The following is a 56,211-nucleotide window of genomic DNA, read 5'->3' as shown; positions in this document are numbered from 1 at the left end:
GCGCCAGGTCCTGAAAACTCTTCAGCATCACGCTCGGGCGCGCAGGGATGTGGCGTCCCAATACTCGGGACACGAAGAGAAACGCGCGCTTGGGGTTGCGCCGCTCGGCGAAGCCGAACAGTGAATCCGGAGCGATGGTCGACGAATCGATGCTGACATGGAGGCGACCACGAAGCAGATCAGCACGAAGCTTTGTAGGGTTGGAAAAAGCTGCGCTGCTGTCCATCGATAAATTCCTGATTAACGGGGCCGCAGCCCCTGACGCCTGCGGATCAGGCAGGCAACACCGGCTTCATTGGCGAGAGGCTTCAACGAGCCATAACGACGACTGAGCGGTGCGCGAGATTTCTGTGGTGGTGTACGACCTTTCCGGGCGGGCATGCGCAGCGTCGATGCGGCACGCCTGCAGGAAGGCCAGCAACAGTGCGGACTTCACGGCGAAGTTCATGTTTTGCCCGTCCGGTACGGTTGAGGTCACCATGCCAATCACCGCGCCCCCGTTGTCGAATAACGGGCTGCCACTGGACCCCGGCTGTATCGGTGCCGTGAACTGAAACAGGCTGGCATCGTTGTGCAGGCCGAACAGACCGGAGATACCGCCCTGAGTCACCTGCAACCCGCCACCTGAAATGGACGCCAGTGGATAGCCCAAAACCGCTACGGTATCACCCGGCTCACAGCCCTGCCCGTCCCGGAATGTAACCGGAGACAACGGCGGCGCACCCTGCACGCGCAGCAGCGCGATGTCGTTGCGACGGTCGATGACCACTGGCTCGGCCTTGTAACGGCCCTCCAGTGAAGTGATGTAGAACACGCCCATGTCTTCGATGACATGCGCACAGGTCATGACGTGCGCCGGGCCGACCACGAACGCCGTGCCGGTCGCCGACTCATGCCGAGGACCACCCGAGGATCCGCCAGACGGACTACGAGGATGGCGATCATCCACGTCCAGTCCGATGTTGCGCCCGAATGCCGACAGTCCATACGCCGAGCCTTCGCTCAGCGCGCGGAATTTCCATTGCTCATTGCGCTGGTAAAACTCGCCGATGATGATCGCCGCTTCGCCGTTATCGCGCAGGTCCAGGCGGTGCTCGATGTCGCTATCCACTTTGAGGTGCAGGCTGCCGATATCACGGATCGGCCCCATGGCCGCATAGACATAGACCATCAGCAGCACGCGATCACTGCCCGTCGGCAACCTGTCCAGCCGGAGCGTGCAGCCAACATCCTGAGGGCCGCCGCTCCACTCCATCCAGCCTTGTTCCTGATGCAGCAACGCTGGATCGCCCATCGGCTGGCGCTTGTCGTTGACCGCCAACAAGGCGACCGCTGCGTACTCACCAAAAACCGAAGACTTACCGCTCTCCAGGTTCCAGGTGCAGAGGGCGTTAGCTAAAGCAGTGTTTGCACCTGGCGCAAGAAGCTTCATGCCCGATCCTCCCTGATAAGAGCGATTAGTGATAGCAAAAATCTATTATCATGATCAAACCGAGGCCCGTACAGCGACCGTGATGGCCTTGACGCGGATATCTTCCAGCCAATGTGTTTCCGGTTCTTTCAAGCCGAGACGCCGGGCCGCGAAAATACCCGGCAGGTTGATGCCGGTTTCACGGGTGTAGCCAATGCCACCTGAATAACGCGGGTTGATCTCCAGCAAGCGCGGCTTGCCATCCGCGTCGTCGCGGGTCTGCACATTGATCAGCCCGTCGCAGGCAAAATGCTCCGCCGCACGTACCGCGAGCTGTACAGCTTCGCTGTCACGCTCGAAAGTCTGATTGAGCCCCACCTTGCGCCGCCCGACGAATGCGACCGCCTCGCCGTGCTCGCAGACCATGTCCACCGAACACTCACTGCCCGGCATATACGGCATGAGCAGCATCGCAGGTACGTCATCAGCCTGACGATAAGCATTAAGGTACGCCTGAAAGGTCGTTTCACGCGCATCGGGGTTGGCGAAACAACGAAAATCGTCAACGTCGGTCTTGAAGCGCCAAAAACCGCGCCCGTAAATCCCGACCACCGGCTTGATGCACACCTCGCCAGACACCGCCAACGCATCGTAAGCCGCCTGCAACTCCTCGGCGTTGCTGACGGCAATCCCCGGAATACACGCCAGCCCCGCCGCCTCGGCCGCCGCCGTGAAACGACTCTTGTCATCGACGTCCATGAAGGTCTGCCGGGACGTTCCGCCGGTAACGAGGTCCAACCCTTCAGCGACAAAACGCGCACGCTGCGCTTCGTAAAAGCTGCCTATCCGCCCGGCGACAATAATCTTGACGCCCAGCGAGCGAGCGGTGTGCAGCACCCAGTCTATACGCTCGTCGTTATCGACCGGCTCTTGCAGCGCCACATCGGCCTGCCCGGTGATTTCGGAACGCTGCTGGCGATGCGAAGCGATGATCTGCACCGACGCAGGCAGCGCATCGCGCGCGCCTATGATCACTTCACGCTGGCTGGATTGCCCTTCAAGGAACCAAATCATGTCAATCTCCGGGAGACAACGCCGTCAGCAACGGCCTTGTCGAATTTTGTAATAACTGTTTTGCTTCGAAATGTTCGGATTAGGGCAAAGTCACGCAATTTTTAACAGAGGACGCTGGTATGAAGTGGCTGAGAAGGTCGATTTGGCTTGTGGTATTCGTTGCACTGGGGATCGGCGCATTAAGCCTCTACTACGTCCTGCCGCGCCATGATGTCGTGATGATCACCGGCGTGGAAGTCAAAAGAATGGACGCCGACGGCGTCATCAACGCCGAAAACCCGGCAGACGGCCCGACCCGCGACGTGTACTTCATCAACACCGAAGACCCGGACAGCAAGAAAGTCGTGGTCTACCGCAACGAAGACACCGGCTGGAGCTTCCCGTGGTACTTCAAATTCGACTCCGCCGACATCCAGGCCAAAGCCCAGGGCTACTCGCGTGACTCCCAGCAACTGGCTTTGATCCGTTACTACGGCTGGAGGATAACCATCCTGTCGATGTTTCCCAACGTGACAGAGGTTGAGGCAGTGACGAGTCGTGATCAGCCATTTCCGATTTTTAACACGATCTTTTTTGTGGTGGTGGGGTTGCTGGTAGTGATGGTTGTGGTTGGGGTGAGGAGGAGGTTTAAAGGGCGGGCGCGGGTTGATGGGGTGGTTAGGTAACTTTCAGCAGTGATCACCTGAACATGCTCAGGCAGAGTCAATCTGTCGGGGCGTTTTCGTTTCAACAGATTGAATCTGGACTTTGGCCTAAGTGACTCAGGCCTTGTTGAACAGTTCGGGCAAACCTTCCGCTTTCAGTACAGCTTTGACGGATGGACGTGCTTCGACTCGGGCCATGAACGCTTGCAAAGCAGGTTGCGCTTCCAGCGAAATGCCAAAATTGACAGACCAGCGTGTTACCGCGAACAGGTAGGTGTCAGCAACGCTGAAATCGTTACCCAGCAGGTAATCACGGCCATCCGCGAGCAGGCCATTCAAGTAGGTTTGTCTGGCGATGACCGGACGCTGAGCGTCAGTGGCATCAGCCCCCTTCGCCAGATAGAAAAGCGGTGTCCAGGCCTTGTGATATTCAGCAGCCAGATAATTGAGTATCTCCTGCAGCCGTGCACGCTCCAGCGTGCCGTTGGCTGGCACCAGCGCCGGTACGAAGTGGTCACCTAGATATTGCAGCACGGCAGCGCCTTTGGTTAGAACACCGCCGTAATCTAACCCGAACGCAAAGATCGCATCTTTGGGGGTGGTGTAGGCAACGCCAGATTCAAGCGCGTGCTGACGCAAATGACATTGACCAACTCATGAGCGACGCCAGCTTCATGCAACACGATGTGGGCAGCAAGCGAACATGAGGGGAAAGGTGTGATTGTTCGAACTGTGCTGGCGACTGTTCAGTCCTCAGCTGAGTATAAGCTTTCGCCATTAGGTTTGGCTTTGCTGCCCCGAGACTGAGGAGATTGGGTATCACCTAGGCTGGAGCGGAAGAAAGAATTGGTGAATGATGTGAGACTTCAGGACTATCTCTCGCTAGTCACGAGCAAAGGACTTAGCCCTTAATTTTAACACCCCACTCTAAAGATAGCAAAAGGAAAAGTTCGCCCACTATCGGTCGAACTTTCTCTTGCTCAATGCGATAAGCCGGGGCGCTCGTGCAATATTAGAGCAAATATCATACAGCGCTAACCATCTAACCTATATCGGCCTCCTCAGGCGCTAGAGCACTAAGGAGGCACGATAAACTGAGTACTAAAATCAGTTTTTCACATAGCCCTGAGTCAAACAAGCACCGCTGTACTGCCAAGTCAGAACATCGGTATTACCGGTCAGGCGGGTAGGAGTCAATACGCAGGTATCAGTAGTCGCAATGCCCTTGTAAGCATTAGGAGTACCTGTGATAACCGCTGTTGTAGCTGTAACGCCAACGCTAGCCAAAGCACCTGGGGTAGCGGTCGGAAGAGTAATGCCCAATTTAGCTGCAGTATCGCATGCAGTCAGGTCAGTCGTCTGCGCATAGCAAACAGATACGGCAGACTTAACTGCATCCATAGCCAACACTACCTCTGTGTAAGCTGCTTTTCTTGTGTAATTCTGATACGCCGGCAGTGCAACCGCAGCCAAAATCCCAATGATCGCGACTACGATCATTAACTCAATCAACGTAAAACCTTTTTGTGTCTTCATAGTTACTTCTCCGAGGCGTCATTTTTTAGTGCCTTGATCCACCTTAAGCACAGGGCATGCCAATGTGCACTACGTTGCCTATCATTTGGAAAACCGTCGCCCGTGGCGTACGGGCGTCCCGTAATCCGCAGAAACTGACAATTTTCGTCACATCACACACTGCTATTTGGCAGCACCGCCCGACTGCGCTATAACCCACCCATTGTCTGTTTCTGGTGGTTTTATGACTGATGCTGTCCTCACTGGCTTGGCCAAGCAACTGGTCCTCGCCGAGCTGCTTACCGAAACTGTTGCGCAGCAGGCTTATCAGCATGCGCGTCGCGACAAGGTTTCGTTGGTGAGCTATCTGGTTCAGAGCAAGCTGGTCAAAAGTCTAACGCTGGCGGAGATGGCTTCCGAGCAGTTTGGCGTGCCGTTTATGGATCTGGCCAGTCTGGACAGGGAAAGCCAGCCTAAAGGGCTGGTCAGTGAAAAGCTGGTTCGACAGCATCATGCGCTGCCGCTGTGGCGACGCGGCAATAAACTGTTTATAGGGATTTCGGACCCTACGAATCATCAGGCGGTGACTGATATTCAGTTCAGCACAGGTCTGAACACCGAAGCGATTCTGGTCGAAGATGACAAGCTGACTACCGCGATAGATCGGTTCTTTGACAGTGATAGCGGTCTGGGCAACCTGGAAGACGTGGATCTGGGTCTGGATATCGAACCGGCTGATGGCAAGGAAACGTCCCTCTCTACGCAGAATGACGCAGACGATGCGCCGGTGGTGCGCTTCGTCAACAAAATGTTGATGGACGCTATCCGACTAGGATCGTCCGACCTGCATTTTGAACCTTACGAAAAGATCTTCCGAGTGCGGTTGCGTACCGATGGCATCTTGCATGAAGTTGCCAGACCACCAATTCATTTGGCAAACCGTATTGCAGCGCGCTTGAAAGTAATGGCAAGCCTCGATATCTCGGAAAGGCGCAAACCGCAGGACGGACGCGTCAAGTTACGTGTGTCCAAAACAAAAGCCATCGATTTTCGTATGAACACTTTGCCTACGCTGTGGGGCGAGAAGATCGTGATGCGGATCCTCGACCCGACCAGCGCTCAGATGGGCATTGATGCTCTGGGCTACGAGCCAGAACAAAAGGCACTTTATCTGGAGGCGCTGAGGCAGCCGCAAGGTATGATTCTTGTGACCGGCCCGACAGGCTCCGGCAAGACAGTGTCCCTGTATACTGGCCTGAATATCCTCAATACGGTTGACATCAATATTTCCACAGCTGAGGACCCGGTCGAAATCAACTTGGAAGGTATCAATCAAGTCAACGTCAACCCGCGTCAAGGATTGGATTTTTCTCAGGCATTGCGCGCATTTCTGCGTCAAGATCCCGACGTAATAATGGTTGGCGAGATCCGGGACCTGGAAACTGCCGAAATTGCCATCAAGGCTTCGCAAACCGGCCACATGGTGCTGTCGACATTGCACACCAATAGCGCTGCAGAAACCCTGACCCGCCTGCATCACATGGGCGTTGCAGCATTCAATATTGCAACAGCGATCAACCTCATTATTGCGCAACGACTTGCAAGAAAGTTATGTAGCCATTGCAAGAAAGAGCTCGATATTCCTCGTGAGACACTGATTAAGGAAGGCTTCCCAGAGGCGGAAATTGGCAAGTTCAAGGTATATGGCCCTGTAGGTTGCGAGCACTGCAATGGTGGCTACAGGGGAAGGGTAGGTATTTACGAAGTAGTCAAAAAAACATCGGAGCTTGAGCGTATCATCATGGAAGAGGGAAACTCACTGGAGATTTCCAGGCAAATGCGCAAGGATGGCTTCAATGACCTGCGCACTTCAGGTTTGTCAAAAGCAATGCAGGGCATCACCAGCTTGGAAGAAGTCAACCGCGTGACCAAGGATTAAACATGGCCAGCAAGGCAATCAAAGTCATCGTTTACACGTGGGAAGGTGTCGACAAGAAAGGCGCTAAAACCAGTGGGGAATTGAGTGGCCACAACCTAGCACTTGTAAAAGCGCAACTGCGCAAACAAGGCATCAACCCAACCAAGGTACGTAAAAAAACAGTTTCGATCTTTGGCAAGGGTAAGAAGATCAAGCCGCTGGATATCGCTTTTTTCGCTCGACAGATGGCAACGATGATGAAAGCAGGAGTTCCCTTATTACAATCGTTCGACATCATCGGTGAGGGTGCAGAAAATCCAAATATGCGGGCGCTGGTGAGTTCACTCAAACAGGAGGTATCAGCAGGCAACAGCTTTGCAATGGCTTTACGGCAGAAGCCTGAGTATTTCGATGATCTTTTTTGCAATCTCGTGGATGCCGGCGAGCAAGCAGGAGCTCTGGAGAGTTTGCTGGATCGAGTAGCGAGCTACAAAGAAAAAACAGAGAAGCTCAAAGCAAAAATAAAGAAAGCAATGACCTACCCTGCCGCTGTGTTAATCGTGGCGGTCATCGTATCTGGCATTCTATTAATCAAAGTAGTCCCGCAGTTTCAGTCAGTATTCGCAGGATTCGGCGCCGAGCTACCTACATTCACTTTGATGGTCATAGGACTTTCAGAAGTAGTTCAGAAGTGGTGGCTGGCGATTGTAGGCCTGTTTTTCGCTAGCGTCTTCATATTCAAGCGCGCGTATAAGCGATCACAAAAATTTCGCGATAGCCTAGATCGTTTTTTACTTAAAATACCCGTCATTGGACCGCTGATTTTCAAATCCTCAGTGGCGCGATATGCTCGTACTCTTGCAACTACTTTTGCGGCTGGGGTTCCTCTAGTAGAGGCTCTCGACTCTGTTGCAGGAGCAACCGGCAATGTAGTTTTCAGAAATGCAGTTAACAAAGTCAAGCAAGATGTATCCACAGGCATGCAACTCAACTTCTCAATGCGATCAACCGGAGTTTTCCCGAGCTTGGCAATTCAGATGACTGCGATCGGAGAGGAGTCCGGTGCTCTGGACAACATGTTGGACAAGGTCGCGACTTACTATGAGGATGAAGTCGACAATATGGTTGATAGCCTGACCAGCCTAATGGAGCCCATGATCATGGCCGTCCTTGGGGTAGTAGTTGGCGGTCTAGTAATTGCGATGTACTTGCCAATATTCAAACTCGGGGATGTCGTCTAATATGTCCCTCCTCGACCTCCTGGCCAGCTCCCCCCTGGCCTTCGTCACCACCTGCTGCATCCTCGGCCTGATCATCGGAAGCTTCCTCAACGTGGTCGTCTACCGCCTGCCAATAATGATGGAGCACGACTGGAAAGCCCAATCCCGTGAACTGCTCGGCCTGCCCGCCGAACCCGATCAGCCCGTCTTCAACCTGAACCGCCCCCGCTCCAGCTGCCCGCATTGCGCACACAAAATCCGCCCTTGGGAGAACCTGCCGGTGATCAGCTATCTGCTGCTGCGTGGTAAATGCTCGCAGTGCAAAGCGCCGATCAGCAAACGCTACCCGCTGGTCGAGCTGACCTGCGCAGTGTTGTCGGCCTATGTGGCTTGGCATTTCGGTTTTGGCTGGCAGGCGGCGGCGATGCTGGTATTGGGCTGGGGGCTGCTGGCGATGAGTCTGATCGATGCTGATCACCAGCTGTTACCTGATTCTCTGGTGCTGCCACTGCTGTGGCTGGGCCTGATCGTCAACGCCTTCGGGCTGTTTACCTCGCTGAACGATGCGCTGTGGGGAGCGGTGGCCGGCTATCTGGCGCTGTGGTCGGTGTTCTGGCTGTTCAAGCTGGTGACCGGCAAGGAAGGCATGGGTTATGGCGACTTCAAGTTGCTGGCCATGCTGGGCGCGTGGGGCGGCTGGCAGGTTTTGCCGTTGACCATCCTGTTATCGTCGCTGGTGGGCGCGGTGCTCGGGGTGATCATGATGCGTGTGCGCAGGGTCGAAAGCGGTACGCCGATCCCCTTTGGTCCTTATCTGGCCATTGCGGGGTGGATCGCTTTGCTCTGGGGTGGTCAAATAACCGACTCTTACATGCAGTTTGCCGGTTTCAGATGACTCACCCTGATGAAAAACCCTGGATTCTTGGCCTGACTGGCGGCATCGGTAGCGGTAAAAGCGCTGCGGCGAAGTGCTTTAGCGACCTTGGCGTCGACACTGTGGATGCCGATCATGCCGCCCGCTGGGTAGTCGAGCCCGGGCGCCCGGCGCTGGAGCAGATAGCGGCGCACTTCGGTAAAGGCGTGTTGCAGACCAGCGGGGAGCTGGACCGTGGCGCGCTGCGCAAGCTGATCTTCGAAAACCCCGAGCAGCGACGCTGGCTGGAAGCGCTACTGCATCCGCTGATCAATCAGGAAATCGTCAGCCATCTGGCCAAGGCCAAATCGCCGTATGCCATTCTGGTCTCGCCATTGCTGGTCGAGTCCGGGCAATACCGCATGGTTCAGCGGCTGCTGGTGATCGATGCTCCGGCGCACCTGCAGATAGAACGCACCATGCTGCGCGACAGCTCCAGCCAGGAGCAGGTCGAAGCCATTCTCAAGGTGCAGATCCAGCGTGAAGACCGCCTGCGTCATGCCAATGATGTGCTGGTCAACGACCGCGATCACGCCTGGCTCAGCAGCGAAGTCGAGCGGCTGCACCACTTTTACCTTACTTTGCGTGGAGGCCAATCATGAGCCAACCAATGACCGTTCAATGCCCAACCTGCGACGCCCCGGTGGAATGGAGCGCAGCCAGTCCGAGCCGCCCGTTCTGCTCCGAGCGCTGCAAACTGATCGACCTGGGGGCCTGGGCTTCTGAAGAGCATGCGATTCCGGTGAGTCCGGATGCTGAGGATGAGTTGTTCTCGGGTGATCTGGAGGCTCCGCACAGGGGGCATTGATAACAAGTCGATGCGAAGCAACTCGCTTACACGCAACTACTAGGGCTATCTTTCAGCCGCATCTCAGGACGTCTGTGATGGCCCTTTCGCGAGCAAGCTCGCTCCCACGACGCTGATGTCCCGCGATCATTTACGGTCCAACGCAGCCCTCAACGCATCAGCACTGCCAAACTGCTGCTGACTGACCAACTGCCCGTCGCGCAACTGTAACCACAGCACCTTATCGTCATCGCCTGCGTACTGCGGCACGATGCGCGCGTCTCGATCAAGCATCACGCGATAGCTGTAGTCACGCATTTTGGGGATGGCGAACATGTTGGCGATGATGGTTGGCATTTTCTGGATGTCAGCGACAAACACCGTGTGGCGTGATTCCAGAAAGCCTTTTGGCTTGTCCTGAAGGGCGGCATTCACCAACTTGGCGGCGTCCATGCTGCGTGCGACCAGCAGGGTTTGCGTCTGGTTGTTCAGGGTGTAGGGTTGATCGTATTGATCGAGCAGTGTCCAGGAGGACAGGCGCTCGCCGACTTGCAGCGCATTGGCGGTGAGGGGCAGCAAGGCCAGCAGCAGGATGGGCAGGAGCTTCACAGGTCGATCCTCGATAAAAGCAGCGCCTGCGGACATTTATCGCACGCGATCAAAAAATGAATTGCCAGTCTACACCCCTGCATTCACTCTTCCAGTCATGGCAACTTGAACGCTAAGCTTGGCCCTATGGATGACTCAGACTACCTGCGCCTGTTGACGATCCAGGCCGAACAAGCCAACGCCTTTCTTTCCAATGCGCGGAAGTGGGAGCGTGAGCGCTGGGTTTGTCAGCGCCTGTTGCAGGGGCTGAACATTGCCCATCGCAATGAGGACTTCACGCCTGCCACTCAGGAGCCGCCGGATGTGCTGTTTCGTGACGGGCGCTTCGAGGTGTTTTTCGTGCTGGATGAGGGGCGGCGTCTTAATGACGAGTGGCGCGAGGAGTTGGCGCGACGACGAAGCGCGTTCTCGTTGAGCCAACTGGTACGTCGGGAGGCCAAGCCCAAGCGGATTCCGGCCTCTGACCTGCTGCACCGACTCGCCCCTACCCTGCGCAAGAAATCCACCAACTATCGCGAACGCGGCATTGATCTGGGCGGGCTGGATATCATCGCCTTCGCCAGCCTCAAGCGCGAGGTGCTGGACCTCAACAGTCACTTTCCACCACCGACCGAGTACTTGCGTCAGGGCTGGCGCTCGTTGTCGCTGGTGGGGCCGACCTTCGCTCGGGTATTGTTCGCGCATCCGGGCGCTCCGGATTTTCTGCGTACCAATCTGGGGCGCAGTGTCGTTTTCGATGTTGGAATCAGTTTATGAGCCCCTTGCAGGAACTGCTGGCCGATGTGCCTCAACAAGGTCGTGTGCGCTGGATCGGCGTGCGTCCGCAATCGCGGGTCGAGATGATCGAGCTGGATGCCGTGGAAGCACGTCGTGAAGCAGGTCTGACCGGCGATCACTCGCGGCCCGGCCCGCGCAATGCACGGCAGGTGACGTTGATTCAGTGGGAGCATCTGGCGGTGGTTGGCTCGTTGCTGAACCGCGCGGCGGATAACCCTATCGTGCCGCAGGATTTGCGGCGCAATCTGGTGATCAGCGGCATCAACCTGTTCAGCCTGAAGAATCGACGTTTCCGGATCGGTCAGGCGATTTTCGAAACCACCGGCTGGTGTCAGCCGTGTGCGCGACTTGAGCAGCGTCTTGGTCACGGGACGTTCCAGGCGGTGCGCGGGCATGGTGGAATCACTGCGCGAGTGTTACAAAGCGGAATCATCCGCCTGGACGATACGCTGCAGGTCGAGCCGCTGGAAATCACCGATCCCTGGCCCCCTGCCCGACAGCACGCCTGAGACAAGGGATAAATTGAGCAGACACCTGAACCCGGAACCGCAAAGGTGTGTCGAAGAGTACCTTCAGGCACACCGGCATCCAGTCGAGCGCAGGCCGCTCCTGACCCGGGCAGTGTGGTGATGAACCCTTTATTGAGCCTTCTGACGCTATGAGCTGCCTTGCGCTCGCGAAGATCGAGCTCCCCCCGAATTCCTTAAACCTTCCGAGTAATCCTTATGACGCATCGTATTGTTATCGTTGGCGGAGGCGCTGGCGGTCTGGAGCTGGCTACCAGTCTGGGCAAGACCCTTGGCAAGAAAGGCACGGCCAGTGTCACGCTGGTTGATGCCAACTTGACGCATATCTGGAAACCGCTGTTGCACGAAGTGGCTGCCGGTTCGCTCAACTCGTATGAGGACGAGCTGAACTACGTGGCTCAGGCCAAGTGGAACAACTTTCAGTTTCAGCTCGGGCGCATGACCGGTCTGGACCGCGCCAGCCGCCAGATTCATCTGGCCGAGACGCTGGATGAAAACGGCGCAGAACTGGTTCCGGCACGCAGCCTGGGTTACGACTCGCTGGTCATCGCCGTGGGCAGCACCACCAACGACTTCGGCACCAAGGGCGCGGCAGAGCACTGCCTGTTTCTTGACAGCCGCAAACAGGCCGAGCGCTTTCACCAGCAACTGCTCAACCACTACCTGCGCGCCCACGCCGGCCAGGCCGACAGCGCGCAGGAAATTACCGTGGCCATCGTGGGTGCCGGTGCAACCGGTGTCGAGCTGGCGGCAGAGCTGCACAACGCGGCACATGAGCTGGCGGCTTACGGGCTGGGTCAGATCAAGCCGGAAAACCTGCGCATCACGGTGATCGAAGCCGGGCCACGGGTGTTGCCCGCGCTGCCCGAGCGCATCGGCGCGCCGGTGCACAAGACGCTGGAAAAGCTCGGCGTGACGGTACTGACCAATGCAGCAGTCAGTGAAGTGACGGCTGATGGCTTGATCACCGCTACCGGGCAGGTCATCCCGGCCAGCCTGAAGGTCTGGGCGGCAGGTATTCGTGCCCCGGCCTTCCTGCATGAGCTGGATGGCCTGGAAAGCAACCGGATCAATCAGTTGCAAGTGTTGCCGACGCTGCAAACCACCCGTGACGAAAATATCTTCGCCTTCGGTGACTGCGCGGCCTGCCCGCAAAAAGGCACCGACCGCAACGTCCCGCCGCGCGCTCAGGCCGCCCACCAGCAGGCATCCTTGCTGGTCAAATCGCTACGCTTGCGGATTGAAGGCAAGACATTGCCGGAGTACACCTACAAGGACTACGGCTCGCTGATCTCGCTGTCGAGCTTCTCGGCCGTCGGCAATCTGATGGGTAACCTGATGGGCAGCGTGATGCTTGAAGGCTGGCTGGCGCGGATGTTCTACGTGTCGCTGTACCGCATGCACCAGATGGCGCTGTACGGCACCTTCCGTACCCTGATGCTGATGCTGGGCAGCAAGATCGGTAAAGGCACCGAGCCGCGGATGAAGCTGCACTAAGCCACACCAGACGAGAGGCGTACGGGAAAACACTATCGTGCCCATGCTCCGTAGCGTGAGGAACGATCATCTCGACTATCGTGCGGCGCTCTGCGTCGCATGCCATTCCGGACGCTCCGCCTCCTCTTGACGACGCAGAGCGTCGTGAACTGCATTCCCACGCTGGAGCGTGAGGAACGATCACCCCACTATCGTGCGGCGCTCTGCGTCGTATGCCATTCCGGACGCTCCGCGTCCTCTTGCGACGCGGAGCGTCGTGAACTGCATATTCCCACGCTGGAGCGTGCGGAACGATCACCCCACTATCGTGCGGCGCTCTGCGTCGCATGCCGTTCTGGACGCTCCGCGTCCTCTTGCGACGCGGAGCGTCGTGAACCGCATTCCCACGCTGGAGCGTGAGGAACGATCCCCCCTCTATCGTGCGGCGCTCTGCGTCGCATGCCTTTCCGGACGCTCTGCGTCCTCTCCCTAGTGAATCCGGCTGTTCTGCCAACGCGTTCGCTGCGCCGACTTGCGATGCCCCGAATACCCGCTATTTTTAACAGGATCGGGTTGTGCGCCAAGCGACCGGACGGAAGGCTCCCGTACGGGGATCAAGTTTGTCTGCGGCGCGCAGATAACCATTGAGTCGTGTACAACGCTGCACTGTTCAGGGATCGAACCCATGATGTCGAATCAATACAGTAGTGCTCCTGCAGAAAATCATCCGCGTTTCATCTGGTTCTCACTCATTCCCGTCATACCCGCCATTGCCTGGATTCTCACGCAGTTCGGCACGGGTACGGCCAATCTGGTGGCGTGTGCTGCACTGCTGGCGATTGGTCTCGGCGCCTGTGCCTTGGCCGCCCGCTCCCAACAGACCCAAGTGCGCCGCGCCGTGGCTCAGGCGATGGATCACCACCAGGCGCATAGCGCTCAAAGCAGCGCCATGGCGTCCAACGCCCAGTTCAATGAAATCCTCCTCGGTGCCATGCCGATCTGGGCCAAGCAGGTCGAAAGCTCGCGCCAGCAGACCGAAACCGCGATTGTCGAATTGAGCACGCGTTTCATGGGCATCTCCGAGCGCCTGCAGGAAACCGTGCAGGCGTCGCAGCACGCTGCCGGTGAGCTGGACGGTCAGAATGCCGATGGTGCGCTGAAAGTGTTGTCGCAAAGCGACAGCGAACTAAGCCGGGTAATCGACTCGCTCAAATCCACTCAGGCCAGCCGCGACCAGACGCTCTCCCAGGTGCGCAGCCTCACCGCCTATACCGGCGAATTGCGCACCATGGCCGCCGACGTTGCGGCGATTGCCGCACAGACCAACCTGCTGGCCCTCAACGCGGCCATCGAGGCAGCGCGTGCCGGTGAGGCGGGCCGTGGCTTTGCCGTGGTGGCCGATGCGGTGCGCAGCCTGTCGAGCAAATCCAGCGAAACCGGTCAGCAGATGTCCGCCAAGGTCGACATCATCAACAACGCCATCACCCAGTTGGTGCAGGCCGCATCGAGCGGTGCCGATCAGGACAGCCATTCGGTGGCCGCTTCCGAACAAAGCATTCAGAACGTACTGGAGCGCTTCCAGAGCATCACCGGTCGCCTGGCCGAGTCCGCCGACCTGCTCAAGCAGGAGAGCTACGGGATTCGCGACGAAATGACCGAGGTCCTGGTGAACCTGCAGTTTCAGGACCGGGTCAGCCAGATTCTCGCCCACGTACGCGACAACATCGACTCGCTGCACGCGCACCTTCTGCAGGCTAGCCAGTCCCCCGACGAGGCCGTCGCCATCGACGCCCGGCAATGGCTGGCGCGCATGGAGTCTACCTACGCGACCGACGAGCAACGTCGCACTCACCGAGGTGAATCGGCAGCACAGCAGGATTCGCAGGAAATCACGTTTTTCTAGGAGTAAATCATGGCTAAGAGTGTATTGGTGGTCGACGATTCAAGCAGCGTCCGGCAAGTCGTCGGTATCGCGCTGAAGAGTGCCGGATACGACGTTATCGAAGCCTGTGACGGGAAGGATGCACTGGGCAAGCTCACCGGGCAGAAGGTGCACCTGATCATCAGCGACGTGAACATGCCGAACATGGACGGCATCACTTTCGTCAAGGAAGTGAAGAAGCTGGCCAGCTACAAGTTCACGCCCATCATCATGCTGACCACCGAATCCCAGGAATCGAAAAAGGCCGAAGGTCAGGCCGCAGGCGCCAAGGCGTGGGTCGTCAAACCGTTTCAGCCGGCACAAATGCTCGCAGCGGTTTCCAAGCTCATCCTGCCCTGAGACCCAGGCCCCTGGAGGCCAGCATGCCCACGCCAGACGAGAGCACCAACGACACTGCACGCGTGCAGATCGACGGCGAGTTGACGATCTACACCGTGACCGAACTGGCCGCCAGGCTATTGCCACAGATCGGCGCTGCGGCACGCCTGGAAGTTGACCTTTCACAGGTCACCGAGATGGACGGCGCCGGCCTGCAACTGCTGGCAGTGATCCAGCGTGAAGCCGGCAAGACCGGGACTTCGCTGCACCTGACCGGGCAAAGCAAGGCAGTCAGCGAAACCTTCGAGTTATGTAATCCGGGTGTCGTGCTGTAGCGCGTCCATTTGCAGTACTGCCCAGTGATCGATCAAGGAAGTCATCGTGAGTATTAATCTCGATCAGGCACAGCAGACGTTCATCGTTGAAGCGCGAGAGCTTTTGCAGGCCATGGAGGAATCCCTCCTGCAACTCGAAAGCGAGCCCGGCGACCTGGACGCGATCGGCGCGGTCTTCCGCGCAGCGCACACCATCAAAGGCTCGGCCGGACTGTTCGGGCTGACGCCTATCGTCAGTTTTACTCACATCGTCGAAGACGTGCTGGATCGTCTGCGTGAAGGCAGTGTTTCGGTAAACGCCGAGCTGATCGCCGTGCTGCTCAAATCCGGCGATCACATGCTTGAGTTGATCGACGTGGTCGCCAGCCGTGGCGAGCAACTGCAGCAACCTGCACTGGAGCGCGAGGCAGCGCTGCGTCAGGCGTTGCAGGTCTTCCAGGCACCGGCCAGCGCCAGCGCCGCTGACATCGCAAGTGCGCAGGTCGTCAGCGATGATGAACAGTCAGCCGACGTGCTCTGGCATATCTCGCTACGTTTTGGCGTGGATGTGTTTCGCAACGGCATGGACCCGCTGTCGTTCCTGCGCTACCTCAATACCCTGGGGCAGATGGTCCAGGTCACGACGCTGACCGACAGCATTCCAACAGTTGAAGCGTGGGACCCGGAATCCTGCCACCTGGGCTTCGAGATCGATTTCCGCTCTGCTGCCGGGCACGCCGCGATCAACGAAGTCTTCGATTTCGTGCGTGAAGACTGCGCGGTGGAAATCACGCCGCTGGACGAAACGCCAGACCACGTCGAGCCCACCGGCACCGAACTGGTCTCGCAGCCTGAACACAGCCCTGTGGTGGCCAGCGGCGAACTGCTGGGCGATCAGCGCGCAGTGCCACGTACGCCCGCAACGGCAACGGCAACGGCAACGGCAACCGCTGTAGAGCGCCCTTCTTCGGGCAGCGAGCAGAAAAACAAGGATGGCCGCTATGTGCGCGTCAACGCCGACAAGCTCGACGAGCTGATCAATCTGGTCGGCGAGCTGGTCATTGCCAGCGCCGGCGCCAGCCTGCTGGCCAAGTCGTGCGACAACGACCCGCTTCAGGAAGCCAGCTCGACGGTGTCGGGGCTGGTCGAGCAGATTCTGGATGGCGCGCTGCACCTGCGCATGATCCCCATCGGCGACACCTTCAATCGCTTCCGCCGTGTGGTGCGCGATGTCAGTCAGGAACTGGGCAAGGACATCGACCTGATTATCAATGGTGCGGAGACCGAACTGGACAAGACCGTCGTCGAAAAGATCGGCGACCCGCTCATGCACCTGCTGCGTAACTCCATGGACCACGGCATCGAGAGCGCCGAAGCACGTCGCGCGGCAGGCAAGCCGGCCAAAGGTCATTTGAGCCTCAACGCGTACCACGACTCGGGCAGCATCGTCATTGAAATCGCCGACGACGGGGCCGGACTCAACCGCGAGCGCATCCTCGACAAGGCCCAGCAACGCGGACTGGTGGCGGCCGGCGCAAGCCTCACCGATCAGGAAATCTACAACCTGATTTTCGAGCCCGGCTTTTCCACTGCCGAGGCCGTCACCAATCTTTCGGGCCGTGGTGTCGGCATGGACGTGGTCAAGCGCAACATTACCTTGCTGCGCGGCACGGTGGATCTGGACAGTCAGCCCGGTCAGGGCACCATCGTGCGCATCCGTCTGCCGCTGACGCTGGCGATCATCAACGGTTTTCTGGTTGGTATCGATCAGTCGACTTACGTGATCCCGCTGGACATGGTGCAGGAATGCATCGAGCTGGACGAACACAACCGGCAGTTGACCCGCGACAGCGGCTACCTGGACCTGCGTGGCGAAGTGCTGCCGCTGGTCTACCTGCGCGACCACTTCAATCATGAAGGCCCGGCCGCCAGGCGCCAGAACGTGGTGGTGGTGCGTTACGCCGAGCACAAGGCCGGGCTGGTGGTCGATGACCTGCTGGGCGAGTTCCAAACCGTTATCAAACCTCTGGGCAAGCTGTTCGGCGCGCTGCGCGGCATCAGCGGCTCGACGATCCTGGGCAGTGGCGCGGTGGCGTTGATTCTCGACATCCCCGCCCTGCTCAACCAGATCGTACACATGGAGGCCCGCTCGACCCAGGCGCCTCAATTCCTGCTGCCCACTTCTCGCTGACGGATTCGCAATTCCCAAGGAGTTACTTCAATGAAATGGTTCTACGATCTGAAGATTTCCACCAAGCTGATTACCTCGTTCCTGGTGGTTCTGGCGTTGACCGCGGCCATGGGAGTCTTTGCCATCATCCAGCTCGGGCAGGTCAACCAGGCCGCTCAGGACATCAAGGAAAACTGGATGCCGTCCATGCGGGCGGCCGCGGGCATGCGCTTCTTCGCCGCCAATTACCGCCTGAAGGAAAACCGCCATATTGCAGCCGACACCGCCCAGGAAAAGGCGCAGATGGAGCTGGAAGCAGCGGACTCTCGCAAACAGTTCGAAACCCGCCTGGCCATTTACGACAAGTTGATTTCCAGTGATGACGATCGTCAGTTGTTCAATAGCGTGAGCGCGTCATGGGCCGCCTACCTGAAGGTCAGCAACGACCTGTTCGATCAGTCACGCCAAAACCTGGAGGCTCAGGCGCGGGCATTGCTCAAGGGCGAATCCAAGACGCATTTCGATGAAGTGACCACTCAGCTGCAAAAAATGGTCGAGCTGAATGAAGCTGGCGCGACTATCGCTGGCAACAAAGGCACCAGCCTGTACGAAACCTCCCGTATCTCGATCATCGTGGTACTGATTGCAGCCTTGATGATCGGCCTGGGTCTGGCGCTGTTCATCGCCCGGATCATTTCCCGCCCGCTGAAGGAGGCCGCAACGGCCGCCGAGCAACTGGCAGAGGGCAATCTCAACGCCCACATCGGCCACGGTTCCAGGGACGAGACTGGCATGGTGCTCAACGCCATGCGCAACATGGTCGGCAAGCTGTCGCACATCATCGGCGATGTGCGTAATGCCGCCGACAACCTGGCCAGCGCTTCGGAAGAAGTCAGCGCCACTGCACAGTCGATGAGCCAGGCCACCAGCGAGCAGGCCGCCAGCGTCGAAGAGACCAGCGCATCGGTCGAGCAGATGAGCGCCAGCATCAACCAGAACACCGAGAACGCCAAAGTCACCGATGGCATGGCCAGCAAGGCCGCCAAGGAAGCCACCGATGGCGGCGAATCGGTGCAGCAGACCGTCGTGGCGATGAAGAAAATCGCCCAGCGCATCAGCATCATCGACGACATCGCTTACCAGACCAACCTGCTCGCCCTCAACGCCGCCATCGAAGCCGCGCGCGCCGGCGAACATGGCAAGGGTTTCGCGGTAGTGGCCGCCGAGGTGCGCAAGCTGGCCGAGCGCAGCCAGGTGGCCGCGCAGGAAATCGGCGAGCTGTCGTCGAGCAGCGTGGAAATGGCCGAGAAGGCCGGCAAGCTGCTGGACGAAATGGTGCCCTCGATCAACAAAACCTCCGACCTTGTGCAGGAAATCAGTGCAGCGTCGGAAGAGCAGGCAGCCGGTGTAGCGCAGATCAACACCGCCATGACCCAGCTCAACCAGGTCACCCAGCAAAACGCATCGAGCAGCGAAGAACTGGCAGCTACGGCTGAAGAAATGAGCAGCCAGGCCGAACAACTGCAACAGGCCATGAGTTTCTTCACCCTCGACGCATCGCCAAGGGCCGTCGCACAGAGCGCTACTTTCGACAGCCGCAACAGCCCGAACCGTCAGCCTCCGCGGCCACCGCAACAGGCTCCGCGCAAGGCATTTGCGCAAAGCATGGCGGGCGCCCCGGACGAATCGGAATTTACCCGTTTCTGATTGCCGGCTTCGATAGAGACTCCAGGGGAGAACGACATGGGCTCATTGGTCACGACTCGGCAGACCGCAGCGACGGTCGAAGAAGAGGCGCAGTACCTGACTTTCATGCTCGGTGGCGAGATGTTCGCCATCGGCATTCTGGGCATCAAGGAAATCATCGAGTACGGCAGCCTGACGGTGGTGCCGATGATGCCCGCCTTCGTGCGCGGGGTGATCAATCTGCGCGGCGCTGTGGTGCCTGTGGTTGATCTGTCGGCGCGCTTCGGGCGACAGAACTCGGCCATCACCCGGCGCTCGTGCGTGATCATCATCGAGGCCAACAGTGAGGACGGCCAGCCGCAGGACATCGGCCTGCTGGTCGACAATGTCTCGGCGGTGCTGGAGATTCCGGCGTCGCAGATCGAGCCGCCGCCGAACTTCGGTGCGCGAATTCGCGCCGACTTCATCAGCGGCATGGCCAAGGTCGACGGCAAGTTCGTGATCGTTCTCGAGGTCGACCGCGTGTTGTCCATCGATGAAATGTCCAGCCTTGCCGAAGCAGGCCAGTCGCTGCCGCCCGACGTCGACGCGACGTGAGGTCTGCACATGCCTGATACAGCGTCGCTCACCGATCGCGAATTCGGCCAGTTCCAGAACTGGCTGTACAACGCTGCGGGCATCAAACTGACGCTGGCCAAGAAAGCGCTGGTGGCCGGCCGCCTGTTCAAGCGTCTCAAACATTACGAGCTGGACAGCTATGGCGAGTATTTCAAGCTGATCATGAACGATCAGCGCAACGGCGAGCTGCAAGTGGCGCTGGACCTGCTGACCACCAACGAAACGTATTTCTTCCGCGAACCCAAGCACTTCGACTTTCTGCGTCAGCAGGTGCTGCCCAAGGTCACACACGGCAAAATGTTCCGCATCTGGAGCGCCGCCAGTTCGTCTGGCGAAGAGCCCTACAGCCTGGCCATGACTCTGGCCGAGCAACTGGGCACCACGCCTTGGGAAGTGGTCGGCTCGGACATCAGCACCCGCGTGCTGAGCAAGGCGCGCAGCGGTCACTACCCTATGGAACGCACCGAGACGTTGCCGCAACCTTTGCTGTTCAAATATTGTCTGAAAGGCACAGGTCGCCAGGAAGGGACCTTCCTGATCGACAAGTCGTTGCGCAGCCGGGTCAGTTTCGTACAGGTCAATCTCAATGACACCCTGCCGGATCTGGGCGAGTTCGACGTCATTTTCCTGCGCAACGTGATGATTTATTTCGATCAGGAAACCAAAAGCAAAGTGGTGGCGCGGTTGATCCCCCGTCTCAAGCCAGGAGGCTATTTCATCATCAGCCACTCGGAAAGCCTGAACGGTGTGAATGACATGTTGAAAATGGTCTCCCCTTCGATTTACCGCAAACCATGAACACGCCTGTCGGTGTAGCCGAAATAGTGCTGGGGCCTGGCGAAGTGGTCTTTCAGACCCGGCCGACTCGCCTGCGCACGTTGCTGGGTTCATGCGTGGCGATTACCTTCTGGCACCCGTGGCGGCGTATTGGCGGCATGTGCCACTTCATGCTACCCGGGCGCATACGCCGGCATCAGCCACTGGACGGCAGGTACGCTGACGAAGCGATGGAAATACTCATTCGTCATGCACTGGCCAATGGCACGCTGCCGGAGGAATATCAGGTCAAGCTGTTTGGCGGCGGCGAAATGTTTCCTGCTCATCGCCATGACCCGCACATGCGTAACGTCGCTGACAGCAACGTTCACGCGGCGCTTGCACTGGCCGAACAGAACCGCCTGAAACTGATGGCTCAGGACCTGGGCAGCACCGGCCATCGCAGCATCATCTTCGACCTGTGGGACGGAAACGTATGGGTCAGGCACCAACCAATGGAAGCAATGGAAAAAGATGCCAAACAAAAAAATCAGCGTACTGCTGGTCGATGATTCGGCTGTAGTTCGTCAGGTACTGGTGGCCATTCTCAACGACACCCCCGATATTCATGTGATGGGCGCGGCGTCAGACCCGATATTTGCCATGAGCAAGCTCGCTCAGGAATGGCCGGACGTCATTGTGCTGGACGTGGAGATGCCGCGCATGGACGGCATCACCTTTCTCAAGAAGATCATGAGCGAGCGGCCGACGCCGGTGGTGATCTGCTCGTCGCTGACCCAGAAAGGCGCCGAAACCTCATTGCAGGCGCTGTCTGCCGGGGCGGTGGAAATCATCACCAAGCCCACCACCGGGCTGAAGAACTTCCTCATCGATTCGGCCGCCGAGCTGGTTGCAGCAGTACGCGCAGCAGCCAACTCCAACGTCAGAAACCTCGGCAAGCGCACCGCCGCCCCAGTGCTGAACCCAGCCAGCAAACTGACCGCCGATGCCATTTTGCCAGCTGCCAGCGGCCATGCCATGGCGCAGACCACTGAACGCATCGTCGCCATCGGCACCTCGACAGGCGGTACACAGGCACTCGAAGCGGTGCTGACTGCCCTGCCCCGCGTCTGTCCCGGCATGGTCATCGTCCAGCACATGCCGGAGAAATTCACCGCATCGTTCGCCGAACGCCTGAACAGCCTGAGTCAGATTGAGGTGCGCGAGGCCAGAAACAACGACCGCATCCTGCCCGGCCTCGCGCTGATCGCCCCCGGCGGTAAACACATGATGGTCACGCGCAGCGGCGCCTATTATCACGTCCAGGTCATCGACGGCCCGCTGGTCAACCGCCATCGTCCTTCGGTGGACGTGCTGTTCCGTTCGGTGGCCAAATTCGCCGGCAAGAACGCCACCGGCATCATCATGACCGGCATGGGCGACGACGGCGCACGCGGGCTCAAGGAAATGCTCGACGCCGGCAGCGCGACAGTGGCTCAGGACGAGGCCAGTTGCGTGGTGTTCGGCATGCCCAAGGAAGCGATCAAACTGAACGCGGCGCAGCGGATCATTCCGCTGCAGGAGATTCATCAGGCGATCCTGCACCGGTGAACCCGAAGCTGTCGCCGTGCAGCCAGCGTTTCTTTCGACACCCACGTTTCAAGACACAAACCCCGGTCGCACGGCAATGCTCAGAAAAACAGCCTTACCGGGCCCACGGCGGCGGCAGCAAGGCCTGATGGTCAGCGCTGGACCTCGATGACCCTGAAGCCCCATCAGAGAATGAGACCAACTGGAAAAAAGGCTCGGCCTCCAGGTTCCTGTGCTGATTGGAAGTCCCTGATCTGTTGCTTTTATGCTCATTGCGATAAGACGCATAGCTCCAGTGCCCCGGGGAGACATCGGAGTCCGGGCGATGGCTGCTCTGCCTTACACCGGCGGCGCTCAACTCCTGTTCGATACTGCTGATCATCCCCCTCATTTTGCCCATGTACTCTGGGCTGTAGGTGTTGTCTGCACGGTCGGGCTTGGCGTAGATCGTGAACTGAGCGCCCAGCGCCACGCGCTGCTTTGCCGCCGGCATCTCTGCTTGCAGGCATTTCATGTCAGTCACTTTCCACGAGTCAACCGGACTGTCGCTCGCCTGCAGTATTGAATGCATGCGGTACATCCTCAGGTGCAACGCTGAGGTGGATCTTGTCTCCGGCAAACTCCCCCTTGCAGTTCGGCTCCAGGCGATCCATATGGATGAAGACCTCAGACCCCGTCATCTTGAAATGATTGGCGGCAGTCCAGCCACCGTGATTTTCACCCAACGCGCTTTGTGCGACGTCATAAGTGGGGGCACGATGGTGAACGGCGAAACGTGTCGGTGTATTGGCACGCACTTCGCTCTGATTCAAACGGCGCAATTGCGCACCTGCATCCTTCTTCAAGTCCGCTGGGCAATTGCCGTATTGAGTTTTAAATTGAAGGCGGGTCTGTTGATAGGCATAGCTTTTATACCTGCTACTTATCGGTCATGAAAAAGGGGGTTGCGCAGATAGCGCAGCATCTGCGCAACCTCTTCAACTCGCCGCTCTGCACTGCTCGTTGACGACCTCGCAGATAGCTGCCCGCTGAGCGGTCGACAGGTAAAACAGGTTCCATGAAGCAGGATCAGGAAAACTGATCGCCTTTCGAGAACCCGACATCGTGTTTGATCTTGCCGTTCTCGAACTGGTCCATCCATGGCAGCACATCGGCCCCGGCCGCTTTCAGGGCGCCCATGTTGTCTTTCACGGCCTGGTTGGCGCCGTCGCGCTGTTCGAAGTTACCGCCCCCGGTCCAGTTGGCGTTACCGACTTCACCGATTTGCGGCTTGAAGCCCGCGCTCGTAAGCGCCTTGATCTCCGATGACAAACGCGAAGAGGCATCAGCACCGCTGGCGTACTCATGGATGCTGCCGATCAGGCCAGGGTTGTTGCTGCCGTTGGCGGCTTTCAGCTGATCAGCGTATTTGACCAGCCCGCTTTCCCCGCCGGCCGTCAGACCACCACCCCAATTGCTGTCCTCCACCACGATGTCGCCTTTGTAACCAGCGTCGCGGGCTGACTTGATCAACGTGCTCTGCATATCGGCCCAACCCTGAGTGGCACTCTTGCCGCCCTCATTGAACGTATCGAGTACAAAACTCGGATGGTTTCCAAGGGCAGAAACCACGTTTTTGACATCGTCGGCGGCTTGTTGGAGCTTGTCGCCGGACAAGACATTGCCACCGCCGCCATTGGCGTTGTCACGAAACGTAAACTGAATCTTGACCCCTTGTTTGTCGCCGGCATCGACCATCGCCTTGAGTTTGGCCATTTGCGCCGGGTCATTGATCTGGTCATGGGTCATCTGGATGCGAAGTGTTCCCCCTCCGGCATTTTTCACGTCTTCGACCATTTTTTGCGCTGCCTCAGGAGACGCAATCCGGTCAGGAACCGTATTCGCGCCGCCATGAGAACCCAAGCCAGTGTTATTGAACGGTTGGGCTTGATTTGACTGCTCAGACAGTCCTGAGTCTGGCGTCGAACTGGCAGCACCGCCGGGAGAAGCAGAAGCCCGACCTGGCCCGGACGAAGCAGGGGACGGGTTCTCGGAAGGGTTATTTGCAGAAGAGTTACTTGCGGAAGAATCACCGAGCAAGCGTTTCAGCAGCGCCTGAATCAGCGTCGTCAACGCCTCGATCAAGTCACTTTGATCGCCCCCTCGTGCTTGTCCATTCCCGGCGGTGGCGGTTGTCGGCGCGCCATTCCCCCAACTCACCGTGTTCGGCGAGCGCTGGGTACTTTCCGGAGGAAGAAAGTGCACGGCATTGCTCGACGACTTACCTGAATAGTCCGGACTCGGAGCCAGGTTGCCCGACGAGACAGGCGACCACCCCGGGCTGTTGTTGTTTACAGAGGTATTCATACTCATTTCATTACTCCTTTTTTGTGGAGGTAACGCGTTTGGGTGAACGGTTTTTTGTACAGGGTTTCAGAAATCCTCTTTATCGTCTTTACGCGTTCAAGCAGATGAAATTCATTTGAAAGGGCCCTTTAGATAAGCCCGTTCTGCGTCTCGCAAGATGGCAATATCCACGGCGTTGGGTAGCAGTCTTTTGGCCTCGGTAATGTTTGCCAGCTTGACGCTTTGAGATTCAAAACCCATATCGGACGGTATGCCATCTATGCGTTTGGCAAGGTAATAACGAGTACGGGATGTTGTTCGGTCGTAGTCACCGATAAAGCCGTGGAATTCCACCAGAAGCCCCGTCTCTTCGTAGACTTCCTTGAGTGCATTGGTCCTCAAGTTCAGACCGGCTTCCTGCTTTCCCTTGGGAAAAGCGTGCGTTGCGCCGAACGGGTGATTGGTCGGCTCGGTGATCCATACCCTGCCGTCGGGCTCAAAAATGATCGCTCCACTGGCGGGAGCAAGGTGCTGAGAACGCTTGAATTCCGGCTCTGTGAAGTTGACCGCCCGGGTTGTAAATCGGCGCCAGCCATCCATCGTGTCTGGGGGTGTAAATGATCTGAACGGCAGGTTGTTCATGCTGCCACGGACAGCGCTGTGAGGTACAAAAACGGCGGTTGCGTATCGATCACGCCACGTATCCGCCGCACTGGGTGACGTGGGGTTTTTAACAGTGACAACATCGCCGCGCTCGTTCTTTCGGCGATGAATATAAGGAAGCGTCTGCTTCATATCGACAAGCCACTTCTTCCGACTGATCAGTCTCTTGCCGAGCTCAATGCGTTCGCTGTGATTGCCAGGGCCGTGTTCTGCGCAAAGTGCGGCAATACGCGCATCCGGTATTTTTTCTATCGCTGCAATACCCTCGCGGATGTCATTACGCTCGATTTTCCGGAAGGCACGACTGGACGAATTGTCTTCACGAGACAGCATCGTGACCAGCTCCATGGGCGTGGTACCGAACTGATTACCCTTGTGCTCCCCTTGGGCGCGGAAGACCAGCGCACCGCCAAGGTCGATGCGCACAGGTTTGTTACGGTGATTGAAGATGACATTGTCCCCCGTCAGACCGATGACATCCCAGTTCGCCAGCCAGGCATCCACAGCAAAGCCGCACTTCAACTGACTATTTTTTGCCAGCGTATCGAGGTCTTTGGGGTTCCCTACTATCAGTTTTGAAATCAGTGCGGGCTTGCCTTTGCGGGACGCCAGTTCTATGTCAGGAACATCGATTCCTGCGGCACGGTACAGTCTGGAGGCAAGCACCTCGTTTCGAAGTCTATTGGCAGACGGGTTGGTTTTCACATACCACTTAACGCCATTGGGCGCTTGAAACAATCCACCTGGATTAGAGCCCTTGGCGCCAGAGAGTTGTTTCCATTTGTCAGTCTCGACGAGGGCGAATTCACCTCCCCTCTTGGACCGCCCTAAAACCGTCATGTCGACGACAATAAACTCACCGCTCCGGCGAGCCTGCGTAATTTCGTACCGGTTGGTGATATCCAGAATGACTTCATGTTCACTCTTGCTGGCCACCGATAACGGCAACCGGCTCTCACTGAGTGTCACACCCTTTGCACCACTGTGGTTGAGCGCAGGAACGGCAGGCATCGCTTTCAGTACAAAAAGAACCGGTGTTTCTTTTTTCCTCTTCGCGTTCACCAGCGCAAAGCCTTGCGAAACGTCTGACACTGTCGAGGCACTGGCCACCCCGGTCGCGGTGTAAACGCCTTTAACCACGCGCAGGCCGTGAATAAGACCATGGGCTATTTCGCGACTGCGGTAACCCTTGGAGGTATTCAGTAACAGCGACGCCGCCTCATCATCCAGAGATATCCCCCGATAAAGCACTTTAGGCTGATCCGACTTGGCCAACTCAATGGAGTAGCGCGGTATGGAGGCTCTCAGGTCCGCAAATTCTTCTTCGGTTGTTTCAGAGGCCGTGTACTTCTGCAGCAGTCGCATGAACTCTTTGCCGTCTATCGAATCCAGTACGCTGTCCTGCCGACCCGCCAAACGACACTCTTCGGCAGTATTGAATTGCTCCACTGGAACTCCCTTGCCTCGCCCTCGCGAAACAAAGTTGGGCACTTTATTACTGGCAGGCCCCAGTGCCGAGGTACTTTGAGCGTTTGAAAACCCAAGGTGACTAAAATTGTGTTTTACGGGATTTATCATTAAGCACTCCTGAACGTTCGTCTTGGGGCTCGCGATGAACATTCGTCCTTGAAATTACAGGCATCAGGACCTTTATCAGACTCGAACGCGATCAGCCGATACTCGCAAGGCAAATAGCCACTTTTCGGATTGATCCAATCATGGATAACGCCTGTTGATAATGAAGAGCCCCAAGAAAGCAGCCAATTGCTATCACCGAGAGAGTATTGAAAATAAGCCGAGCTTATAATTGGCTGAATGGCATTCATCGCAAACACCCATCGCCTGCATTTACTGGAAAATGGAGTAAATGAGTGTCGCAGTGTGCTGTGCGGTTCCATTAAGCAAACAAGAGAGGCTTCTTTAATGGACAATTATCACTGTAAGTGATCGACATTCGTGGCGAATGTCTTAGAGCCAATGCAAGGAATATCTGGACTACTTGCATGATCGTGGTGTGTGATGAAGTGATCAGACATAAGTCATACGACAACATATAAATAATGCGCCATATTTAGTTACGTACCAATAGCTCAAGACGGCACACATTCGCTCAAGCAGAGCGTGTCGCAAACGTGCAGAAGGTCAACGATAGCTGGCCGGCCAATACCCGGCCTGGATTTTTTCGACGTCACCCGCAGAGAAAATCGTCGGGCTGTTCGGGCACGCATGAGAAGATACCGGCACCTCACTTCAATACTTCGTTTTTCAGGCCACAAAGCCGACCGCCATGACCAGACCCGTAACGCTCAAGGATGTTGCCAACCATGCAGGTCTTTCCAAGGCTGCGGTGTCGCGCTATCTGAACCGAAGCATCAGCCTGCCGCCGGAAACCGCGCAACGTATCGACCTGGCGATCAAGGCGCTGGACTACCGGGGCAACAGTCTGGCCCGGCGCCTGAGCAAAGGCGGCAGTGAGACCATCGGCCTGGTGCTGCCGGACATCGCCAACCCGTTTTTCGCCGAGCTGGCAGACGCGGCCGAGGAAGAGGCGTCCGCACACGGTTATAACCTGGTGCTGTGTGTCACCCGCAACCTGCTTGAGCGCGAAAGCACGTTTGTGCGTTGGCTGGATTCACGTAACGTCGATGGCTTGCTACTGGTCAGCAACCGCCCGGATGACGGCACGCTGGCCAGCCAGCTGATGAGCTACCGCAATATCATTCTGCTCGACGAAGACGTTCCCGGCACGTCGCAGCCCAAAGTCTTCGCCGACAACCATCAGGGCGGTCGCCTGGCGACTGACTATCTGATCCGCCATGGCCATCGACGCATCGCTCATGTGTCCGGGCCGTCGGCCTTGATGAGTGCTCGCGAGCGCTATGCCGGCTACCGGGAAGCGCTCGCGCTGGCGAGCATCGCAGAGGTGCCGGAATACCTGTGCTTTGGGGATTACAGCCGTGAGTTCGGGCGTATCGCGACCGCACAGCTACTCACCCTGCCCGACCCTCCGGAGGCGATTTTCGCCGCCAGTGACTTCATCGCCCTGGGCGTGCTCGATGTCCTGCGTGAGCGCACTATCAGCGTGCCCGGTGCCATGTCGCTGGTGGGTTTCGACGACGCCGTCTACGCCAGCCTGCTGACCCCGCCGCTGTGTACCATCCGCCAATCCTCCAGAGAGCTTGGCCGTCTCGGCGTGGCGCAACTGCTGCAGAGGATGACGGGCGGCGACTGTGCGCAGGACATCGTGCGCGTACCCGTAGAGCTGGTCTGTCGGGGCACGGTAGCAACGCGCAGTGACTGATTGCGGGGCAACAAGTAACACCCGGCCTTAAATCAGTGCACTGCCGTTTGCCTCCTGAAAAGCCGATGATTGCGGAAAACTGTGGCGCATCAAGGCTGTACGGTCACTGGCAGGCATTGCGAAAAAAATGGCACACAATCTGCTTTCTCTAGTTTTCAAACCTGAAGACAAAACTCATTTGTCTTTTTTTTGAGACAAATGGTAAACCGGTTTACCGATCTGATTTGCCACACCGGCGATCAGGCTAGGAGGATGGCAATGCTGCGTTTGAGCAAGCGTTTCACCCTGACCCTCGGCGTTGTTTTGGCCTTGGCGTTGTCACCCATCATTCAGGCCCAGACCGGCAAACGTCTGGCTCTGGTACAGGTCAACCAACAGGCGCTGTATTTCACCCAGATTACCCAAGGCGCACAGGCGGCGGCGAAAGCTGCCGGAGCAGAGCTGGTGGTGTTCAACGCCAACGACAATCCGTCAGCCCAGAACGACGCCATCGAGGCCTATATTCAGGACAAAGTCGACGCCATTCTGCTCTGCGCCATCGACGTCAACGGTATCAAGCCGGCAGTCACCGCAGCCGCGCAGGCGGGAATCCCGGTGGTGGCAATCGATGCTGTGATCAATGGCGACAATGCCGTGCAGGTCGGCGTGGATAACCGCGAGGCAGCCCGACAGATCGGCCAGTACACCGGCGAATACATCAACCGCGAACTGGCGGGCAAAGCCAGCATCGGCGTTGTCGGAGCCCTCGGCTCTTATGTGCAGAATCTGCGTCTGGACGGCTTCCGCGAGGGTCTGGCGAAGACCGCCAGCCAGGCGAAGATCGTCAATACCGTCGACGGTAACAATGTGCAGGACACCGCCCAGGCTGCGGCGGAAAACCTGCTGACCGCCAACCCTGATCTGCAGATCATTTATGCCACTGGCGAACCCGCCCTGATTGGCTCGGTTGCCGCGAGCGTGTCGCAAGGTGCGGGCGAGCGGGTCAGGATTTTCGGGTGGGACCTGTCCTCTCAGGCAGTGCAGGGTCTGGATGACGGCTCTGTCGCGGTGGTGGTGCAACAGAATACCCAAGCCATGGGCAAGACGGCGGTGGAGTCGGCGCTGGCGCTGTTGTCCGGAAAGACCGTGGCTCGCGAACAGAGCATTCCCGTCAAGCTGGTGACCAAAGCCAACCTGGCAGCCTATCGCGCCGAATTCAAATAAGGGGCTCAGCATGCAGACGCCTGGCGAAGTGCCTCGGGTACAGATGAGTGCCATCACTAAACACTACGGCTCGATAGCCTCGTTACGCGGTGTCGATCTGCTGTTGCAGCCCGGTGAAGTGCTGGGGCTGGTGGGCGACAACGGCGCGGGCAAATCCACGCTGACCAAGATTCTGTCAGGTGCCGTGATACCGACCAGCGGACGAATCGCCATCGATGGCGAGGAAGTCAGTTTCAGCGGCCCGGCAGATGCGCAGCGCTGCCATATCCAGATGGTGTACCAGGACCTGTCGCTGTGTGACACCGTCGATGTGGCCGGAAACCTCTTCATGGGCCGCGAACCGATGCGCCGCGTGCTCGGCGTGCCGTTGCTCGATGAGACGCGCATGCACCGCGAAGCACGGCAGATTCTTGAAGCATTGGGCATCACCATTCCGGATACCCGCGCGCAGGTACGACACCTTTCCGGCGGCCAGCGCCAGGCCGTTGCGATTGCCCGCGCGGCCGCCTTCGGCCCTAAGGTTCTGATCATGGACGAGCCCACCGCGGCCCTCGCGGTAGCCGAAGTCGAAGCGGTGCTGGAGTTGATTCGCACCATCAGCCGCCAGGGCGTCAGCGTGATTCTGATCACCCACAGGTTGCAGGACCTGTTTCTGGTCTGCGACCGCCTCATGGTGATGTATGACGGCGCCAATCTGGCCGAGCGAAGGATTGCCGACACCGACCTCAACGAGGTCGTCGAACTCATTGTCGGGCATAAATTCACTGCCCGCTCCGCTAGCGCCTGAAAGGATGTGACGCCATGAAAACGCTCGATCTCACGCGCCAACGCATTCTGCCGCAGTCGCTGTTCAAGCGCCTGCTGCATGATTTTCCCGGCGTGGTCAGCATCGGCCTGTTTTTCGCCCTGTGCTTTGTGCTGTTCGCACTGGTGACCGATAACTTTTTAAGCGGTGCCAACCTGCTCAACGTTATCCGGCAAAACGCGCCGTTATTGATTGTCGCGGTGGCGATGACGCTGGTGGTCACCACCGGCGGCATCGACCTGTCGGTCGGCTCGACCCTGGCGCTGGTCGGTGCGCTGGCGGCCATGGCGCTCAATGCCTGGCACCTGCCCTGGCCGCTGGTTCTGCTCGGCGGGCTTGCGGTCGGCGCGATGATCGGGGCGCTGAACGGCTACTTCATCGCCTACGCGGGCATCCCGGCCTTTATCGTCACCCTCGCCACCCTGACCATTATTCGTGGCCTGGCGATGCTGCTGACGCAAGGCTATTCGATCCCCGTCCCACGCGAAGAAGCGGCGTTTCTGGCCCTCGGTCGCGGCTGGTTTCTCGGCGTGCCGCTGACCGCCTGGCTGGCCTTGCTGGTCACGCTGGGCGGGGTGCTGGTGCTCGGCAAAATGCGTTTTGGCCGCTACCTCACGGGCATCGGTGCCAACGCTGAAAGCGTGCGCCGCGCCGGGGTGAATCATCGCGGTGTGCTGCTGCGGGTCTACATGCTCAGTGGCATGGCGGCCGCGCTGGCCGGCATGATCGTCACCGCCAGGCTGGGCAGTGGTTCCTCGAATCAGGGCGAAGGTTTCGAACTGGAAGTGATTGCTGCCGTGGTCCTCGGCAGTACCAGCCTGTTCGGTGGCTTCGGCACGATTGTCGGCACACTGTTAGGGGTACTGACCATGGCCGCGATCAAGAACGGGCTGATTCTGGCCCACGTCTCACCGTTTTACACGCAAATCGCCACGGGCCTGATCGTACTGCTGGCGATCTGGCTGAACACACGCATTCTACGTACCGGCCGTCCACTCGGGAGGGCTGGAGCATGAGCCTGTTTCGTCATCCTTCACCCCTGCCCCTCGGGGTCGACAGCGGCCATGCCATGACGGTGCTGGGGCCGGTGCCGGTCGAGCGCCTTGGCGTCACCCTGATGCACGAACACATTCTGCTCGACGCTTCGGGCAAGTGGGTGGCACCCAGTTGCTGCGGCGAGCGACACCTGGCCGAGCGCCCGGTGAGCATTGAGCTGCTTGGCGAACTGCACATGAACCCGTTGGTCAGCCGCGACAACTGTCAGCTGTTCGATGTCGACCTGGCCTGTGAGGAGCTGCTGAAGTACCGGGCGCTGGGCGGGGAAACGGTGGTCGATCCGACCAATCTGGGCATCGGCCGCGACCCGCAGGCCTTGCAGCGAATTTCCCGTCTGACCGGCCTGAATATCATCATGGGTGCCGGTTTCTATCTGGAACCCTCGCACCCGCATTACGTGCATGAACGCTCGGTGGAACAGCTGGCGGAGCAGATCATTCATGACGTGGGTGGTGGTGAAGAGAAGCCCGAGGTGATTGCCGGCCTGATCGGCGAGATTGGTGTTTCCGCCGCGTTCACGGCTGACGAAGAGAAATCACTGCGCGCCGCAGCCCGTGCAAGTGCCGCGACCGGCGTGCCGCTTTCAGTGCACTTGCCAGGCTGGGAGCGCCTCGGCCACCGGGTACTGGACATCGTTGAGGCAGAAGGCGCCGACCTGCGCCACACGGTGCTGTGCCACATGAACCCGAGCCACAGCGATCCGGTGTATCAGCATGCGCTGGCGGCACGCGGCGCGTTTCTGGAATACGACATGATCGGCATGGGTTACTACTTCGCCGACGAGCACGCGCAGTCGCCCAGCGATGAGGAAAACGCACGGGCCATCGTCGCCCTGATCGAGCACGGCTTCGGCTCGCAGGTGCTGTTGTCTCAGGACGTCTTTCTGAAAACCATGCTGACTCGCTATGGCGGTCATGGTTATGGCTACCTGCTGAAACACTTTGTCCCGCGCCTGCGCCGTCATGGCGTTACCGGTGAACAACTCGAAAACCTTTTGATCGACAACCCGCGCCGGGTCTTCCAGCGCGGCTTCCAGGCTCCTTTTTCATCGCAGAGGAATGCAACGTCATGAAACAGTCCGTATTGCTGGCTGGCGAATCATGGGTCAGCACGTCAACCCACATCAAAGGCTTCGATCAGTTCGACAGCGTCACTGCGCACAATGGCGCGCGGCGCTTGCTCGCGGCGATGGCAGACAGCGACTATCAGATCACGCAGATGTGCGCCGATCAGGCCCAGACCGACTTTCCGGCCACGGTTGAAGCACTCAGTCAGTATCAGGCGGTGATCCTCTCCGACATCGGTGCAAATACCCTGCTGCTGCACCCCGACACCTGGCTGCGTGGCAAGCGCACGCCCAACCGCCTCAAAGCCCTTCGCGAATACGTCTTGCAGGGCGGCGCATTGATGATGGTCGGTGGCTATTTCAGTTTCCAAGGCATCAACGGCGGCGCGCGCTATCGCGGAACGCCTGTCGAGGAAGTCTTGCCCGTGCGCTGCCTGCCTTACGACGACCGTGTCGAAGTGCCGGAAGGCTTTCTGCCGCAGATCCACAGCGATCACCCGATACTGCAAGGCCTGGGCGGCGAATGGCCGTACCTGCTTGGCTACAACGAAGTTGAATTACATCCCGAAGCTCAATTGCTGGCCACCGTCGAAGGCTCTCGGCACCCGCTGCTCGCCGCGCGCGAGGTCGGTGCCGGACGCACTCTGGCGTGGACCAGCGACCTTTCCGAACACTGGCTGCCGGAAGCTTTTCTCGACTGGGAAGGCTATCGCCGCTTCTGGATCAACAGCCTCGACTGGCTGACCCGCCGTACCTGACCGGAGGCTCCGATGCTCGATGACCCTATAGCCCTGACCCGAGCCCTGCTGGCGTTCCAGACCCTCAACCCGCCGGGCGATGAAGAAGCGTGTGCGGCTTTTCTTGCCGAGCAGCTGACCCGCCACGGATTTGTCTGCGAGCTGCAGCGTTTCGGTGAGCGCCGTTTCAATCTGGTCGCCTGGCTTGAGGGCGACGGCCCCGGCAAACCGCTGGGGTTCACCGGCCACCTGGATACCGTGCCGCTCGGCAGTGCCACCTGGAGTCACTCGCCGTTTGCCGGTGAGATCGTCGATGGCCGGCTGTACGGGCGAGGGTCCAGCGACATGAAAGCGGGCATTGCCGCCTTCATCGTGGCCTGCCAGCGCAGCCGTGATTCCATTCGGCGCGGGCCCGGCGTTCGGCTGATACTCACCGGCGGAGAGGAAACCGGCTGTGACGGCGCCAAGGCCCTGTGCAGTGACGCGCCCCATTTGCTGGGCGAACTGGGCGCACTGCTGATCGGAGAGCCGACGGCCAACTACCCGATACTCGGACACAAAGGCGCGCTATGGCTGCGCTGCGCCAGCCATGGCCTGACGGCCCACGGCGCCATGCCGGAAGAAGGCGTGAACGCTATCTATCTGGCCGCCGAACACATTGGCCGCGCGCAGACCTTTGAAGTAGGCCCTGCCCATCTGCTCATGCGCAAGCCGACGCTGAACGTCGGCACTATCAGCGGCGGCCTTAACATCAACTCGGTACCGGACTACGCAGCGTTCACCCTGGACCTGCGCACTGCACCGAATCTGGACCACGACGAGATTCGCGGACGACTGGCGGCCCATCTGGGCAGCAGCGCGGAACTGAGCACCCTGATTGATCTGCCTGGTATCTGTGCCAGCCCCGACGAGCCGTGGGTGCAACAGGTTTTTGCACGCTGTCAGGCCTTGCATGACGCCCCTCTGGAGGAAAAGGCGGTGCCCTACTTTACCGATGCCGCGGTGCTGCTCCCCGCCATCGGCTATCCGCCCACCCTTATTCTCGGCCCGGGGGAGCCCGCTATGGCGCACAAGGTCGATGAGTATTGTGAAGTCGACAAACTTCAGCAATGCGTCGAACTGTATGCCGGATTGATCGAAGACTGGACAGTCATGCACGCGCCGATGAACGACTGACGCAAGATACTCTCACCAGCCCTTCATAGCCCTCCTCGTCGGCATTCGTTCTGCTCACATTCAAACCGGCTGCGCAAGGCAGCCACTCACCTGGAACGTGCATAGCCATGACAAGGATGTAAACCGTTCTGGACAGCGGACGGGTTGAACGCGTAATAAGGTGCCTACAAAATTTCCCTAATGGACAGCACGTTAATGGCACTACGCGGTGATGAAGCGGACGACCATGAGTTCCGCAGCCGGTCATATCCCGTCCAGGAAGATATGGCGCAGCAGCGTCGAGTCTGGCGCTTTGAGCGCATCGGCTGGGCAGGCCTGATTGTACTGATAGTGCTGACCCTTGCCGGTTTGTTTTCCAAAGGGCCGTTGAGCCAGGTCGAGCCTCGAACGGCAGATGGCAAACTGCAGGTGAGCTACGAGCGTTTCAGCCGCAACGGCAGTCAGGACGATATGATTGTCACGTCCAGAGGCGCCCCCTCCGAAATGCGTTATCTGGTCGTCGGCAGTGGACTGCTCGAAGGCGTATCGATCGAGAACCTCAACCCCCAGCCCGCGCCCCTTCACAGCGAAGGCCGTGATCTGGTCATTCCGATGCAGGCTGACAAGGACGGTTTAGCCACTTTGTACCTGACTGTTCGCAGTAACGGGGTGGGACTGTACCGAGGGCAAATGCATATGCTGGGTGGCGAAACGCTGCCGATGCCCAGGTTTATCTACCCGTAGAGAGAAAGCGATTTATGGATGCAGTGCTCAGAGCAGCAGCGATTTATTTTGTCTTGATGGTCTTGTTTCGTGTTGCCGGACGCCGCTCCCTTACCGACCTCACTACCTTCGATTTCGTCTTGTTGCTGATCATTGGCGAGGCCACTCAGCAAGCGCTGCTGGGCGATGATTTTTCAGTCACTAACGCGATACTGATCATCTCCACCCTTATCGCCATAGACGTCGGCTTTTCCCTGGCCAAACGCCGATCGAAGCGGCTGGCCAAATTTCTGGATGGCGGCCCCACGGTTATCGTGGAAGACGGCAAGCCACTGACCAAACGAATGAGAGAGGCGCGCATCAGTGAATCCGATGTGATGGAGGCCGCACGAACCACGCAAGGGATCGTGGAGATGAAGGACATCAGGTACGCGATCATTGAAAGGAACGGCGAGATATCGGTCATACCGTTCAAATGAAGGTCTGCAAGTGGTCAGGGACGGCTGCAAGGCGACCCGCGAATCAGCGCTAAAACTTACCTGCGCAGAGTTTCATGGCGACATCCTGAACATCTTTACCGATCAAGTCAGGCTGGGTGCCTGAAGTGATGGCATCGAATGCGCCACCTGGCGGTGCTGACATCAGCCAGCACCGCCAAAAGGTCACGATCAGATCACTGGCTTACGCCTGCTCTTCCTGCTCGTCATCATCGTGCTTGAGTGCCGGCTTCATCCCTGGCTGAGGCGCGTGCTCGGCATTCGGCGCGATTTCTTCGCCGTGGTTCTTTTTCTCTTGCTGGACTTTTTTGTCGTGGGCAACGTTACGTGGATCGGTCATGGGAATTCCTTGATTGGCAGAGGATTCGAACACCCATCGACGTGCTGCATTGTTTGAGCGCCGGGGCAAGATTTGGAGTCAGGCCGTTGCAAGGCGTTCAGTGCATTTGAACCGGCACCTGCCGGGAGGGGCGAGTTGCGGGTTCCGGCCCGAGTTGAGGCGACGGCGTCATGACTCAGCGGACGACAGCCTGAACGCCGGCGACTGAACCAGCTCCATGACCACTTCGCGCAAAGACTGCGCACACGGAGACAGCTCGCGATACGCCAGCGCCAGCACATAGGCAACAGGTGTGCCTGGCCCAGTTATCTCCCGACACGCCAGCCGCCCAGGCTGACGTCGGGCATAGCGCTGCGGCATGAGCGCCACGCCCATTCCTCCGGCGACCAGCGCGGCCGTGGTCTGCATCTGGCGAGGCTGTTGCACGACCCGAGGGGTAAAGCCTGCACTGGCGCAGGCCAGCAGAATGTGCGAGTGCATGCCCGGGCCATGATGCGGGGCGAACAGAATCCACGGTTGGTCTGCCAGCTCCGCAAGACCGATGGACGTCTGCTCGGCCAAGGGATGGTCCTGCGGCAGCACCGCGACCATGCGGTCCTCGAACAGCGGCTCGATATGAATAGTGCCCGGGTCGATGACCGGCAATACCAGAATGCCGACGTCCAGCCGCTCATTGCGCAGGCCTTCAAGCTGCTCGGGAGGGGTGGCCTCCTGCAGTTGAATGTCGACGTTCGGGTTGGCTGCCTGATAGCGACGCAGCAGCGCCGGCAGCAAACCATCGACCACGCTGTCGACAAAGCCCAGGCGAATCGTGCCGAGCATGCCTGCCGCAGAGCGACGTGCCATTTCACAGGCCCGTTCGGCCTGCAGCAGTGTCTGCCGAGCCTCGGCCAGAAACACCACGCCCGCGCCGGTCAGTTGCGTGGAGCGCGTACTGCGCTGCAACAACTGCACACCCAAGCATTCTTCCAGACGACGAATCGCAACGCTCAGGGGCGGCTGTGACATGTTCAAGCGCTGCGCGGCCTTGCGAAAATTCAAGGTTTCAGCGACCACCACGTACTGACGCATCAATTTCAAATCAATCATCTGATATTTTTTTAGTATCAATGAGCTATCAAATTAGTATGTTACAAATAAATGAGCGTTGCACATACTTCATGGTTCAACGGCTAGGGGCGAGATCGCTCACAGCCTGGTCTATGAAGAAGGGGCGCTGATTTGAACACGCGAGCGTATGGTGTCGCCGCACTGGCCGGCTTTGTCGGGGGCAATGTTTCCAGTTTCATCAAATGGGGTACAGAGATCCCCTTCCCGCCTCGCACGCCGGACCGCCCGGTCCCGCCTGTGGAGATGCTTGATTCGCTGGGCATCAACGCTCAGCAACTGACTTATGTGTATTCAGAGCATGTGGTGAATTACGGCAGTGCCCTGGTCCACCATGGCTTTTCCATCTTCTTCGCCATGTTCTATTGCCTGCTTGTACTCCGGTATCCGCGCGCCGCCCTGTGGCAGGGTCTGGGTTTCGGCCTGTTGGTGACCCTGGGTTTTCACGGCGTCATCCTGCCGGCGTTCCATTGGGCACCGCCGCTGTGGGAGTTGCCTGCCTCGGAGTTGTTATCGGAAACGTTCGGGCACTTGCTGTGGATGTGGGTGATCGAAGTCATACGGCGGGATTTGCAGCAGCGCTGGCTGCCTCACAGCCAATCGGTCTGAGTAGCGCGCTGCCTTGCGACCGGCACCTGGAATTTCCCTGTAAACGGAGTGACCCGATGAAATCTCTATACACCCTGGCTCTGGCCTGCGCCGCCTGCGCGGGCATGGCGAGTGCCAATGCCGACGTGCAATCGGTGCCGAACGAGTCTACGCAAATGACTCACAGCAACGGTCAACTGCAACCGCCTGTTTCATATGCCACGCTGTGGGCTGACGAAAAAGGTGCCACGCATGTGGGCCACTGCCGCCTGGAAGGCCTGGAGTTCAAAAGCTATGCCCCGCCAGCCGCGCCGCAATGGGTCGGCGTCTCCCCTGACGATATTGAAAGCATCGCCTACGCGGTGCTGCCAGTGGGATACGTCGGCAACTGGCACCACGCGCCGGGGCCACAATGGGTGATCACCCTGCAGGGGCAATGGTCGGTGGAAACCACCGATGGCAGTGTGCTGGTGCAAGGACCGGGAGAGATGCAGTTCAATGCCGATACCCGGTCCCGGCCGCGTCCGGATGACGAGCGTGTAGGCCACCTGACACGCACCGTGGGTGATCAACCCAATGTTCAACTGATCATCAAACTTAAACCGGGTGCGGCTGACAAACGTACCAATGGCAGCTGTGCCTACTGATCGCCTACGGACCTGAACATATGAAACCGACCCGTAAAAAACACTTTCTGCGCCCCTCCTCATGGTTATTGGGCGGTGCGCTCCTGGCCGCAGGTTCAGCAGGCGCAACCGACGCCGTCGCCCCTGTTCGGCAAGTGGTTATCGATCCAGCCTTCAGTCAACTGGTTGCCCCCCAGGCCCGCGTCGAGCTGCTGACCGATCAGGCGAAGTGGGCAGAAGGCCCGCTGTGCCTGGCCGATGGCCGTTTGATCTGGAGTGACATCAAGGCCAACAAGGTCAGCAGCTGGCAGGCAAAGGATGGCGTGTCCACCTGGCTGGAAAAGGCCGACTTTCAAAACGGGCATACGCTCGACGGCCAGGGCCGTGTGGTGGCGGCCTCGCATGGCAAGCGTGGCATCGTGCGGCAGGAGTCCAATGGTGAGTGGCGTACAGTGGTCGACACCTACCAGGGCAAACGGCTGAACAGCCCGAACGATGTCGTGGCAGATAAAAGCGGCGCTCTCTGGTTTTCCGATCCCACTTTCGGTGTGCTGAGCAAAAGCGAAGGCTATGGCGGCAAGCCGGAGCAAGGCGGTGAGTTCATCTATCGTTACGTACCCGACACCGGGCAGATCACCCGTCTCGACACACCCGAAGTCCACGCGCCCAATGGCCTGGCCTTCTCGCCGGATCAACAGCTGCTTTATGTGGCCGACTCACAAATGGCCCACGACTTCACCAACAAGAAGCTGGCACATCGCATCATGGTCTATCAGGTGCGCGACGGTCGCTTGATCAACGGCAAAGTGTTCGCTGACATCGAGCCCGGCATCCCGGACGGGATCAAAGTCGACGCGCTTGGCAACCTGTGGAGCAGCAGCAAGGAAGGTATTCAGGTGTTTTCCGCAGCAGGCAAGCCACTGGGCAAACTGCTGGTCGCGGCGGCCGATACCAGCAACCTGACATTCTGCTCCAGCGAGCAGGCAAGCTGGGCGTACATTACCGCTGCCAACAAGGTGCTCAGGGTGCAGGTGATGAAGGGCGTAGCTGGTCAGTAGGACGGACTGTCCCGATGCTCATCGGGTAGCAGTAAACCGATTCAAAGCCCGGCACACGGCGCCGGGCTTTGAATACGATGCCTAGGCTCTGTACGAAAAGTCGGCGAGCGAAGGTCAGGCGAGGCAAAAACAGGCGAGGAAGCGGAGTCTACGTGTTGTAAATGAGCATTCCGATTGGACTCGCATCCGAGCCTGTTTTTAACGAAGCATCACCGAGCGCAGCCACTTTTCGTACAGAGTCTAGAACCAGGTCTCCATCTGGATACCGAACTGCCAAACACCACCGGAATTGAAGTCGCTTTTGCCGAAGTTGCCGGTCGTGCTGTAGCGGTCCAGGTCCGAAGACCAGTTCATGAGGCTTGCGAACACTCGCAGTTCGGGACGCGTAAGCAGGTCACCCATGTCCGGCTTGAAGGTCGGCGCAACCGTAAACTTCCAGAAGTTACCGTCGACCGCATTGCGTTGCAGGTAGCCTTTGGGGTCGAGGTCCATGGTTTGCCAACTCAGCTCGTAGGCCATCTCGAAGTTGCTGTTGATCTCGTTGGCCAAGCGCATGTTCAGCGTGAGCCAGCGGTAATCGTCGCCTTTGACATAGCGGTCTTTGCTCTGCTCGGCCAGCAGGCTCGGGCCGATGCGCCATCCCGGCGCGATAGGCGTCTCGCCATACATGGCCAGACGCACCGCGCGGGCGTCGTCGAGCAGTTCGCCATCGGCGCCAATATCCTTGACCTGTGCACCCAGGCCCTGCCCATAGAGCAAAGCCGTCTTGAAGAAGCCTTCGCGGCCGAAAAAGTCTTTCTGGTGATTGGCCAGCATGGTGTGCAGGCCTGAATCTGCGGGTGCAAAACCGGCTTGATTGGTGCGCGTACCGACGTCGTTTTTCTTTGCGCCAATGGCGTTGAACATCCACTGCCACTGACCATTGTCGAAGAATTGGTTGGAGGTCAGGATGTAGCTTTCCACATCGGCATCGACGCCGCCCTCACTGAAATCTCCGTAGTTACGTCCGATCAGGGAGTAGTTCGAGCGCCAGTCCCTGGTCATCTGCACATCGTAGATACCGCCACCGGTCCCGGCCAGAAAGACCACGTCCGAGTCCAGCCAGTGGATATCGAAATTATCCCTGTCGAAGCGCTTGCCGGCCCACAGGGTGGAGTTCTCGAACACTGAATTACCCTTGAAGGCGGCGATGTGGTCGAGTTCGGTAAATACCTGACGCACGTTCAGGCTGCTTTCGGTGGGTGTCCAGTCGTTATAGCTTTCAACGCCATCGGCGATGGAGACCGTGAACTTGGAGCGCGTGCCGTTCTGCGCGTAGATCTCTTTCGACAGATCGAAGCGCATGTAGGTGTCGTCTTCGTTACCCAGCCGCCCGACCGCCCCACCGACTGAACCCGCGGGTGTTGTATAAGGCCCGCCGCGACCGCCGCCCAATCCGTCGTTGATCAACAGGCCGGAGCGAGCATAGCCCTTGAAGCTGAACCCGTCGGTGAGGTGTCCGGCACCGCCTGGCTTCTCCATGCTTTGCTGGCGGGCTTCGAGTTTTGCTACGCGATCATCCAGAGCGGGCTGTGGACTGGCTGCCACAGTCGGCGCGGAAGTGGGCGCGGCAGGCTGCGCAGCGGGGGTGGCGAGTTTGAGTTGCTGCAGTTCCCTGGCGAGCGCCTGGGTTTGCTGTTCGGCTGCGGCTGCACGTTTTTCCGCAGCGCTGGCACGGGCTTCAAAAGCGGCCATCCGTTCTTCCAGAGTCGCGGCCTGAGAGACGGTTGTCGAGGTGCCGAGTACCCCTGCGAGTAGCCATCTTGATGCGTTCTGCATGTGGACTTCCTGTTTTGTTTTTATTGTTTTCGTGACGTTGGCCGGGCCTTTTTCCCTCAACACAAAATTGTGCAAATCGAAGAAAAAAGGGTGCCACATCGAAAATACGCTGCTACATTGACGATGTTAACGTTAACTTTTATAAAAACAAAAATAAAGAGGGCTCTATGAAACAGCTGAAATCTCTTCTTCCCGCCGCGCTGCTCACCCTGTCTGCAGGGTTTCCTGCGCTGTCGAACGCCGCCAATCTGACGATCTCGTGTGGGGCCGTCGGTGCTGAGTTGCAACTGTGCAAGGAGGCAGTCGATAGCTGGTCAAAACAGACCGGCAACAACGTCCAGGTGGTTTCCACGCCTAACTCTGCGACCGAGCGCCTGTCGTTCTACCAGCAGATCCTCAGTGCCCAGTCCACCGACATCGATATCATTCAAATCGACATGGTGTGGCCGGGGATGCTCGCCAAACACCTGACGGACCTGCGCGAACTGCTTCCGGCAAATGCAACACAAGGCTATTTCCAGGCACAGGTGGACAACGCCACCGTCGACGGCCGGCTGGTGTCGATGCCCTGGTTTACCGACTCGGGGCTGCTGTACTACCGCAAGGATCTGCTCGACAAGTACCAACAGCCGGTCCCCCAGACCTGGGAGGACATGACCGCTACCGCCCAAAAAGTGCAAAAAGCCGAGCGCGATGCCGGGAACGCCACTATGTGGGGCTATGTGTTCCAGGGGCGCGCTTATGAAGGCCTGACATGCAACGCTCTGGAATGGATCAGCAGCCAGCCGGACGGCGGACTGGTCAACCCGCGCGGAGACATCGTGGTCAACAGCCAGGCCTCACGAGTCGCGCTGACCCTGGCCAAAAGCTGGGTCGGCGACATCTCCCCGCCCGGCGTCCTCAATTACACCGAGGAAGAAGGCCGTGGCGTGTTCCAGTCGGGAAATGCGCTGTTCATGCGCAACTGGCCTTACGTGTGGGCCTTGGTGCAAAGCAAGGACAGCGCGATAAAAGACAAGGTTGGCGTAGCGCCCCTGCCCAGCGGCGGCGCGAACGGCACCCATGCTTCAACGCTCGGAGGCTGGGGGCTGGCGGTTTCGCGCTACAGCCGCAACCCCAAGCTGGCGGCAGAACTGGTTGCCTACCTGACCAGCGCCCAGCAGCAAAAGCAGCGTGCCCTGGCGGGTGCCTACAACCCGGTCATCGAGTCGCTGTATGCCGACCCCGAGTTGCTCGCGGCGATGCCTTACTACCCCCAGTTGCACAGCATCCTCAGCAATGGGGTCATGCGCCCCGCCGCCATCACGGCCAACGGCTACCCACGCGTCTCCAACGCCTTCTTCGATCGGGTGCATAGCGTGCTGGCGGGCGATATTCCGGTCGATCAGGCACTGGTCGAACTGGAACGCGAACTGACCCGCATCAAACGCCGGAACTGGTAAGCCACACGTAAGGAAATCAACATGCCTGTCTCTTCTACCGACTACCCCGGAGACGACGAACTCGTCACCCGGGAAACGCCTGTACAACGTCGCAGGCTACGCGCCGCCTGGCTGTTTCTGACGCCGATGCTGGTGTGCCTGGTGCTGGTGGCGGCCTGGCCATTGCTGCGCACATTCTGGTTCAGCCTGACCGACGCCGATCTGTCGGATACCGGCAGTGGCTCATTCGTGGGCCTGAGCAATTATCTGCTCTACGACGGCGTCATCTGGTCTGGCGTGCTGGTCGATCCGCAATGGTGGAACGCGGTGCGTAACACCCTGCATTTCACCGTGGTGTCGGTCGGGCTGGAAATGGTCCTCGGACTGATGGTGGCGTTGCTGTTGAACGTCAAGTTCACCGGCCGCGCGCTGGTGCGTGCGTTGATTCTGATCCCTTGGGCGATTCCGACCATCGTCTCGGCGAAGATCTGGTCGTGGATGCTCAATGACCAGTTCGGCATTATCAACCACATGATGCTGAGCCTGGGCCTGATTGACGCGCCACTGGCCTGGACGGCAGATGCGGATCTGTCGATGTGGGCAGTGATCATCGTCGATGTCTGGAAGACCGTGCCCTTTGTCACCCTGCTGATGCTCGCGGCACTGCAGATGCTGCCAAGCGATTGCTACGAAGCCGCCAGGGTCGACGGCATTCATCCGGTGCGGGTGTTCTGGCGTGTCACCTTGCCGTTGCTGATGCCCGCGTTGTTGGTCGCCGCAATCTTTCGCATCCTCGACTCGTTGCGGGTCTTCGACGTCATCTACGTCCTGACCTCCAACTCTTCGAGCACCATGAGCATGTCGGTCTATGCCCGCCAGCATCTGGTGGAGTTCCAGGACGTCGGCTACGGCAGCGCCGCCTCTACCCTGCTGTTTCTGGTCGTGGCCGTGATTGCCATGCTTTATCTGTACCTCGGACGCCGCCAGCTGGAGGTGCGCTCATGAACCTGCGCCCACTGAAGAAAGCGCTGCTGCGTCTGGCCTTCTGGGGCCTGGTCGGGATCGTGCTGCTGTACGCGATCTTCCCTTTCTATTACGCCGTCCTGACCTCGCTGAAACCGTCCAGCGCCTTGTTTGAAGTGAGCTACTGGATCACCGAAGCCGACTTCTCCAATTACGCAACGGTCCTCAGCCAGGCTTCATTCCTGCAGGCCATCGCCAACTCGCTGGTGGTTGCGCTGAGTGTAGTGATGCTGGCGCTGTTCCTCGGCCTGACGGCGTCCTATGCCTTGGGCAGAGTCAAGTTCCGAGGGCGCGGCACGGTGCTGATGATGGTGCTCGGCGTCTCCATGTTTCCTCAGGTCGCGGTGCTGTCGGGACTGTTTGAAGTGATCCGCGCACTGGGTCTGTACAACACCTCATGGGCGCTGATCCTGAGCTACACGATTTTCACCCTGCCCTTCACCGTCTGGGTGCTGACCACGTTCATGGGGCAACTGCCGTATGAACTGGAAGAAGCGGCAATCATGGATGGCGCATCGCCCTGGGTCACGTTGACCCGCGTGCTGTTGCCGCTGCTGTGGCCCGCCCTGGTCACGACCGGCCTGCTGGCGTTTATTGCCGCGTGGAACGAGTTCCTGTTTGCCCTGACCTTCACCCTGACAGACGCCCAGCGAACGGTCCCGGTCGCCATCGCCCTGATCTCGGGTGGCAGCTCCCACGAATTGCCCTGGGGCCTTTTGATGGCGGCGTCGGTGCTGGTGACCGTGCCACTGGTGATTCTGGTGCTGATCTTCCAGCGCCGCATCGTTTCCGGCCTCACTGCCGGCGCGTTGAAAGGTTGATGCACACAACTGACAAGGAACAGCATCGTGATGAAATTGAAGCTAGACAACATCAACAAGCAATTGGGCGGCACGCGTATTCTGCGCGACGTCAGCCTGGAGATCGCTGCCGGTGAGTTCGTTGTGTTCGTCGGCCCGTCGGGCTGCGGAAAGTCGACGCTGCTGCGCTTGATCGCCGGCCTGGATTCGATCTGTGCTGGCGACCTGCTGATCGACGGACGACGGGTCAATGACCTGGAACCACGCGAGCGTGGTGTCGGTATGGTCTTTCAGTCCTACGCCCTGTACCCGCACATGAGCGTCTACGACAACATCAGTTTCGGCCTCAAGCTGGCCAAGACGGAAAAAAGCAGCCTGCGCGAACGCGTGCTGAAAACCGCGCAGATCCTGCAACTGGACAAACTGCTGCAGCGCAAGCCCAGGGAACTGTCCGGCGGGCAGCGCCAGCGTGTGGCCATGGGCCGAGCCATGGCGCGGGAACCGGACATCCTGTTGTTCGATGAACCGCTTTCCAACCTGGATGCCTCGTTGCGGGTTCAGATGCGCAACGAAATCGCCCGCCTCCACAAGCGGCTGGGCTCGACGATGATCTACGTCACCCACGATCAGGTAGAGGCGATGACCCTGGCGGACAAGATTGTCGTACTCAACGGCGGTCAGGTCGAACAGGTCGGCTCACCACGCGAACTCTACGAGCGTCCTGCCAGCCTCTTCGTCGCCGGTTTTCTGGGCTCGCCAAGAATGAATTTTCTGCCAGTGAGCTTGCAGGCACCGGGTCGCAGCAGCCTGATCGATATCCCGGCACTGGGCATGAAATCCCTGCCCTTCGACAGCTCGAATCTGACCGAGGATGCGCAACTGACCTTGGGTGTGCGCCCGGAGCACATCACCCTCAATGCTGCGAACAACGGCGTTGGCGTCACGGTATCCGGTGTCGAATACCTGGGCAGCGAGGTCTATGTGCACCTGGCTACCGGCGCAAGCGAGCCCTTGATTTGTCGCTGCGATGCCAAGGCTGGCTGGCAGGTGGGTGACCAGGTCGCGCTGCAATTCGACGACAGCAACCTGCACCTGTTCGACGCCGATGGCCTGGCCCTGAAGCGCCACACAGACGCCAGTCAACACCTGACACCCGGTACCACACCGCACCTCGTACAAGCAGGCACCCTATGAGTTTTTCCGTGAATGCCATGAGCAACCCGATGTCCCCCGCCCTCGAACGCGCGCACCATGCGCTGGAAGAGGGTCTGTCGCAGCTCGTCCACGATTATCGGCCCGGTTATCACCTGGCCCCGCCGGCAGGCTGGATGAACGACCCTAACGGGGTGGTGTTCTTTCGCGGCGAATATCATGTGTTCTATCAGCACCACCCGTTCGACGCGAAATGGGGCCCGATGTACTGGGGCCATGCGAAGAGTGCCGATCTGGTCCATTGGCAACACCTGCCCATTGCCTTGGCACCCGGTGATGACTTCGACCGGGACGGCTGTTTTTCCGGCAGTGCAGTGGTGTGTGGCGACACCCTGGCGCTGATCTACACCGGGCATACATGGCTGGGTGAGGTGGGCGACGAGCGCTTTATCCGTCAGGTGCAGTGCCTGGCCACCAGTACCGACGGCATCAGCTTCATCAAACACGGCGCCGTCATCGACACCCCGCCGCAAGACGAGATGATTCATTTCCGTGACCCGAAGGTCTGGCGACAGGATGGCCACTGGTACCTGATTGCCGGCGCACGCCTGGGTGAAAAACCGCTGCTGCCGCTCTATCGATCCACGGACCTGCACGCGTGGGAATTCGTCAGCTATGTGTTCTCAGGCGACGACGGCGACGGTTATATGTGGGAATGCCCGGACCTGTTTGGCCTCAATGAACGCGACGTACTGCTTTACTCCCCCCAGGGCATGCCGGCACAGCGCTACGAGCGACTGAACAGGTTCCACACCGGCTATAGAGTGGGCCAGGTCGACAGTCAATGGCAGTTCACCGGCGGGCCTTTTATCGAGCTGGACAGCGGCCACGACTTCTATGCGGCGCAGACGCTGGTGGCGGCAGATGGCAGACGTCTGCTGTGGGCGTGGATCGACATGTGGGAAAGCCCGACCCCCACCGAAGCGCATCACTGGCGCGGCATGCTCGGCCTGCCGCGAGAACTTGAAGTGCGCGAAAATCGCCTCTGCGTACACCCCGCACGCGAGCTGACAGCGTTGCGCGACGCGTCACTGCCAGGCACTGCCTGGTGGAGCGACGCGGGTAGCCAGTGGCTGACCGACATACACGGCGACATGCTGGAAATCCACGTGCAGTTGGACCTGCTCGACTGCATCGAAGGCCACTTGGGCGTGGCATTGCGCAGCAGTCCGGATGGCCAGGAGCAGACTCTGCTTTACTACGATGCGTCGCTAAAACGTTTGATCCTCGACCGTACTCAGTCGGGCACCCACGTCAGCGGTCAGCGCAGCGTAGCGATAGATCCACAACAGAATCAGCTTGAACTGCGGATCTTCCTTGATCGCTCGTCCATTGAGGTGTTCGAGCAAAACGGCAGTTTCAGCTTCAGCAGCCGCCTTTATCCACAGACCGACAGCCTGGGGGTCAAGCTTGTTGCCAACGGCACAGGAGGCCGAGTCTGCATTGCCAATGCATGGCAGCTCTCCTCCGGATACCTGTAAGGTAAATCATTGAAGTCGCGAAAAAAATCAGCTCTCTGTAGCATGATAATCATCAGTCAACCCGACAGGCCCCGACCCGCATGACCTCAGTTAAAGACGTTGCAAAACTGGCCGGTGTGTCCCTGATGACGGTGTCTCGGGCGCTCAATGATCCGGGAAAACTGAGCCCCGAGACGTATCAGCGGGTGCGCAACGCGATCGATGAGCTTCAATTCGTACCCAGCCTGTCGGCTCGCCGGATTCGCGGCGACAACCTGCAGACCCGGACCATCGGCGTATTCGCCCTGGACACCGCAACCACGCCATTTGCGGTCGAGCTGCTGCTGTCCATCGAACAGACCGCGCAGCAGGCAGGCTGGAACGTATTTATCCTCAACCTGCTGAGCAACCCGCCCACCGACCAGAACATTGATCTGATGCTCTCGCACCGCCCCGACGGGTTGATCTTCAGCGCCATGGGCTTACGCAAAGTGAGTATCCCGCAGCGCTTGAAGAGCAAACCGCTGGTGCTCGCCAACTGCGTAGCCGATGACAGCAGCCTTGTCAGTTATGTGCCGGACGACGAAATGGGTCAGTACCGTGCCTTGCACCACGCGTTCAGCAAGGGCTATCGACGCCCGCTATTCATCAACCTGCCAAAACAGAGCCTGGCCTGGGAAATTCGGCAAGCAGGTATGTTGCGTGCCTGCGAGGCGTTCGGTCTGGCTGGCGACGAACTCTTGCAATACAACCTGTCCGAACACGACGCCTATTGGGAAACCGCCGCCATCCTCGCCCGGCACATGCTGGATGGCCGTCCGCAGTTCGACATTCTGATCTGCGGCAATGACCGCATTGCCTTTTGTGCCTACCAGCTGCTGCTGGGCCAAGGCCTGAAAATCCCCGGCGATGTCGCCGTACTGGGTTATGACAACATGATCGGCATCGCCGAGCTGTTCATCCCTGCGCTGACCACGGTGCAACTGCCGTATTACGAGATCGGTCGCAACGCCGCCCGGCACTTGATCGACAGCATTGAGGTATCGGGCTCCCAGCCTGTGGACTGCCCGCTGGTGGTCAGAGAATCGTTATGAAGCCTTGCGTGGGATAGCTCACGCATCGAGTCGTCACGCGGGACGAGCCCAATAAAAGCGTCGGCTCTTGAGTTCTGATTTTCAACTTCGAAACGCTGGCCATAGGGATGAGCAAGCTGGTGGCGAGGTTGTCGCTTTAAAGGTTGCCTATTGCTTCATGTCGGACTGTTGGGGATGCTATGGATAGTGATTCCACAGCATTCAGAGCAAACAACTGCTTACGTCCGGAATATCCGCAGGCTGCATCAGAGGAGCGCACAACTGCCCCTCTGAGCCGGGAGCTTGATACGTGTCAGTCCGCACTGCCGGTCAGCAGTGTTCTTGTCGCCGCCACAACATCTTCTTTGCGCATCAGGCTTTCGCCGACCAGAAAGGTAGTGATGCCGGACTTCTTGAGTCGCAGGCAATCATTATGGTTGCCGATACCACTTTCGCCGACCAGCAGTTTGCCTGCGGGCACCATGGATGCCAGTCGCTCGCTTGTGCCGAGGTCTACTTCGAAGGTATGCAGGTTGCGATTATTGACGCCAAGCAGCGGGGAAGACAGTTTAAGCGCACGCTCCATTTCATGTTCGTCATGCACTTCCACAAGGACGTCCATCCCCAGCGTCATGGCGGCACTTTCAAGTTCGGCAGCCAGGTCATCACTCAATGAGGCCATGATCAGCAATATGCAGTCCGCGCCCCAGGCACGTGCCTCATACACCTGATACGTATCAAACATGAAGTCTTTTCGTAACACAGGAAGGGCGCAAGCGTTTCGCGCATCGATAAGAAACTGCGGCGAGCCCTGGAAGCTTGGCGTGTCGGTCAGAACGGATAAACAGGCAGCGCCACCGGTTTCATAAGCCTTCGCCAGCTCTGGCGGGTTGAAGTCTTCGCGAATCAGACCTTTTGATGGACTGGCTTTTTTTATTTCTGCAATCAAGCCTATCAGACCCTGCTGCTCTTTTGCTTTCAGTGCTTTATAAAAACCGCGTGGGCTGGACTGTTCGAGGGCACGCTGTTCGAGGCGGCTGAATGGCAAGTCAGCTTTCGCCGCCTCTATTTCCTGAAGTTTGTAATGTTTTATTTTGTTTAGAATATCACTCATGACAGTCACTCATATTAGCGGGCAGTTTATTACATTAATTCCTGTGTGCTTGACGCAAGAACGCTGATTCTTGCCCTCTAGCAAAAGTCAAACCAGACTACCTTCACTGACCGACAAATAATAATTAAATTTAATTTATCAATCTTTAAATATCATGCGCGTTAAATATATCATAATAGCTTATGATGTAAACCCAGAGCATATGCTCTTCGGTAACGCACCCTTTTATGTAAGCAAGGCGACCAAGATGGCAAAACAGCATCAACTTGCCATTGCCGCCTGGATATAGCGTGCTATTTCAGAAATAAAGTCTCTGATAAAAGCATCTTTGCGTGCTCGTTGCGAGGTGACAGGTGTCTCAAGAACAGTTCATACAAATGCTCGATGAAAGCTACCGACATTGGACCGGTCACGGACTGCCGTCCCCTCGGCAACTGGACTCGCAACAACGCCTCACCTGGCTGCATACACAAGCTCCCTATAGCCTGTTGGCCCACGATGGCGCCGCGGATCCGCGCTTTACCTACGTGAACGAATGCGCGCTGCAATGCTTCAAGTACCCGCACGACAGTTTCATCGGCATGCCCTCACGTTTCAGCGCCTCGGAGCTCGATCGTGCTCAGCGTCAGGTATTGCTGGAGCAAGTCACCGCCAATGGCATCGCCGAGGGCTACAGCGGCTGGCGAGTGGATGCGAATGATCAACCGTTCATGATCTACGCAGGTGTGGTGTGGACCTTATTGAATTCGCAGGGCCAGGCGTGCGGGCAAGCCGCGTTATTCTGGCCGGATGAACAGCGTATCGGCGTTGTGGATTAAGGTTTTCCGGAATGGTTGTCTGCTCCTGCTCGAGCAGACAACCTGACCAACCACCTTGTCCAGAAGCATCGCCCTACGCTCCATCCTGCGGATTCGATGACGCAGAAGTCCCGCTTTCCAGTGCAGATTTATACCCTCGTCAAACGTCCAATAACCTCAAGCTGGTCGTTTCATTGCTGGCTGCGCCCGTGCTCTGGAATCAACTGACTTTGTACACGCCTCAAGCACCGCGCCTCCAATCAAAGCGCTGTCTCGCACCGTTTATCCGGGTCGATTGCGCAGCTGTGGTCGAACTCTTGTTGAACTCCGGCCAGACTCGACCTTCCCCGAAAGTGCTTCTTTCCAGACTTTCCGGATGCGGGTAAAAAGACACCACGATATGCGATTTGCGCCTCAGGGCAGCCATCGGATACGGGCTTTTTAACAGCGCCAACCGATACATAGCGATCCACCCCAAACCCCGCCTCGGCGGGGTTTTTCATTGGGCGAACTACAAGGAGACCCGTGCAAATGTTGAAAGACTACCGATGCGGACAGTGCAAGAAGCTACTGGCTCGCATGGGTGACTACACCGAACTCCAAATCAAGTGCTCCCGCTGCGGGACGCTGAATCATGTGAAGGCCGCGAGCCTTGAGTTATCGCCTTTGAGCGAAAGAGGTACAGCAGCGTCGCTGCTGCCTCCCAAAGCTATTTAAAGGTATCAATTATGTCCACTAGCAGCTCTGCTGTAAGCCAGCTCAAAAATAGTCCTCTAGCAGGTCACATCAACTACGCACCCACTGTCTGGTCCCGCGCCGATGCGCTGAAGGTCAATGAAAATGACCCGACCACCACGCAGCCACTGGTCAGTGCGGACTTCCCGGTCATGAGTGATACGGTATTCATCTGGGACACCATGCCGCTGCGCGAGCTGGATGGCACGGTGGTTTCGGTCAACGGCTGGTCGGTCATCCTGACCCTGACGGCTGACCGCCACCCCAATGATCCGCAATACCTCGACGCCAATGGCCGTTATGACATCAAGCGTGACTGGGAAGATCGTCATGGCCGCGCACGCATGTGCTACTGGTACTCGCGTACCGGCAAGGACTGGATCTTTGGTGGTCGCGTAATGGCCGAGGGGGTATCGCCCACCACACGAGAGTGGGCGGGCACACCCATACTGTTGAATGACAAAGGCGATATCGATCTTTATTACACCTGCGTCACGCCCGGCGCAGCGATCGCCAAAGTACGTGGTCGTATTGTGACGTCCGATCAGGGCGTGGAGTTGAAAGACTTTACCCAGGTCAAAAAGCTGTTCGAGGCCGACGGCACCTATTATCAAACAGAAGCGCAGAACTCGAGCTGGAACTTTCGCGACCCCAGCCCGTTCATTGACCCCCGTGACGGCAAGTTGTACATGGTGTTTGAAGGCAACGTCGCCGGTGAACGCGGCTCGCACACAGTAGGGAGTGTCGAGCTGGGTCCTGTGCCACCAGGTCATGAAGACGTGGGCGGGGCCAGATTCCAGGTAGGTTGTATCGGCCTGGCGGTCGCAAAAGATCTCACTGGTGAAGAGTGGGAAATACTTCCGCCCTTGGTGACAGCCGTCGGCGTGAACGATCAGACCGAGCGTCCGCACTATGTCTTTCAGGACGGCAAGTATTACTTGTTCACCATCAGTCACAAGTTTACGTATGCCGATGGTATTACAGGACCAGACGGTGTCTACGGTTTTGTCGGCGAACATTTGTTCGGCCCGTACCGGCCAATGAACGCTTCCGGCCTGGTGCTCGGCAATCCGCCCGAGCAGCCTTTCCAGACGTATTCCCACTGCGTCATGCCGAACGGCCTGGTGACTTCATTCATCGACAGCGTGCCCACCGAAGGTGAGGATTATCGTATCGGCGGCACCGAGGCGCCGACGGTGAGAATCCTGTTGAAGGGGGATCGCTCGTTCGTGCAGGAAGAATATGACTACGGTTACATTCCTGCGATGAAAGACGTGCAACTGAGCTGACACGCCGTCCACGTACGATGCCTGAGGAACGCCTGTGCAAGCAGGCGTTCTTCAGGCGTTCAGCCCGGCAACTCGCTCATCGCGATGATCTGCTCGGCCATGGTTACCTACCAGCGTCCTGGAAGGTGTCGTACTCGTTAATGAACAGGCATTTCAAAATGCCCATGCATGGACAGCGTATTTCGTTTCCTCAGAACCCTGCACACAGGAGAAACCGCAATGGCGACCGCGAACAAAAATCTCAAGGCGACCTGGGTCGCAACCGTTACGAATCTTGACTGGCCGTCAGTCTCATCTCTGGCCATCACTGATGAGGCTGCACGTGTCAGAACACAGAAAGAAGAGTTGACCAGCATTCTTGATGAACTTGTGGCAATGAAAATGAATGCGGTTATATTCCAGGTTGTTCCCTGCGCAGATGCATTCTATGCATCAGACCTGCTTCCATGGTCGAAATACCTGACGGGGACGCTCGGAAAAAATCCCGGCTTCGACCCACTGGCTTATGCTGTTGAGCAGGCGCACGCTCGTCATATCGAGCTGCACGCATGGGTAAACCCGTACCGCGTATCAATGAACATCAGTGATGCCACAATAGAAGAGCTGAATAACTCATCCTCTGACTCGCCGGCCAGTGTGTTTAAACTGCATCCTGAATGGACAGGCACTTCAGCGAAACGCTTTGTTCTCGATCCCGGCATACCTGAAGTTCAGGCGTGGGTGAGTAGTATCGTTGAAGAGATTGTCACTCAATACGATGTGGATGCGATTCAGTTCGACGATTATTTTTATTATGAATCCGCCGATTCCCTGCTCAATGATGATGCGACCTACCAGACCTACAATACGACCTTTACCACAAAGGCCGACTGGCGACGGAATAACACGTATTCGCTGGTTGATGCATGCCATAAAAAAATAGCCGCCGTTAACACGGGTGTCTTGTTTGGTATCAGCCCGGCAGGCGTCTGGTGGAATAAATCTGACGACCCGCTGGGGTCTGATACGCAGGCCGGTGCACCTAATTACGACTTCGCGTATGCAGACACGCGGAAATGGGTCATTGACGGCATCATTGATTATATCGCCCCGCAGGTCTACTGGCCGTTTGCCCGGGAGGTTGCCCGCTATGACGTCATCACCCAGTGGTGGGCGGATACCGTCAGGGGTACCGGCACAGCGTTATATATTGGTATGGCTCTGTATAAAGTGGGAACGGCATCAGCAGCCGAGCCCGACTGGACTGTTGAGGGGGGCGTGCCTGAAATGACTCGTCAGCTTGACCTGAATGATTCTCTGGCTGAAGTGTCCGGGTGTATGTTTTTTCGACATATGTTTCTGCGGGCTTCGCAGACACAGCAGGTGGTTGATTACCTGAAGCGTCGCTGGGCCGACGTCTAATTTTTTTGTTGGGCTTCTGCGCAATGGGGAAGCCCTTGTAATAAGCGGGCTTTTTTAAAATGGATTTCGCCCGCTCAATACAGGCAATATTGGCTCAAGCGTTCGTTGAAATCATGCTAAAGTTTCCGTTTCTGAGGGATGCGCAACGGATGTCATGGTGAATTTTCCGGGCGGCTGGATATAGACGTAGCTCCACGACCAGACGCTCCATGAAGATTATTTATTTTTCCACGTGGTAGACACCGGATTCGTGACGGTATTTTTTTCCTGGGTATAAGTGCCGTTCTGCTGAGCAAGGGCCTCGCCGGTATCAACAATAGCGTTCTGGATGAATATGTTTTGCTTGTCTCCACGAACGAACGTTAACTGATGAAAAGCCGTTTTATTCCCCCAGTCGCCAGAAGGCAGAGAAATGAAACGCACAGTGAACGTTTCCTCATCTACATTGCCCTCTATGGAGTAAACGCCATAGTGGTTTTCACCCTGCGAAATCAGTTTGTAGGTGCCGTTATCGTAATAATAAATTTCGGCATCGGGGAACGGTTTTTTGTCGTACATTTTACGGTAATGCAGCACTTGCTTAATGGTGGGCTGACCGAAGCTAACCGTCAGTTCTTTACCATCCACCGAGGTGGTCAGTCCCTCGGCGTGAGCACCGTTCATGAGCATTAGCAGACTTGTGGTTACCGTTGTGATTAATTTCACTTCACTTTTCCTCGTCTGGTTCTATGGATGACGTTGCGTCAACGTACTGAGACTGTTACCTACGTTGGCAATGTTACAATTTTCGGGTATGTACTGCATACCATTTATGAACTAGTCAGCCTGCGGCTGCCAATTGCCCATCGCGTAGCATCAGGAAACCGCGTGGTCCATCAGAGCTACCACAGAGCTGCGCTTTAATATGACAATTGCAATACATCATAAAGCCCACCTATCCTCATTGCTCACTTCGCTGACAACGAATGTATGCGACATATACGCCCCGAAATGCTGGAACTGGCCGGATGGGTCGGCAGGTGAGGCTAATCAACTGCGTTAGAGCTTTGTAGACATACTCAATCTGCCATTATCGGCCGATGCATAGCGCTGCCGAAGGACACCTTTTCTATTGGACTCAAAGCGACTGCTCTTGAGTCCTGATCTTCAACCCTGATACAGCTGGGCGAAAATGGTCGGGGTAACCTGAAGGGTAAACAGCGGCAGACTGTGCCGGTGATATTCAGCCAGGCAGAACAAGAGGAGAGCAATCAAATCACGCGCAGCGACCAGCACCGATTCGCAAGACCGGGCGCACGGCGTCAACCCTTGGCTGAAGACACCGTCGACCAGCAGCTGTGGCAGATGCTCATGGACAATCGCGCTTTGGCCAGCGATCCCATTGATCCAGAGGCGGAGGCGTCGAGCAAAAAGGCTCTTGCCGAAACTATCTACGTGTTAACAAAATTGAACAAAGCGACAAAAATAGGTGCCTGGCCGCGGAACCTCAAAAAAAGACTGTCGTTCTTTATAACAACCAAGGAGGCTGACTTTGCCAGCCTTCATCGTCATCCGGTTTAGCGATCACCTATTAGCCGGCGTGGAGCCTTGATCAGGAGGGTTGTCGCGACGGCACTCCTCCCACTCCCTGCTTCCCAATGCCTCAGCGAATAACCTGAATCAATCGTAAGCGCTCCATAGACCCCACTTGGCTAAAGATGGGGTTTATGGAGCGCTTACCCATATTTCGCATCAGGCGGCGGCTGAGCGTGGTCTCACCTGAAAATGCACGCAACAAAAAAGGCGTCCCGAAGGACGCCTTTTCTGTTGGACTCAAAACCACTGTTCTTGAGTCCTGATCTTCAACCCTGATACAGCTGGGCGAAAATGGTCGGGGTAAGGGGATTCGAACTCCTGACATCCTGCTCCCAAAGCAGGCGCGCTACCGGACTGCGCTATACCCCGATGATGCTAAAAAACACCTCCGAGGAGGCGTTTTCTATTTGGGTGACGCTTGTGGCGTCACTCCCTAAGATCCAGCCAGATACAAACTGACCAAAAATGGTGGGTCGTGTGGGATTCGAACCTACGACCAATTGGTTAAAAGCCAACTGCTCTACCAACTGAGCTAACGACCCAAATATGGTCGGGGTAAGGGGATTCGAACTCCTGACATCCTGCTCCCAAAGCAGGCGCGCTACCGGACTGCGCTATACCCCGACTTAAACTGCATTGAACCTTGCGAAATCTGGCTCCACGACCTGGACTCGAACCAGGGACCCAGTGATTAACAGTCACTTGCTCTACCAACTGAGCTATCGCGGAACTATCGATTTCAGATTCAACTTTACAACCTGTTGCCTTGAAACCAGCTTGCTGTTAACTCGTTGATTTCAATCTCATCGACCTTTGCGCTTCGTTTGTATCGTTGCGTTCACGTCTCTGAGGCGCGCTATTCTACAATTTTAAAAACACCTGTCAACCCTATAAATTGCTTTTTAAGACAATGATTTGCGATTTTTTTTCAGATCGCCTCTCGGGCCTGATTCTACTGCTGACCACGCCTCAAAAAAA

At 57.8% G+C, this 56,211-nt stretch carries 53 protein-coding genes, 4 tRNA genes and 3 pseudogenes (1 of these 60 cut by a window edge); 42 read left to right on the top strand and 18 right to left on the bottom strand.

Annotated features, from left to right (window positions below; translation table 11 throughout):
• The 3 genes from KBY02_RS21420 to KBY02_RS21410 all read right to left on the bottom strand — a co-directional run.
• On the bottom strand, positions 1-226 hold the beginning of the coding sequence (locus KBY02_RS21420; RefSeq protein ID WP_054092014.1) for a phosphoribosyltransferase domain-containing protein. 908 nt of this gene lie to the left of the window's left edge; the window shows 226 of its 1,134 coding nt (coding positions 1-226); its start codon is at positions 224-226; its stop codon lies off the left edge, out of view.
• Between the two features lie 66 nt (positions 227-292).
• The gene (locus tag KBY02_RS21415; protein ID WP_032654580.1) at positions 293-1,432 is read right to left on the bottom strand and encodes a trypsin-like peptidase domain-containing protein; all 1,140 of its coding nucleotides are present in this window, start codon (positions 1,430-1,432) and stop codon (positions 293-295) included.
• Positions 1,433-1,486: 54 nt separating this feature from the next.
• On the bottom strand, positions 1,487-2,485 hold the full coding sequence (locus KBY02_RS21410) for an ATP-grasp domain-containing protein (protein WP_054092015.1): 999 nt from the start codon (positions 2,483-2,485) through the stop codon (positions 1,487-1,489).
• Between the two features lie 119 nt (positions 2,486-2,604).
• Here KBY02_RS21410 and KBY02_RS21405 point away from each other — a divergent pair, with 119 nt between their 5' ends.
• Positions 2,605-3,150, top strand: a complete 546-nt coding sequence (locus KBY02_RS21405) for a DUF1523 family protein (protein WP_003317774.1) — start codon at positions 2,605-2,607, stop codon at positions 3,148-3,150.
• Between the two features lie 96 nt (positions 3,151-3,246).
• On the opposite strand, the gene KBY02_RS21400 is transcribed toward KBY02_RS21405, so the two are convergent.
• On the bottom strand, positions 3,247-3,663 hold the full coding sequence (locus KBY02_RS21400) for a glutathione binding-like protein (protein ID WP_225650732.1): 417 nt from the start codon (positions 3,661-3,663) through the stop codon (positions 3,247-3,249).
• Between the two features lie 165 nt (positions 3,664-3,828).
• Here KBY02_RS21400 and KBY02_RS26280 point away from each other — a divergent pair.
• Positions 3,829-3,936: pseudogene (locus KBY02_RS26280) on the top strand (transcriptional regulator); the annotation flags it as partial.
• A 300-nt stretch (positions 3,937-4,236) separates the two neighbouring features.
• On the opposite strand, the gene KBY02_RS21395 reads toward KBY02_RS26280, so the two are convergent.
• The gene (locus KBY02_RS21395) at positions 4,237-4,665 is read right to left on the bottom strand and encodes a pilin (protein ID WP_003406568.1); all 429 of its coding nucleotides are present in this window, start codon (positions 4,663-4,665) and stop codon (positions 4,237-4,239) included.
• A gap of 223 nt (positions 4,666-4,888) precedes the next feature.
• Here KBY02_RS21395 and pilB point away from each other — a divergent pair, with 223 nt between their 5' ends.
• Genes pilB through yacG form a run of 5 tightly spaced genes read left to right on the top strand, consistent with a single transcriptional unit; the run spans position 4,889 to position 9,503 of the window.
• On the top strand, positions 4,889-6,583 hold the full coding sequence (pilB, locus tag KBY02_RS21390) for a type IV-A pilus assembly ATPase PilB (RefSeq protein WP_003406565.1): 1,695 nt from the start codon (positions 4,889-4,891) through the stop codon (positions 6,581-6,583).
• 2 nt (positions 6,584-6,585) lie between these two features.
• Entirely contained in the window at positions 6,586-7,803 is a 1,218-nt protein-coding gene (locus KBY02_RS21385) for a type II secretion system F family protein (protein ID WP_032654583.1), read from the top strand.
• A 1-nt stretch (position 7,804) separates the two neighbouring features.
• Positions 7,805-8,677 carry a prepilin peptidase gene (locus tag KBY02_RS21380; RefSeq protein WP_116893612.1) on the top strand — a complete coding sequence of 291 codons (873 nt, stop codon included), beginning with the start codon at positions 7,805-7,807 and terminating at the stop codon, positions 8,675-8,677.
• On the top strand, positions 8,674-9,297 hold the full coding sequence (coaE, locus tag KBY02_RS21375) for a dephospho-CoA kinase (protein WP_004415092.1): 624 nt from the start codon (positions 8,674-8,676) through the stop codon (positions 9,295-9,297). Before KBY02_RS21380 ends, coaE begins: the two co-directional genes overlap by 4 nt.
• Positions 9,294-9,503, top strand: a complete 210-nt coding sequence (yacG, locus tag KBY02_RS21370) for a DNA gyrase inhibitor YacG (protein ID WP_002552020.1) — start codon at positions 9,294-9,296, stop codon at positions 9,501-9,503. The genes coaE and yacG overlap by 4 nt, the downstream gene beginning before the upstream one ends.
• Before the next feature lie 126 nt (positions 9,504-9,629).
• On the opposite strand, the gene KBY02_RS21365 is transcribed toward yacG, so the two are convergent.
• Positions 9,630-10,091, bottom strand: coding sequence for a hypothetical protein (locus KBY02_RS21365; protein WP_024643094.1), 462 nt, complete (start codon positions 10,089-10,091; stop codon positions 9,630-9,632).
• A gap of 126 nt (positions 10,092-10,217) precedes the next feature.
• On the opposite strand from KBY02_RS21365, the gene KBY02_RS21360 reads away from it, so the two are divergent.
• The 12 genes from KBY02_RS21360 (at position 10,218) to KBY02_RS21305 (ending at position 22,286) form a co-directional block, all read left to right on the top strand.
• A complete protein-coding gene (locus KBY02_RS21360) occupies positions 10,218-10,847 on the top strand; it encodes a DUF1780 domain-containing protein (protein WP_060400845.1) in 630 nt (209 codons plus the stop codon).
• Positions 10,844-11,377, top strand: coding sequence for an MOSC domain-containing protein (locus KBY02_RS21355; RefSeq protein ID WP_003317783.1), 534 nt, complete (start codon positions 10,844-10,846; stop codon positions 11,375-11,377). The genes KBY02_RS21360 and KBY02_RS21355 overlap by 4 nt, the downstream gene beginning before the upstream one ends.
• A 216-nt stretch (positions 11,378-11,593) precedes the next feature.
• Positions 11,594-12,892 (top strand): NAD(P)/FAD-dependent oxidoreductase, encoded by a 1,299-nt coding sequence (locus KBY02_RS21350; protein WP_003392712.1) that lies wholly within the window; start codon positions 11,594-11,596, stop codon positions 12,890-12,892.
• A gap of 664 nt (positions 12,893-13,556) precedes the next feature.
• Complete coding sequence (locus KBY02_RS21345) at positions 13,557-14,774, top strand: methyl-accepting chemotaxis protein (RefSeq protein WP_080374765.1); 1,218 nt, start codon at positions 13,557-13,559, stop codon at positions 14,772-14,774.
• Between the two features lie 9 nt (positions 14,775-14,783).
• Positions 14,784-15,152 (top strand): response regulator, encoded by a 369-nt coding sequence (locus KBY02_RS21340; RefSeq protein WP_002553206.1) that lies wholly within the window; start codon positions 14,784-14,786, stop codon positions 15,150-15,152.
• A gap of 23 nt (positions 15,153-15,175) precedes the next feature.
• Entirely contained in the window at positions 15,176-15,466 is a 291-nt protein-coding gene (locus KBY02_RS21335) for a lipid asymmetry maintenance protein MlaB (RefSeq protein WP_003371244.1), read from the top strand.
• 46 nt (positions 15,467-15,512) lie between these two features.
• Positions 15,513-17,636: a chemotaxis protein CheA gene (locus KBY02_RS21330; RefSeq protein ID WP_096135443.1), complete on the top strand. Its 2,124-nt coding sequence runs from the start codon at positions 15,513-15,515 to the stop codon at positions 17,634-17,636.
• 30 nt (positions 17,637-17,666) lie between these two features.
• Positions 17,667-19,322 carry a methyl-accepting chemotaxis protein gene (locus KBY02_RS21325; protein WP_032654591.1) on the top strand — a complete coding sequence of 552 codons (1,656 nt, stop codon included), beginning with the start codon at positions 17,667-17,669 and terminating at the stop codon, positions 19,320-19,322.
• 36 nt (positions 19,323-19,358) lie between these two features.
• Entirely contained in the window at positions 19,359-19,898 is a 540-nt protein-coding gene (locus KBY02_RS21320) for a chemotaxis protein CheW (RefSeq protein WP_003403299.1), read from the top strand.
• A 9-nt stretch (positions 19,899-19,907) separates the two neighbouring features.
• Positions 19,908-20,717, top strand: a complete 810-nt coding sequence (locus KBY02_RS21315; protein WP_024638552.1) for a CheR family methyltransferase — start codon at positions 19,908-19,910, stop codon at positions 20,715-20,717.
• Complete coding sequence (gene cheD / locus KBY02_RS21310) at positions 20,714-21,247, top strand: chemoreceptor glutamine deamidase CheD (protein WP_003403301.1); 534 nt, start codon at positions 20,714-20,716, stop codon at positions 21,245-21,247. The genes KBY02_RS21315 and cheD overlap by 4 nt, the downstream gene beginning before the upstream one ends.
• Entirely contained in the window at positions 21,210-22,286 is a 1,077-nt protein-coding gene (locus KBY02_RS21305) for a protein-glutamate methylesterase/protein-glutamine glutaminase (protein WP_011266626.1), read from the top strand. The genes cheD and KBY02_RS21305 overlap by 38 nt, the downstream gene beginning before the upstream one ends.
• Before the next feature lie 94 nt (positions 22,287-22,380).
• Here the strand turns inward: KBY02_RS21305 and KBY02_RS21300 are convergent.
• The 3 genes and pseudogenes from KBY02_RS21300 to KBY02_RS21290 all read right to left on the bottom strand — a co-directional run bounded on the left by KBY02_RS21300 (position 22,381) and on the right by KBY02_RS21290 (position 26,831).
• Positions 22,381-23,169 (bottom strand): annotated as a pseudogene (locus KBY02_RS21300) (type III effector).
• A gap of 164 nt (positions 23,170-23,333) precedes the next feature.
• Entirely contained in the window at positions 23,334-24,617 is a 1,284-nt protein-coding gene (locus KBY02_RS21295) for a cellulase family glycosylhydrolase (RefSeq protein ID WP_011266625.1), read from the bottom strand.
• A gap of 105 nt (positions 24,618-24,722) precedes the next feature.
• On the bottom strand, positions 24,723-26,831 hold the full coding sequence (locus tag KBY02_RS21290; protein WP_161936306.1) for an NUDIX hydrolase: 2,109 nt from the start codon (positions 26,829-26,831) through the stop codon (positions 24,723-24,725).
• A gap of 709 nt (positions 26,832-27,540) precedes the next feature.
• On the opposite strand from KBY02_RS21290, the gene KBY02_RS21285 reads away from it, so the two are divergent.
• The 9 genes from KBY02_RS21285 to KBY02_RS21245 all read left to right on the top strand — a co-directional run bounded on the left by KBY02_RS21285 (position 27,541) and on the right by KBY02_RS21245 (position 35,778).
• Entirely contained in the window at positions 27,541-28,554 is a 1,014-nt protein-coding gene (locus KBY02_RS21285) for a LacI family DNA-binding transcriptional regulator (protein WP_011266623.1), read from the top strand.
• A 258-nt stretch (positions 28,555-28,812) separates the two neighbouring features.
• Positions 28,813-29,757, top strand: a complete 945-nt coding sequence (locus tag KBY02_RS21280; RefSeq protein ID WP_225650731.1) for a substrate-binding domain-containing protein — start codon at positions 28,813-28,815, stop codon at positions 29,755-29,757.
• 10 nt (positions 29,758-29,767) lie between these two features.
• On the top strand, positions 29,768-30,544 hold the full coding sequence (locus KBY02_RS21275; protein ID WP_011266621.1) for an ATP-binding cassette domain-containing protein: 777 nt from the start codon (positions 29,768-29,770) through the stop codon (positions 30,542-30,544).
• A gap of 14 nt (positions 30,545-30,558) precedes the next feature.
• A complete protein-coding gene (locus tag KBY02_RS21270) occupies positions 30,559-31,578 on the top strand; it encodes an ABC transporter permease (RefSeq protein ID WP_003371220.1) in 1,020 nt (339 codons plus the stop codon).
• The gene (locus KBY02_RS21265; RefSeq protein WP_024661299.1) at positions 31,575-32,690 is read left to right on the top strand and encodes a phosphotriesterase; all 1,116 of its coding nucleotides are present in this window, start codon (positions 31,575-31,577) and stop codon (positions 32,688-32,690) included. The genes KBY02_RS21270 and KBY02_RS21265 overlap by 4 nt, the downstream gene beginning before the upstream one ends.
• Entirely contained in the window at positions 32,687-33,442 is a 756-nt protein-coding gene (locus KBY02_RS21260; RefSeq protein ID WP_024661300.1) for a glutamine amidotransferase, read from the top strand. Before KBY02_RS21265 ends, KBY02_RS21260 begins: the two co-directional genes overlap by 4 nt.
• Before the next feature lie 12 nt (positions 33,443-33,454).
• Positions 33,455-34,597, top strand: coding sequence for a M20 family metallopeptidase (locus KBY02_RS21255; RefSeq protein ID WP_096135445.1), 1,143 nt, complete (start codon positions 33,455-33,457; stop codon positions 34,595-34,597).
• Positions 34,598-34,792: 195 nt separating this feature from the next.
• Positions 34,793-35,320 (top strand): hypothetical protein, encoded by a 528-nt coding sequence (locus KBY02_RS21250; RefSeq protein ID WP_024638560.1) that lies wholly within the window; start codon positions 34,793-34,795, stop codon positions 35,318-35,320.
• A 14-nt stretch (positions 35,321-35,334) separates the two neighbouring features.
• Positions 35,335-35,778: a DUF421 domain-containing protein gene (locus KBY02_RS21245; protein ID WP_003317797.1), complete on the top strand. Its 444-nt coding sequence runs from the start codon at positions 35,335-35,337 to the stop codon at positions 35,776-35,778.
• Between the two features lie 202 nt (positions 35,779-35,980).
• On the opposite strand, the gene KBY02_RS21240 is transcribed toward KBY02_RS21245, so the two are convergent.
• Both KBY02_RS21240 and KBY02_RS21235 read right to left on the bottom strand, forming a co-directional pair.
• A complete protein-coding gene (locus KBY02_RS21240) occupies positions 35,981-36,136 on the bottom strand; it encodes a hypothetical protein (protein WP_003317799.1) in 156 nt (51 codons plus the stop codon).
• Positions 36,137-36,304: 168 nt separating this feature from the next.
• Positions 36,305-37,225: a LysR family transcriptional regulator gene (locus KBY02_RS21235; RefSeq protein WP_060406405.1), complete on the bottom strand. Its 921-nt coding sequence runs from the start codon at positions 37,223-37,225 to the stop codon at positions 36,305-36,307.
• A 132-nt stretch (positions 37,226-37,357) separates the two neighbouring features.
• Between KBY02_RS21235 and KBY02_RS21230 the strand changes: the two genes are divergently transcribed.
• From KBY02_RS21230 to KBY02_RS21220, 3 genes are read left to right on the top strand one after another with little or no spacing between them, the layout of a single operon-like run.
• The gene (locus KBY02_RS21230; RefSeq protein WP_003403346.1) at positions 37,358-37,852 is read left to right on the top strand and encodes a YagU family protein; all 495 of its coding nucleotides are present in this window, start codon (positions 37,358-37,360) and stop codon (positions 37,850-37,852) included.
• A 56-nt stretch (positions 37,853-37,908) separates the two neighbouring features.
• Entirely contained in the window at positions 37,909-38,478 is a 570-nt protein-coding gene (locus KBY02_RS21225) for a hypothetical protein (RefSeq protein ID WP_011266615.1), read from the top strand.
• 20 nt (positions 38,479-38,498) lie between these two features.
• Positions 38,499-39,515, top strand: coding sequence for an SMP-30/gluconolactonase/LRE family protein (locus tag KBY02_RS21220; protein ID WP_096135446.1), 1,017 nt, complete (start codon positions 38,499-38,501; stop codon positions 39,513-39,515).
• 240 nt (positions 39,516-39,755) lie between these two features.
• On the opposite strand, the gene KBY02_RS21215 is transcribed toward KBY02_RS21220, so the two are convergent.
• Positions 39,756-41,333 carry a carbohydrate porin gene (locus tag KBY02_RS21215; RefSeq protein ID WP_032620211.1) on the bottom strand — a complete coding sequence of 526 codons (1,578 nt, stop codon included), beginning with the start codon at positions 41,331-41,333 and terminating at the stop codon, positions 39,756-39,758.
• A gap of 167 nt (positions 41,334-41,500) precedes the next feature.
• Between KBY02_RS21215 and KBY02_RS21210 the strand changes: the two genes are divergently transcribed.
• From KBY02_RS21210 to KBY02_RS21185, 6 genes are all read left to right on the top strand, one after another.
• Positions 41,501-42,775: an ABC transporter substrate-binding protein gene (locus KBY02_RS21210; protein WP_104683666.1), complete on the top strand. Its 1,275-nt coding sequence runs from the start codon at positions 41,501-41,503 to the stop codon at positions 42,773-42,775.
• 21 nt (positions 42,776-42,796) lie between these two features.
• A complete protein-coding gene (locus KBY02_RS21205; RefSeq protein WP_024659753.1) occupies positions 42,797-43,759 on the top strand; it encodes a carbohydrate ABC transporter permease in 963 nt (320 codons plus the stop codon).
• A complete protein-coding gene (locus KBY02_RS21200) occupies positions 43,756-44,598 on the top strand; it encodes a carbohydrate ABC transporter permease (RefSeq protein ID WP_104683665.1) in 843 nt (280 codons plus the stop codon). Before KBY02_RS21205 ends, KBY02_RS21200 begins: the two co-directional genes overlap by 4 nt.
• 27 nt (positions 44,599-44,625) lie before the next feature.
• The gene (locus tag KBY02_RS21195; RefSeq protein WP_173427830.1) at positions 44,626-45,771 is read left to right on the top strand and encodes an ABC transporter ATP-binding protein; all 1,146 of its coding nucleotides are present in this window, start codon (positions 44,626-44,628) and stop codon (positions 45,769-45,771) included.
• The gene (locus KBY02_RS21190; RefSeq protein WP_162496818.1) at positions 45,768-47,270 is read left to right on the top strand and encodes a glycoside hydrolase family 32 protein; all 1,503 of its coding nucleotides are present in this window, start codon (positions 45,768-45,770) and stop codon (positions 47,268-47,270) included. Before KBY02_RS21195 ends, KBY02_RS21190 begins: the two co-directional genes overlap by 4 nt.
• A gap of 80 nt (positions 47,271-47,350) precedes the next feature.
• Positions 47,351-48,343, top strand: a complete 993-nt coding sequence (locus KBY02_RS21185) for a LacI family DNA-binding transcriptional regulator (protein ID WP_003403364.1) — start codon at positions 47,351-47,353, stop codon at positions 48,341-48,343.
• 292 nt (positions 48,344-48,635) lie between these two features.
• Here KBY02_RS21185 and trpC read toward each other — a convergent pair whose 3' ends face one another.
• The gene (gene trpC / locus KBY02_RS21180) at positions 48,636-49,436 is read right to left on the bottom strand and encodes an indole-3-glycerol phosphate synthase TrpC (RefSeq protein ID WP_003423144.1); all 801 of its coding nucleotides are present in this window, start codon (positions 49,434-49,436) and stop codon (positions 48,636-48,638) included.
• A 377-nt stretch (positions 49,437-49,813) separates the two neighbouring features.
• Between trpC and KBY02_RS21175 the strand changes: the two genes are divergently transcribed.
• From KBY02_RS21175 to KBY02_RS21160, 4 genes are all read left to right on the top strand, one after another.
• The gene (locus KBY02_RS21175; protein WP_024641376.1) at positions 49,814-50,254 is read left to right on the top strand and encodes an MEKHLA domain-containing protein; all 441 of its coding nucleotides are present in this window, start codon (positions 49,814-49,816) and stop codon (positions 50,252-50,254) included.
• 510 nt (positions 50,255-50,764) lie between these two features.
• Positions 50,765-50,950, top strand: coding sequence for a Com family DNA-binding transcriptional regulator (locus KBY02_RS21170; protein ID WP_003403367.1), 186 nt, complete (start codon positions 50,765-50,767; stop codon positions 50,948-50,950).
• Between the two features lie 11 nt (positions 50,951-50,961).
• Entirely contained in the window at positions 50,962-52,257 is a 1,296-nt protein-coding gene (locus KBY02_RS21165; protein ID WP_011266606.1) for a glycoside hydrolase family 68 protein, read from the top strand.
• Between the two features lie 219 nt (positions 52,258-52,476).
• Positions 52,477-53,658, top strand: a complete 1,182-nt coding sequence (locus KBY02_RS21160; RefSeq protein WP_032654616.1) for a glycoside hydrolase family 10 protein — start codon at positions 52,477-52,479, stop codon at positions 53,656-53,658.
• A 216-nt stretch (positions 53,659-53,874) separates the two neighbouring features.
• Here the strand turns inward: KBY02_RS21160 and KBY02_RS21155 are convergent, their stop codons facing one another.
• Positions 53,875-54,327, bottom strand: a complete 453-nt coding sequence (locus tag KBY02_RS21155) for a hypothetical protein (RefSeq protein WP_161806397.1) — start codon at positions 54,325-54,327, stop codon at positions 53,875-53,877.
• Positions 54,328-54,840: 513 nt separating this feature from the next.
• Between KBY02_RS21155 and KBY02_RS21150 the strand changes: the two are divergent.
• Positions 54,841-55,218 (top strand): annotated as a pseudogene (locus KBY02_RS21150) (hypothetical protein); the annotation flags it as partial.
• Positions 55,219-55,525: 307 nt separating this feature from the next.
• On the opposite strand, the gene KBY02_RS21145 reads toward KBY02_RS21150, so the two are convergent.
• The 4 genes from KBY02_RS21145 to KBY02_RS21130 all read right to left on the bottom strand — a co-directional run bounded on the left by KBY02_RS21145 (position 55,526) and on the right by KBY02_RS21130 (position 55,962).
• A tRNA-Pro gene (locus KBY02_RS21145) sits at positions 55,526-55,602 on the bottom strand.
• Positions 55,603-55,699: 97 nt separating this feature from the next.
• Positions 55,700-55,775 (bottom strand) — tRNA-Lys (locus tag KBY02_RS21140).
• Positions 55,776-55,780: 5 nt separating this feature from the next.
• Positions 55,781-55,857, bottom strand: a tRNA-Pro gene (locus KBY02_RS21135).
• Positions 55,858-55,886: 29 nt separating this feature from the next.
• Positions 55,887-55,962, bottom strand: a tRNA-Asn gene (locus KBY02_RS21130).
• Positions 55,963-56,211 lie beyond the last annotated feature (249 nt).

This window comes from Pseudomonas sp. P129 (genome assembly GCF_020312195.1).
Taxonomy (GTDB): Bacteria; Pseudomonadota; Gammaproteobacteria; order Pseudomonadales; family Pseudomonadaceae; genus Aquipseudomonas; species Aquipseudomonas fragariae.
The sequence above is the reverse complement of the archived record's forward strand: the minus strand, read 5'-3'. Positions and strand labels throughout refer to the sequence as shown.

Excerpts from the sequence above, each read along its gene's own strand:
- KBY02_RS21320 (WP_003403299.1), top strand. The coding sequence starts at position 19,359 with ATGGGCTCATTGGTCACGACTCGGCAGACCGCAGCGACGGTCGAAGAA.
- KBY02_RS21305 (WP_011266626.1), top strand. The coding sequence starts at position 21,210 with ATGCCAAACAAAAAAATCAGCGTACTGCTGGTCGATGATTCGGCTGTA.
- KBY02_RS21160 (WP_032654616.1), top strand. The coding sequence starts at position 52,477 with ATGGCGACCGCGAACAAAAATCTCAAGGCGACCTGGGTCGCAACCGTT.
- KBY02_RS21250 (WP_024638560.1), top strand. The coding sequence starts at position 34,793 with ATGGCACTACGCGGTGATGAAGCGGACGACCATGAGTTCCGCAGCCGG.
- KBY02_RS21265 (WP_024661299.1), top strand. The coding sequence starts at position 31,575 with ATGAGCCTGTTTCGTCATCCTTCACCCCTGCCCCTCGGGGTCGACAGC.
- KBY02_RS21290 (WP_161936306.1), bottom strand. The coding sequence starts at position 26,831 with ATGATAAATCCCGTAAAACACAATTTTAGTCACCTTGGGTTTTCAAAC.
- KBY02_RS21185 (WP_003403364.1), top strand. The coding sequence starts at position 47,351 with ATGACCTCAGTTAAAGACGTTGCAAAACTGGCCGGTGTGTCCCTGATG.
- KBY02_RS21345 (WP_080374765.1), top strand. The coding sequence starts at position 13,557 with ATGATGTCGAATCAATACAGTAGTGCTCCTGCAGAAAATCATCCGCGT.
- KBY02_RS21260 (WP_024661300.1), top strand. The coding sequence starts at position 32,687 with ATGAAACAGTCCGTATTGCTGGCTGGCGAATCATGGGTCAGCACGTCA.
- KBY02_RS21355 (WP_003317783.1), top strand. The coding sequence starts at position 10,844 with ATGAGCCCCTTGCAGGAACTGCTGGCCGATGTGCCTCAACAAGGTCGT.
- KBY02_RS21295 (WP_011266625.1), bottom strand. The coding sequence starts at position 24,617 with ATGAGTATGAATACCTCTGTAAACAACAACAGCCCGGGGTGGTCGCCT.
- KBY02_RS21380 (WP_116893612.1), top strand. The coding sequence starts at position 7,805 with ATGTCCCTCCTCGACCTCCTGGCCAGCTCCCCCCTGGCCTTCGTCACC.
- KBY02_RS21170 (WP_003403367.1), top strand. The coding sequence starts at position 50,765 with ATGTTGAAAGACTACCGATGCGGACAGTGCAAGAAGCTACTGGCTCGC.
- pilB (WP_003406565.1), top strand. The coding sequence starts at position 4,889 with ATGACTGATGCTGTCCTCACTGGCTTGGCCAAGCAACTGGTCCTCGCC.
- KBY02_RS21395 (WP_003406568.1), bottom strand. The coding sequence starts at position 4,665 with ATGAAGACACAAAAAGGTTTTACGTTGATTGAGTTAATGATCGTAGTC.
- cheD (WP_003403301.1), top strand. The coding sequence starts at position 20,714 with ATGAACACGCCTGTCGGTGTAGCCGAAATAGTGCTGGGGCCTGGCGAA.
- KBY02_RS21405 (WP_003317774.1), top strand. The coding sequence starts at position 2,605 with ATGAAGTGGCTGAGAAGGTCGATTTGGCTTGTGGTATTCGTTGCACTG.
- KBY02_RS21280 (WP_225650731.1), top strand. The coding sequence starts at position 28,813 with ATGCTGCGTTTGAGCAAGCGTTTCACCCTGACCCTCGGCGTTGTTTTG.
- KBY02_RS21255 (WP_096135445.1), top strand. The coding sequence starts at position 33,455 with ATGCTCGATGACCCTATAGCCCTGACCCGAGCCCTGCTGGCGTTCCAG.
- yacG (WP_002552020.1), top strand. The coding sequence starts at position 9,294 with ATGAGCCAACCAATGACCGTTCAATGCCCAACCTGCGACGCCCCGGTG.
- KBY02_RS21275 (WP_011266621.1), top strand. The coding sequence starts at position 29,768 with ATGCAGACGCCTGGCGAAGTGCCTCGGGTACAGATGAGTGCCATCACT.
- KBY02_RS21270 (WP_003371220.1), top strand. The coding sequence starts at position 30,559 with ATGAAAACGCTCGATCTCACGCGCCAACGCATTCTGCCGCAGTCGCTG.
- KBY02_RS21285 (WP_011266623.1), top strand. The coding sequence starts at position 27,541 with ATGACCAGACCCGTAACGCTCAAGGATGTTGCCAACCATGCAGGTCTT.
- KBY02_RS21350 (WP_003392712.1), top strand. The coding sequence starts at position 11,594 with ATGACGCATCGTATTGTTATCGTTGGCGGAGGCGCTGGCGGTCTGGAG.
- coaE (WP_004415092.1), top strand. The coding sequence starts at position 8,674 with ATGACTCACCCTGATGAAAAACCCTGGATTCTTGGCCTGACTGGCGGC.
- KBY02_RS21410 (WP_054092015.1), bottom strand. The coding sequence starts at position 2,485 with ATGATTTGGTTCCTTGAAGGGCAATCCAGCCAGCGTGAAGTGATCATA.
- KBY02_RS21245 (WP_003317797.1), top strand. The coding sequence starts at position 35,335 with ATGGATGCAGTGCTCAGAGCAGCAGCGATTTATTTTGTCTTGATGGTC.
- KBY02_RS21340 (WP_002553206.1), top strand. The coding sequence starts at position 14,784 with ATGGCTAAGAGTGTATTGGTGGTCGACGATTCAAGCAGCGTCCGGCAA.
- KBY02_RS21190 (WP_162496818.1), top strand. The coding sequence starts at position 45,768 with ATGAGTTTTTCCGTGAATGCCATGAGCAACCCGATGTCCCCCGCCCTC.
- KBY02_RS21210 (WP_104683666.1), top strand. The coding sequence starts at position 41,501 with ATGAAACAGCTGAAATCTCTTCTTCCCGCCGCGCTGCTCACCCTGTCT.
- KBY02_RS21315 (WP_024638552.1), top strand. The coding sequence starts at position 19,908 with ATGCCTGATACAGCGTCGCTCACCGATCGCGAATTCGGCCAGTTCCAG.
- KBY02_RS21360 (WP_060400845.1), top strand. The coding sequence starts at position 10,218 with ATGGATGACTCAGACTACCTGCGCCTGTTGACGATCCAGGCCGAACAA.
- KBY02_RS21235 (WP_060406405.1), bottom strand. The coding sequence starts at position 37,225 with ATGATTGATTTGAAATTGATGCGTCAGTACGTGGTGGTCGCTGAAACC.
- KBY02_RS21225 (WP_011266615.1), top strand. The coding sequence starts at position 37,909 with ATGAAATCTCTATACACCCTGGCTCTGGCCTGCGCCGCCTGCGCGGGC.
- trpC (WP_003423144.1), bottom strand. The coding sequence starts at position 49,436 with ATGAGTGATATTCTAAACAAAATAAAACATTACAAACTTCAGGAAATA.
- KBY02_RS21200 (WP_104683665.1), top strand. The coding sequence starts at position 43,756 with ATGAACCTGCGCCCACTGAAGAAAGCGCTGCTGCGTCTGGCCTTCTGG.
- KBY02_RS21220 (WP_096135446.1), top strand. The coding sequence starts at position 38,499 with ATGAAACCGACCCGTAAAAAACACTTTCTGCGCCCCTCCTCATGGTTA.
- KBY02_RS21205 (WP_024659753.1), top strand. The coding sequence starts at position 42,797 with ATGCCTGTCTCTTCTACCGACTACCCCGGAGACGACGAACTCGTCACC.
- KBY02_RS21325 (WP_032654591.1), top strand. The coding sequence starts at position 17,667 with ATGAAATGGTTCTACGATCTGAAGATTTCCACCAAGCTGATTACCTCG.
- KBY02_RS21335 (WP_003371244.1), top strand. The coding sequence starts at position 15,176 with ATGCCCACGCCAGACGAGAGCACCAACGACACTGCACGCGTGCAGATC.
- KBY02_RS21240 (WP_003317799.1), bottom strand. The coding sequence starts at position 36,136 with ATGACCGATCCACGTAACGTTGCCCACGACAAAAAAGTCCAGCAAGAG.
- KBY02_RS21165 (WP_011266606.1), top strand. The coding sequence starts at position 50,962 with ATGTCCACTAGCAGCTCTGCTGTAAGCCAGCTCAAAAATAGTCCTCTA.
- KBY02_RS21385 (WP_032654583.1), top strand. The coding sequence starts at position 6,586 with ATGGCCAGCAAGGCAATCAAAGTCATCGTTTACACGTGGGAAGGTGTC.
- KBY02_RS21155 (WP_161806397.1), bottom strand. The coding sequence starts at position 54,327 with ATGCTCATGAACGGTGCTCACGCCGAGGGACTGACCACCTCGGTGGAT.
- KBY02_RS21175 (WP_024641376.1), top strand. The coding sequence starts at position 49,814 with ATGCTCGATGAAAGCTACCGACATTGGACCGGTCACGGACTGCCGTCC.
- KBY02_RS21215 (WP_032620211.1), bottom strand. The coding sequence starts at position 41,333 with ATGCAGAACGCATCAAGATGGCTACTCGCAGGGGTACTCGGCACCTCG.
- KBY02_RS21415 (WP_032654580.1), bottom strand. The coding sequence starts at position 1,432 with ATGAAGCTTCTTGCGCCAGGTGCAAACACTGCTTTAGCTAACGCCCTC.